We start from the raw sequence: 52,232 nt of genomic DNA on the forward strand, positions 1-52,232 counted from the left end.
AACTTCCCAATCCCACATCATTTAAGGTGGGGCAGGAGTACTTTTTTTTCTTGACAACTGTCAACCATATCAGCTTGTCGAAGGAAGCCGGCCGAAGGGTCGAAGGGCTTCGACTTTTTACGAGACCATCAAAGTTTACAGTCGTAAGGAGGCTTTCCGTGAGCAATGTACAAAGTTTAAACCACGCGGTGTGGGATTGCAAGTATCACATGTGAATTCCGAATGGTCGATTCTCTCGGTGCGTCACCGTGTTAACGAACAGGCTCCCAAGGGTTGCGAATTTTCGCAATTATGGCATAGTGTGTAGACTGGTAAAGAATTCGGAAAAGGAGTTTTAGATGGCTATTCGATCGATCAATCCGGCGACGGGTGATGTGCTGGAGTCTTTTGAAGAATGGGAGGAGGGGAAGGTTGCATCGACGCTTCACGATGTGGACCGGGCCTTTCAGTCCTGGCGGGAGACCTCTTTCGGTGAGCGGGCGGCCCTCATGAAGAAGGCGGCCGAGGTGCTGCGGGGGAACGTAGAGGAATACGGGCGGATCATGTCCACGGAGATGGGCAAACCGATCGTTCAGGCCCGAGCCGAGGTGGAGAAGTGCGCCTGGGTTTGTGAATATTATGCGGAGCACGCCGAAGGATTTCTGGCGGATGAGATCATTGAAACGGATGCCGACAGAAGTTATGTCCGTTTTGCTCCCCTCGGTACGGTTCTTGCCGTCATGCCCTGGAACTTTCCTTTCTGGCAGGTCTTCCGTTTTGCCGCTCCCGCCCTGATGGCCGGGAACACGGGGGTGCTGAAACACTCCTCCAATGTTCCGGGATGTGCCCTGTCTATTGAAAAGGTTTTTCGGGAGGCCGGTTTCCCTGAAAATGTTTTTCGGAGTCTCCTGATCGGTCCTTCCCGTGTCGAGGCCGTTATCGAAAGCCCCTTCGTCCGGGCCGTCACCTTGACCGGGAGCAGTGCCGCCGGTTCCAAGGTTGCGATGCAGGCCGGGCGTGTCCTGAAGAAGAGCGTTCTGGAATTAGGCGGAAGTGATCCTTTCATCGTTCTTGCCGATGCGGATCTGGAAGAAGCGGCCGGGATCGGGGTGAATGCCCGGTGCCTCAATTCCGGGCAGAGCTGTATCGCCGCAAAGCGGTTCATCGTCGTTGATTCCGTGCTGGACGATTTTCTTTCCCGCTTTCGGAAGAACATGGAGGCACTTGTCGTGGGCGATCCTTTAGGCGATGCGACGCAGGTCGGTCCCCAGGCAAGGGAGGATCTGATGCGCGATCTCCACGACCAGGTGGAACGGTCCGTTGCGCAGGGAGCGATGTTGATTACAGGCGGCAAGCCTCTCGAGCGGCCGGGGTACTTTTATCCTCCTACTCTTGTCTCGAATGTGAAGCCGGGGATGCCGGTCTTTGACGAGGAACTCTTCGGCCCGGTGGCGGCGGTGATTTCCGTTGCGGATGAGGAAGAGGCGGTGATGCGGGCGAACCAGACCTGTTATGGGTTAGGCGCCTCGATCTGGACGAAGGATCCCGTCCGGGGGGAACGGCTTGCCCGGAGGATTGAAGCAGGCGCCGTTTTTATCAATGGGATGGTGGCCTCCGACCCGAGACTTCCCTTCGGCGGGATCAAGGCCTCGGGCTACGGCCGGGAACTCTCCCGTTACGGGATCAAGGAATTCGTGAACATCCAGACGGTGTGGGTGAAGTGAAAAAAGAGGGTCTTTCTGAATCCTGCCGCTATACGTAAAGTTTGTTGACTTCAAGGATCTCTTCTGATACTTTGCGTGTATAAATTGTGCTGATACTTGGAGGTGGACATGAAATTTCGTGTCATTGTTGAACAAGATGAAGATGGCGTTTTTGTTGCCGAATGTCCGACTTTGCCGGGATGTGTATCACAGGGGGCCACTTATCGGGAAGCTGTGCTGAATATCTCTGAGGCAATCAAGGGCTATCTGGAGAGCCTGAAAAAACACAATGACCCCATTCCTCCTCCGATTTATGAAGAAATCATTGAGGTCAATGTATGACAAGACTTCCGGTCATTTCCGGCAAGGAAGCTGTCAGGGCATTTTCAAGAATTGGATATCAGGTTGACCATCAGACAGGAAGCCACATTATCTTAAGGCGAGAGTCCCCTCCTTTTCGACGACTTACAATCCCCAATCATAAAGAACTTGCGAAAGGTACTTTTCGTGCGCTTTTACGGCAAGCTGGAATCAGCGTGAAGGAGTTTCGTGATCTTCTTGGATAGAATCCTCCGTTCTTCATGGCTTGCTGAAGATCTTCCGGTGGAGTTTTTTCCGGTGGTTGGGAAGTAACCTTCGGTTTTCCTTTCTGCACGAGGCTGCTTCGCCGCAGCCGGAAGGGATTGTGGAGAACGCTCATATTATAAAAGCCCGGTCGGAAAATTCCGGCCGGGCTTTTGGTTGGGGGGGGGTACAACTCTGTCGGTTGATTAAAAACTGACCTGGAACTGGGCCAGCACGACGTTATCCTTGTATCCGCCGGTTACCTTCGTGTTCCATTCGTCTCCGCCGGTAAAAACGTAGTTCAACTGGATCCTCGCGCTCTCCTTCTTTTTCGGGAGGAGGTAGATGTTCAAACCGACGAAAGTGTTGGTCAGGTTGGTATCGTTCAGATCTTCCTTTCCGGAGTAGTAGCGGACGACCCCTTCCAGCATCGGGGTGAACCGGTAGCCTGCATGCAGATACCAGACCTTCTGGTCTTTGTCCTTCGTTCCCTTAAGATTGGAGCCGTCGATATATTCCCCTTTCAGTGTCAGGTGCTGGATATGGTAGGCGGCTGCGGCGTCCCAGACCTTGTAATCTTCGGTGTTCGCTCCGCCGGCGTTCTGACTCTTGCCGAAGGATGCTTCGGCGTGGAGGGTTTTTCCCATGTCGTAATGAATCCGGGCCGCATAGGCTGCGTCATCCCCCTTGGTGCCGGCGGAAACCACGGAACTTCGCGTCGTCGGGTTGAAATAGCCGATATCGTAACCGAGCCCGGTGCCGCCGATATTCCGGCCGCTCAGCATGGCGCCGAGGGAACGCTCCAGGACCAGTTTCTTTTCCATGCCCCGCTTTGTGATGTCGAGTTTTTTCCCGGAGATGTTGAAGTCCATCCCCACGGGTGTCTTGAACATCCCGACCTGGACCTTTGCGGCCTTGTTGAACTTGTAACCCACAACGGCGTCCTTGATGATTTGCGGCAGGAGGCCGACGTTTGAACTGTCCGTTTTGTTGAAGTCAACCTGGAGTTTACTGAAGACCTTCCCCCATTTCACCTTGTAACCAAGACGAACCCGGTCGGCGCCGAACCGAAGGCCGTTGTCGGTGTTGGTCTCTTTTTTCATGAGTCCGTCCCCGGTCTCGGCCGTCATCTGGGAGAATCCGAAGAGGTTGAGTTTAAGCGTCCGGCCTGCGACGTCTTTCTTGAAGATTCCTACGGCTCCGGCTCTCCCGGGCGCCGTGGCCATGACAAAGAACCCAACGATCATCCATATTCCTGCGGTGGTAAGAAGTTTTTTCAATGTTGCGCCTCCTTTCGTACAATTTCCGTTTGTGATGCTCTAAACATTGCGAATCGGAATGCTTGGCCTGTAACTCGTAGAGAGCATCAGGACTTAAGGTTGCTTTTTATCACCTCCCCCATGATGAAGTGTGTAGGATGTTTTGTGGTAATGTACGGTACAGCAAAAAACATGCCTGTTTTTCTTGGTCTTCTTGTCGGTCGGACCGGCGGAAATGGACATAACAGAACAATTTTCCTGATCGGCATGTTCAGGAATGTACAGTTTTTTGTTTTGATCGAGGCCTCATTGTTGATGTTTTCTGAGTGAAGGTCTGACTTCACCGGAGCGGATTCCCGCTTTCGTTTGATTCATGCTTTTGTCGATGGTTCAAACATCCAGGGTTTTCGGGGTTTGCCCTTGTGCTGTACGGAGCATACGATTCCGACGGCGCAACGAGCATCCTGATTGTGTTGTATGTCGGTGCAGATCGTTTGCCTGCGTGTAACAGGGGTTGTGAATGGAAGCCCGGTTTTGTCTTTGTTCTCCGTCCATCCCGTTCCGCAAGAGGAGCATCATGAACGCACGTTTCCGTACAGTTGAATCATACGGGGTGTCCGGAAATGTACATTCTTGTCCTGAATTGTCCATGAATAATAGGCATGTGCTTTGCATATTCCCTCTTTATGAAATGCTCTCATTTGATTGCTCTTATCGTGTTGGTGATGTCGTCCTTGGTAATGACCTCGGGTGTTTTTGCCGAGGCTCCGATCAAGATGCTTTTTTTCTATCAGAATGGATGCCGCTGGTGTATGCAGATGGAAGAAATCCTTCATGAGCCGGATATGGAGGGTCTTCTTTCACGACGTATACAGGTGATCCGGATTAATGTTCAGGGGCGGGAAAAAACTTCTGTTCTTGGAAAGGAGGGGAGGGATCTGGCACAGGAGTTTCACGTTTATGGAACCCCCACAATCATCCTGGTCGGAGGTGGAGAGAAAGAACTTCTAAGAATTCCGGGTGCTCTGTCGAAGAAGGATTTTCTGGACCTTGTCTGTCGATATCTTCCGGATATGGGGAAGAAGACCGGTTGTGGGAAAAAAAACGGGACATTATAGTGTTAAAATAGGATTCTTGATGTTAACGGACGTGGGAAAGGAGAAGCTTTATGGATGTAAGGGAGAAGGTTTTGTTCAAGGGGTTTTTCGGGGTGTTGGCAGGAGTCGTGATCCTCTCGGTCATCTTCGCAGCGCCGATTTGGGCTCATGCCGGGAATGCCGGGAACGGAGAGAAGATTGTAAAGACCCGGAAGCTGGGAAACTGTATTTCCTGCCATTACCTTCCCGGTGTTGAATCGCCGGGGGATATCGGACCGAGCCTGGTGGATGTGATGCGGGGATTTACGAAGGCGGACCGCAAGGTAGTTAGACAGTGGGTCCGGGATGCCCGGAGATTCAATCCCGACACGATTATGCCGCCTTTTGGTCCCAACAAGCTGTTGACGCCTGAACAGATTGATGATGTGGTTGAATATCTTTTCACCTTGAAAAAATAGCTGTGGAAGAATGAGGGGGGGAGGACGAGTTGCGTCCAAAACTCAGGAACATTCACAATCTTTAAACGAGTAAGGAGATCAGCAATGAAAGAAAAGGGTCAAACGTTGTCGAGAAGAGAATTCCTGACGAAAACCGGCTTTGCATCGGTTGCTCTTCTTACGGTCGGCACTCTTGGTTCCGTCATTCCCGTCCGTAAGGAAAGTCTTGCCTCTTGGATCGCTCCGCGTGATGCTGCAGCGATGGCGTTGAAAGATGTCAACGAGGAACTGAAGGCAACCTTTGGGAACCGGAAGATCGAGCTGTCCCATGTGACCATGAAGGCCCCCATTATTGCGGAAAACGGCGGCGTGGTACCAATCAACATTTCTTCAGATCTGCCGATGAAGCCGGGGAACTATGTAAAGAAGATTTATGTCTATGTGGATAAAAATTATGATCCCTATGTCGGTAGTGTCGATCTGACTCCGGCGAATGGGAAGGCCGCCTTTTCACTCCGGATCAAGATGCGGAAGACCTCTCAGGTGCGTGCGATCCTGGAGACGAGTCAGGGTAAGCTTTATGCTGCGGTGAAGACCGTTAAGGTAACGATCGGTGGGTGTGGCGGTTGATTTTCCATTCCCTCATCGGAGGATTGTCACGGGCTGCAGGAACGACTATAAACCATCGTTGAAATGAGAAAGAAATAAGGAGAATAACAATGCCTAAAGGAGTGGGAAAGATCAAAATCAGATTGCCCAGAACCGTGAAAAGAGGCCAGGTGATTGCAGTGAAGGCGCTGATTACGCATCCCATGGAGACGGGGTTCAGGAAAAACAAGAAGACCAAGAAAAAGATTCCGGCTTATTATATCAATGATGTGAGCGTTTTTTACGGGGGCCGACTCGTCACGCATTCGGACTGGACGATTGCCGTCAGCACGAATCCTTTCATCACCTTCTATCTGAAAGCGGACAAGACGGCGCCGTTGAAGATTGTCTGGAAGGATAACAAAGGCGGGGTTTTTGAGAAGACCGTACAGATTATACCCCGGTAGATTGTGTGTCCGAATATTCCTATCCAACTGAGTGGGAGGTAATGGGAAAATGCAAAATAAGATATCGATTCTGTTGAATATGATGGCCGTCTTTACCGGAGTCGTTCTGGTTCTGGGAATTCTGAATTCCTGTGCAGGCACCCGGGAAGCAACACACTCCGGTGGTACGGTTGTCAAAGAGTTTACACCGAGCATGTCTTTCGAAGAGTATCAGAAACGTTATAATGAGTACTACGGGGATGCAACTGCGCAGATGGCCGAGGAGGGAAATCCGGCGGAATTTCTCCTGGATGACGGCAAGGATCTTGCTAATACCGTGGCCGGGACCAAAGGGAAGTCGTGTGCAAGCTGTCATGGAAAGGATGCTGTAAAGCTGAAAGGGGTGGCCGCGACCTTCCCGAAGTACAATGCCGATCTCAAAGGAATTATGACTCTTCCCCTACAGATTAATCTTTGCCGGAAGAATGCGATGGGCGCCGAGCCCCTGAAATACGAATCCTATGATCAACTTTCTCTGACCATGTATATCCGGTCCCTCTCCAACGGGATGCCGATTCATGTTTCTATCGACGGCCCGGCCCGTCCTTTTTATGAAAAGGGCAAGGCCTTTTATTACAAGCGGCAGGGGCAGTGGAATTTCAGCTGTGCCATCTGTCATGTTAAATATGCCGGTTACCGGGCGCGGGCGAACCTGCTCTCGAATAACAAACACCATGTTGATCACTGGCCCTGCTATCGGCTCAAATGGGGCAAAACCGGGTCTTTGCATAGGCGGTTTCGGGGCTGTATGAAGAACATGCGTGCCAAACCGCTGGCCTATCAGAGCGAAGACTATCGGAACATGGAACTCTATCTGACCCACATTGCCAACGGAGAGCCGATCCAGGTGCCCGGGATGAGAATGTAAGGTATCATGGGGGGAGTCCGCCGCAATCAACCGGGGATAGGATTTTCAGAAGGAGTGAATAATGCGTTTGACAAGACGGGATTTTATGCAGATGGCCGGACTTGCGGTCGGCTCCGCCTGGCTGACTCCGTCGGCGCTCGCCCGCAAATTGCGGCCGGAGAATCTTCTTAGATTCACGCCCAAAGGGGACCTCACTATCCTGCATACTACGGACAGTCATGCACAACTGGTCCCGATCTATTATCGGGAACCGGATGCTAATATCGGCGTCGGAGCTGCGGAAGGCAAGCCACCTCATCTGTGCGGCAAGGAATTTCTCAGGTATTACGGCCTGAAGCCGGACAGCCTTGAGGCCTATGCCTACACCAGTGACGATTATATCGCCCTTGCGAAGGAGTTTGGGAAAATGGGGGGATATGCCCACCTGATGACGCTGATCCGGAAGATTCGGGCGGAGCGGTCGGGCAAGGTCCTCTACATCGATACCGGGGACACCCTGCAGGGATCGGCGACGAGTCTCTGGACCCGCGGCGAAGATATGGTCCGTGTCCTGAACCAGATGGGATGTGAAGCGTTGGCCGGGCATTGGGAATTTACCTATGGTGAAGAACGGGTCCTGGAACTGGTCAAGATGATGAACTTTCCCTTCCTTGCACAGAATGTGCATGATGCCACATGGGGTGATCAGATCTTCAAACCCTATACGATCAAGTCCGTCAACGGTCTTTCCGTGGCGCTGATCGGGCAGGCCTTTCCCTACACACCGATCGCTAATCCGAGGCGGTTTATTCCAAACTGGTCTTTCGGGATTCGGGAGGAGAACATGCAGTCCGTTGTGAACGAGGTTCGGGCCAAGAAGGTCGATCTCGTCGTGGTGCTTTCCCACAACGGGATGGATGTGGACCAGAAAATGGTCAGCCGGGTCAAGGGAATTGACGTGATCCTGGGAGGGCATACGCATGATGGTGTTCCGAAGCCGGTGGTGGTTGGGAACACGCTGGTTATCGGATCAGGATGTTACGGGAAGTTTCTCTCCCGGCTGGATCTCGATGTAAAAGGGAAAAAGATTGTCGATTATTCTTATCGGCTGATTCCCGTGATGTCGGAGATGATTGATCCGGACCCGGAGATGGAACAGTTGATCCGGAAGATCCGGCGGCCCTATCAGAAAAAACTCGGGGAAGTTGTCTGCGAGACGGAGAGTCTGCTCTACCGCCGCGGGAATCTGGACGGCAGTTTTGACGAGCTGATCTGTGATGCCTTGCTGGATCATTACGATGTTGATTTTGCCCTTTCTCCCGGCTTTCGCTGGGGGCGTACGGTTCTGCCCGGTCCGGTAACAGCGGAAGATGTCTATTCGCAGACGGCATTGACCTATCCGAACACCTATAAAGCAAAGATCAGTGGAAAAACACTGAAGGCGGTTCTGGAAGACATTACCGATAATATTTACAACCCCGATCCCTATCGTCAGCAGGGGGGGGATATGGTCCGGAGCAAAGGGCTCGAATTCAGTGTGATCCTCGCGGGGACCATGGGGAACCGTGTGCATAATATCAAGGTTCGGGGCAGGGACGTGAAACCGGATGACCAGTTTACCTTTTCCGGTTGGGCCTCCATGGCCGAACAGCCGGGGCCGCCTGTTTACGATATTGTCCTGAACTATGCACGAAAAAAGAGAAAGGTCCGGGTGAAGCTGGATCGGCCGAAGTTGATCTGATCCACCGGGCTTTCGCTGGGAGTTATATGCCTATCCGGTCTTTTGATGCTCTTCGGTAATGAAAGGCCGTGATATTCGAAAAACGGGCCATCCTGTATATCTCTAAGATTGCTTCAGCGTTGCGCAAAGGCTGGCTCCTTTCATCAGTTTATACGGAATCGGTGACTGAGGTGCTCTTGAAGCGGATTGACTTTGAGGGCACTTTTTTTTAGAATGAGCCGCAAGTTGCTTTGAAAATCTTTCCCGAAGGGAACCGTCCCATGAAGCAGGCAATTTCTTGCAATGCTTCAATTTTCTGGCTGTTGTTCAGTATTCTCTTCCCGCTGCCGGTATATGCCGTATCGGCTGGTTCCCATGCCGCTTTGCGAATGATCGTCATCCCGATGAGACCGCCTTCCCGGATGTACAGGGATTTCCTGCCTTTGAAACATTATCTGGAGAAAAAACTGGATCAGCCGATCGATCTGGATGTTGCGCGAAAGAATTCTGAAATTGCCCAACTCTTCGAAAAAAAAGAGATCGATATCGCCTTCGTTTGTCCTACCCTCTATTGTGATCTGACGCGGGCGGTCTCCGTGGTTCCTCTGGTGAAACTGCGGATTAACGGGAGTGATCAGTATCGGAGCGTCCTGGTGGTCCGGAAAGATTCTCCGATTTATCGAACAGCGGATCTTTATGATCGTACACTGGTCTATGGGAGGTATTACTGTCCCGGTTCGGGGCTTCTGCCGAGGATCATGTTCAAACGGGTCGGTTTGTCCGAGAATGATTTTCTGGAAGTGGTCAATCTCGGGAATGACGAGAGCGCCCTCCTGGCCGTGATGGCCCGGATGTTCGACGTCACCGGTGTGCCGGAGATGGCCGTGAGTCTCCTGGAAGAGAAAAACCTCCGTATCCTCCGTTATTCGGATCCGATACCGCAGTATCTTTTCGTGGCGCGCAACGGCATGGATGAGAAGTTTATTCAAAAGTTGAAAGAGGAAATGCTCGGCTTAAACCATGATGCGGACAAGCAGGCCATCATCGGCGGCATCGAAAAAGGAGTGGATGGATTTTCGGAGGCGAAAGATTCCGATTACGACATTGTTCGTGTGCTGATTGAAAGTCTGGACGGGGGGGCGGTTGGATCCGCATTTTCCAAAGGGGAACATACCCTTGTCGTAGAGCCGCTCTATTATGATGCGGATCTTTTCCGTCGGCTGAAACCGTTTCTCTCGAGATTGCGATCGGAAACGGGCTGGAATTATCATCTTCGTATTCCGGAGAGTATCAAGGCATTCCTGAAAGATAAAGAGGAGGGAAAAGGGGACTTCTACCTTCAGGAAGCCGGACTTTTCTCCCAATTCGGGACTTCCCGGGAAGAATCGATCGGCTCGTTGAGTCTTGTGCCGAAGGAGGCGAATCGTGCTGTGATTGTTGTACCCGGAAGAGGTGCTGTGAAGAGGTTGAAGGACCTGCGGGGGAAAACGGTTGGAGTCCCTTCACGGTTTTCGGAAGGCGGTTTTCTGGCTCAGACGCGTTGGTTAAAGAATCAGGGTATTCCGCAGGATTCCATCCGGGTCAAGGTCCTGGGAACCTGTGAGAATGTCTTGATGAATGTCTATCTCGGGAAGGTGGATGCCGGTTTCGTGACGCTTGATACGTTTCAGCGTTTGGAAAAAGACCTCCAGCCGAAACGTGTCGTGATCCTTGGTGAGACCCCTCCCCTCGGTGATTGGGTGATTACCGCTCGCAAAAATGTTCCTGACGTGATCAGGAAGAAAGTTGGGAAGATCCTTGAAGAAGAGGTTTTTCGCTCCCCGCGGAACTGAGTGGACATGAATCTGTTTCGGAAGCTTCACTACGGTACCAGTATTAAAACCAAGGGTGTGATCTATGTCATTGTATTGATCCTGGTGATTTTTCTGACTGTCAGTGTCCTGGTCATGTCAACGGCCAGAAAGAACCTTGTCGAACAGCTCGATCAATTTCACTGGAGCATTGCCCGGAAAGTCTCTCTGACGGCTTCGGATGCCCTCTTGTCCCGTGACTACGGATTTCTGATGGAGCAGATCCGGCAGTTGAAGTCTTCCGGGGAGGTGCGGGGGATCCGGATTATTGATAATCGGCATGTGATCATTGCCTCGGATCAGGTTTCCGAAATCGGGACCTCGGATGCCGAGCTTGCGGAGTATTTAAAACATCAGGGAGAGAAATATTGTGTCCCGGCAGAGAGTGGAGCGGATATTCTCATGCCGGTTGAGATCGAGAAGGATATTCTGGGGGCATTGAAGGTCAGTTTTGACTGGGATGCCGAGAGGAAACGCATTGATCAGGAGTTCGGACGAACCTTCCGTCAACTTCTTTACCTGGCATTGGTCATCTTTTTTCTCGGGACCGGCGGCGCCTTTATTGTTTCCCGGGCGTTGACTCGACCGATTATTGATCTTTCCAGAAAGATTGAAAAGTTTGATAAGGAGATCTACCCTGAAAACGGTTCCTTGAGTGCCGTCTCTTATAAAGACGAAAGTCTGCAGCTTCAGGATGCCTTTACACGGATGGTCGAGAATCTGAGAAAATATCTGAAAGAATATAAAAGAGTATCTGAGGAGCGGGAAAAGCTGACCTGCATGGCTGCCATCGGACAGATGTCGGCCCAGATCGCGCATGAGACTCGTAACAGTCTCTACGCAATCCGTGGGGCCATCGCCGGTCTGGAAAAGGCGGACAGTCTTTCCGAAGCTCGTGAATATGTCGATGTGATTAAAGATGAAACCCGGGAAATGACCATGATGTCGGACGATTTCCTCCGGTTTGCCAGAACCCCGGAACCGGTGCTGGTCCCCTGTTATGTCGATGATGTGGTGCAGCGTGTGGTGGAACTGCTCGATCCGGACATGGAGGATTCGAAGATTTCGGTCAAGAAGGTCGGGCAGCGGGTTCCGCAGGTCATGGCGGACCCCACCCTGCTGAAACAGGCCATTATGAATCTTTTCCTGAACGCAATCCAGGCCATGGAACAGGGGGGAACGATTACCGTGGAATACCATCCGGCGGGCGATTTTGTTGAAACGGTCATTCAGGATGATGGACCGGGAATTCCCGAGGAGATCAACTATAAAGTTTTCCAGCCGTTTTTTTCCACCAAGATCTATGGGACGGGGCTGGGCCTTCCCACGGTCTATAAATTGATTGTAGCCCAGAAGGGGGAGGTGGATCTGGAAGATTCGAAGGTCGGTGCACGGTTCATGATTAGATTGCCGATTGTGAAAACGAAGGGGGCATAAGCACCATGCAGAAGATTCTGATCGTGGATGATGAAAGAAATATCCGGAAGGTCCTTTCCACCTATCTGAAAAAGGAGGGATTTGAGGTGGAGACTGCCCGAAATTACGAAGAATCTCTTTCCAAGATCGGGGAGCAGAAGATTGATCTGGTCCTTACGGACATGCGGTTGCCGGGGCCCTCCGGGTTGCATCTGCTCCAATGGATCAAGAGAAATCATACCTTTCTGCCGGTGATACTGATTACGGCTTTCGGGAGCATTGACAGTGCTGTGGAGGCGATGAAGAGCGGTGCGTCGAACTATCTCACGAAACCGATGGACATGGACGAGATGATGGCCATTATTCGCCATACCCTGATGAAATCGAAGGGGAGAAATACAGCAGATCAGGCAGAACAATCTGAGGAACGATTCGGGATTATCGGAAGGAGCGCCGCCATCAACGAAGTCATCTCCACGATCCAGGTTGTCAGTTCAAGCCGCGCGAATGTCCTGATCACGGGGGAATCGGGGACAGGGAAGGAACTCGTGGCCGGGGCGATCCATGCCGCCTCTCCTCGCAAGGAACTCCCCTTTATTGCGATCAACTGTGCCGCCGTTCCTGCGGACCTGATTGAAAACGAACTGTTCGGGCACGAAAGCGGCGCTTTTACCGGCGCCGTTTCCAGAGAGGCCGGCAAGATTGAGCTGGCCGACCGGGGCACCCTGTTTCTCGACGAAATCGGGGAGATGTCCCTTTCCATGCAGATCAAGCTTCTTCGTTTCATGCAGGAAAGGGTGTTTTTCAGGATCGGGGGAAAGAGCCAGATTGCGTCGGATTGCCGGATCATTGCCGCCACGAATCGTGACCTGGAAGAAGAGGTGAAAAAGGGGCGTTTCCGGGAGGATTTCTTCTATCGTCTGAACGTTATCCAGATCAGAATCCCTCCTCTCCGGGACCGGAAAGGGGATGTTCCCCTTCTCGTCAAGCACTTCCTGGATAAATACTCCGGGGAGAACAAGAAGTTTATCCGCGGAATAGATTCGGTGGCTCTTGATGCGCTCATCCAGTATGAGTGGCCTGGGAATATCCGGGAATTGCAGAACATTATCGAAAGGGGCGTGGTCTTGTCCCGCCACGATACCATTGCACTGGAAGATCTCCCCAATAAATTGAAGAATAATTTTTTGGAATCCGCCGGGGAGGAGACGCCGCCGGAGGACCAGGATCTCCTGGCGCTCTCCGGGATGACCCTCGCCGAGCTTGAACGGATTGCCGTTGTCAAATCCTTGAAAGTGGAGAACTGGAACCAGACCCGTGCAGCGAAGAGACTGGGTATCACACGTCGGCAGTTAAGGACAAAAATGGAGAAATACAAACTGCTGTGACGAGGTTTTTCACGGGCATCCCATCATTATAACCCACAGGGTCCGGTATTTCATCTCGTTCATTCCGGAACACTTCCTGAAGCGTCTTTGTACATTTTTGAACATCACCCCGTGGATGACGGTTGCTTGGTCTGTGTAACCTGCTGAATTGAAAAGCTTTACATTGACAGGCATGATATATGCAATTCTCCCGACAATGTGCGGCCAAGACGGATCAATAACTTTCATTTGCAAACCGGAGGAATCAGGAAATGGCGAAGCAGAAGATTCGGGAATTCATAGTTATACTTCTGATTATTGCAGGATTTGTCGGGGTCTTGTACCTGATTTTCCGGACGCGCGGGTTTCTGACGCTTGATCCGGATAGTCTCTCCGACGAAGAAATCGCGTTGATCAAGGCCGCCATCCGAAACCATGTACTTTGGGCGGGATTGTTGATCGGAGGCGTCATGGGAGCGATTGTGCAGCGGTCGAAATTCTGTATTGCTGCGGCATGCCACAGTGTTGTTACGATCAAGGACCTGAGCCAGACCCGGGCGTATGCCACGGCGCTGATCGTGGCGATCCTGGGGACCCAGATCCTCTACAGGACCGGGGAGGTGGATATTACTCGATGTATCTACATTGCATCCCCTGTGACATGGCTCAGTTTTATGGTCGGCGGATTTGTCTTCGGCGTCGGGATTGTTTACGCCGGTGGATGCGCCAGCAGAATTCTCGTTCGTGCGTCGGAAGGGAATTTAGGGGGACTGGTGAGTGTCATGGCTTTTATCTTTTCTTCCGGAGCGACTCTCTGGGGGATTCTTGCCCTGGTGCGGGTAGACTATTTCAATCAACTGACGTTGAATCTGAAGACGCAATACATTCCGCATCTATTACAACAGTTCCCCTTCTGGGTGGTGATCCTGATTGTTGAAGTCTTGCTGTTTGTTTTTGTTTTGTCGGCTCCCAGGGATTCGGAGTGGTGGGGGATGCGCTGGCCGGTTGCCGGGGTTGCAATCGGGTTGACGGTTATTCTCGCCTGGTGGATCAACGGGGCCGCCTATCGGGCAATCCCTTTTATCGATTCTTTTTCCTTTACCGGTCCGGATGATCCGACGCTCCTGCAGACCTGGCGTCCCAAAAGCCTGACTTTTGCGCTGGCGGATGCCCAAACCTTCCGTTATATTATTATGTGGACGGGAGAAAAGATGAATTTTGGGATTGCCACCGTATTTGGCGTGATCGGAGGTGCGCTTTCGGCTGCAATGGTTACCGGGACGTTTCACTGGGTGGCTCCTCCCCTTCAGCAATTTAAATATAATCTCGTCGGAGGACTTCTGATGGGCTTCGGTGCGGTTCTGGCATTGGGATGCAATATCGGGCAAGGGCTCAGCGGATTCTCCACGCTCTCTTTCGGCAGTATCCTGACGATGACCTTTATCCTCATCGGAGCGATTTCGGGCGCCAGGTTCATGAACTGGCAATTAATGAGGGAGGTCTAAAGGTGAGTCCCCTTCGCAGAGTCTTTTTCGGGATTCTATTCCTCCTTTTGGGAACACAATGTGCTTTTTCTCAAGAGACAACGGCCCACCGCTCGTCGCCCTGTGCAAACCCCGTTGTTCTTTATTCCGTGCAAGGGGATTATGATCAGGTTTGGGGAGATCTGAAGATGGCGCTGAACGACCGGGGACTTGTGGTTTCCAGTGTTTCCCATGTGGGAGAGATGATCGATCGGACCGGCAAGGCCCTCGGCAGGACCCGGAAGGTTTTCGGAAAAGCCAATGTGATGGAATTCTGCAGCGCGGTCATTTCCCGTGACATGCTTGAACAGAATGCTCACCTGATTGCATTCTGTCCCTATCAGATCATGGTCTATTCCCTGCCGGATGACGACCATAAGATCTTTATATCCTACCGCCGGCCGATCTGGAACGGTCCCGCGGACCGGAAGGTTCTGGAGAAAGTGGAAAAGCTGGTGAGCGGGATCATCCGAGATGTCGTAGACTTGTACGGAGGTGAATCGGAATTATGATTGCCTTCCTGAAAGATTTCTCCTCCCTCCGCCGGTTGTCTTACCGGCCATTGGTCGTGATGCTGGTTTTGCTCTTTGCCGGGGTTGCCCGGGCGGAAGGCCCTTCGACTTCTCAAAGCGCGGACGGTTTTTTCGATCTTTTTATGGGAGATTTAGGTGAGGAGCTTCAGACAGCTCGGGAAGAGGGGAAAAAGGGAATATTGCTTTTTTTTGAGATTGATTCCTGTCCATTCTGCATTCGTATGAAACGGCGACTTCTGAGCCGTGCAGACGTTCAGGACATTTTCGGCAAGGCGTTCCTCCGGTTTTCCGTCGATGTAGAGGGGGATGTGGAGATCACCGATTTCCGGGGGAAAACCATGCGCGAGAAGGATTTTGCGCTGAATCAGCGTGTACGGGGTACGCCAACGATGATCTTCTATAACCTGAAGGGGAAAGAGGTTACCCGGTATGTCGGTGCGATTGATCGGTTGGATAACCTGTTGTTGCTGGAAGAATATGTGACGGGAGAGGTCTATCGTAAGATGCCCTTTATTCGGTATAAGCGTCTCCACCGGAACACACAAAACAGCCATGTGCCGTAGGGATAGTGACGGAGCAAAAAGACTCTGCTTTGCTTTTTTCTGGATGCTGGTCTGTTGTTTCCCCTGTCTGTGTACGGCGGACCCGATTCGTACGCCTCTCCCCGAGCCTTTGACCCTGCAAAGGGCGCTGGCGTTGGCCGATGAGCCGGATCCGGCCCTTGCCGAGGCCCAGGCGGATCTGGAAGGTGCGGAGGCGGATCGTCGTTTGATTGAATCGACTTTGGGAATTCAGGCCTCCTTTTCCGGAAATCTCCGCTGGATCAAGCCGGATCCCCTCGCTCCGGATCCTTCACAAAACGATTCGAGTCTTCATTTCAATATCAGAAAACGTCTCTATGATTTTGGTCGAAGCCGGTACGGTCTTTCCGCTGTTCGTTCAGAGATTGAAGCCTCTGAATGGCTTTATGAAGATGCCCGGCAGCAGCGGCGCATTGAGATCATGGTTCGTTTTCTTGAGGTTCTTCTCGCGGATATGGAATATGACCGGGACAGTGAGGCCGCCGCCGTGGCCTATGCGCGTTACGACCGGCTACGGGACCGGAATGAACTGGGGCAGGTCTCGGACATTGATCTGCAACAGGCTGCAAGCGAGTATCGTAAGGCACGGCGGGATCGCGCCGTCAGTCAGGCGCCCCAGCGAACCCGCCGTGCCCTCCTTGCGGAGGTCCTCAATCGTCCGGGAGAGCTTCCGGTGACCCTGGTGGAACCGGAATTCGCGGGGCTGGACCGGGATCCGCCGCCGGTGGATGACCTGATCCGGGAGGCTTTGAAAATGAATCCCGTCCTGCGTGCCCTTCGGTCTCAGGTGCAGGCCGTTCAGGAAAAACTGAAGGAGGATCGGGCCGGGCGAAACCCGATCCTTACGGCGGAGATTCATCGGGCTTTTTATAAACGACGTTTTGGTTCCCGGGACCAGTGGCGGGCGGACATGCTGTTGGAGGTCCCTCTCCTGACGGGGGGGACGGTCGAAGCGAACGAGGCCGAACACCTGGCCGAGCGGCATCGACTGGAGGCGCGTCTTGACCGGCGAAGCCGGGAAGTGCGACAGGCGGTGCTGGAGAGATGGGAGGAGATCCGGACACTCCGGCAAGGACTTGTGGAAGCCCGAGCGAGAGTGCAATACCGTGATCTCTATCTCGATCGGAGCCGCTCTCTCTATGAACTGGAAGTCAAGACCGACCTCGGGGATGCCATGACGCAGAATGTGGCGGCGTTCCTCCATGAAACACGAACAAAATTTGAATTGGCGCTGGCGTGGGCCAGACTGGCTGCCTTGACCGGAAAGTCGGCCGGTTTTTTGAAGGCCGAATCCGGGTCGGCGTCGCCTCATAAGAATCGAAAAGATTGATGGGTGAATTCCTGCTTGAGAAAATTCTGTTCCGCCGGAAGAGGGTTGCGGGATGTATCTTTTGCCTTCTGCTGGGAAGCATCCTCCCGGCATGGGCGGTGGAGTACCCCTCGGTCTTGAAATGGGATAGAAGGGTGGAACTCAGCACTCCTGTTTCAGGTATTGTTTCCGAAGTTGCCGTACACGAAGGGGAACGGGTGCGTAAAGGTCAACTTTTGCTGCAACTGGATGACCGTCCCTTTCGGTTGGAAATCGATCGGGCTCGATCGGTTGTCAAGCGACTTGTCGTTGTGCTTGATGAGGCACGGCGGGAGAAGGACCGGGCCGAAGAACTCTATGCCCGCACTGTCCTGTCCGACCATGAATTACAATTGGCCCGGATCGGATGGACGATTGCCGACGCAAAACTGGAATCAGCAAAGAGCGATCTTGCCCGGGCGAAACTGGATCTCGAATACAGTACGGTCCGGGCGCCGTTTGACGGAAGGATCCTGGAGCGGCATGCGGAGGTGGGGCAAACCCTCGTGCAGCGTTTCCGGTCGACGCCGCTCATTGTATTGGCTGCATCGGACCGAATGTGTGCCCAGGCCCTGATGACGCAGGAACAGTTCTCAAACGTTACCCCCGGCCAGAAAGTGATGGTGAAGGTGGAAGGGCATCTTTATCCCGGGACGGTGCGGTCCATTGGCTTAACACCGGTGTCTGCAGAGGTTCCCGGGGCGCTTTATCCTGTGGATATTGTCTTCCGCATCGATCCGGTGATCACGTTTCGGGCGGGACAGCCGGCCACGATTCTTTTCTCCGGCGATTCCTTATAGATATCGTATCCGGAAGAGGTGAAGAAGAGCGGTGGATCCTTCAACTCCGGAACAGGAGATTGACCGTACATTGGATATCCGGGGGTTTGTCTGCCCTCTGCCGGTTTTGAAGACCAAGCAGGCGTTGGATCGGATGAAACCAGGGGAGATTTTGAAGGTGATGGCAACGGATCCGGATGCCGGGGCGGATATTTCACGGCTCTTCAAGCGTCTCGGGCATTCGGTTCTGAACGTCCGGGAGGAGGGAGAGGGGATTACCGTTCTGATCCGTAAAAAATAGCATTGCGCTGCTCCGCTTTTTTGAATATCCCACCTCCTGCCGGCGACCGCTTCCCGGATGCCGTGGGGACGCGATTTTGGGGACGTTGTTACCGGACGTGCATATTGATATTCAGAAAGATTTCTAAAAAATCAAGCGGAGGAAGCTTTCTCCCGTTGATCCTGTCTGAAGAAAACTCGCGAGAATTATCCCCTGAGCGATTCCAGTACTTCCCAACGCTCATAGACCCCGGTCAGTTCATTGTCCAACGCCTCAAGTCTTGCCCTGGTTTCAGCCACCTTTTTGCCGCTTGATCGATAAAAGGCGGGATCCGCCAGACGGGTATGGATCTCTTCCCGTTCCGATTCAAGCGCCTCGATGCGCTCGGGAAGAGCTTCCAGCTCCTTTTGTTCCTTGAAGGTCAATTTCCGTTTTGAGGCCGAACGATCAGGGCGCCTGTCCTTTTTTTTCTCCTTGCCCGGAAGCACGGGAGCGGGCTCTTTTCTCTGTCTGAGCCAGTCGTCATAGCCGCCCACATATTCGTTCACACATCCTTCCCCTTCAAACACGAGCGTGCTGGTCACGACATTGTTGATGAATGCCCGGTCGTGGCTTACAAGAAGGACCGTTCCCGGGTAGTCCATCAGGAGTCCTTCAAGCAGATCCAGAGTCTCCATATCCAGATCGTTCGAGGGCTCATCGAGTACAAGCAGGTTTGACGGTTTCGTGAAAAGCTTGGCCAGCAACAGCCGGTTGCGCTCCCCTCCCGAGAGGACCTTCACCGGGCTCAGCGCACGCTCCGGAGGAAAAAGAAAATCCTGAAGATAACCGATCACATGACGCCGATTCCCGTAGAGGGTCACATAGTCGCTGCCGTCCGCCACATTATCCCGGACACTTTTTTCATCATTGAGGAGCGCCCGGTGCTGGTCGAGGTAGGCTGGTTGGAGTTTCGTGCCGTGCCGGATCGTCCCTTCCATCGGGATAAGTTGACCGAGCAATATCTTGAGCAACGTGGTCTTCCCCGCTCCGTTCGGTCCGATAATGCCGATCTTATCGCCGCGCAGGATCGTTGTTGAAAACCCCCGGATTGTATCAACCCCGCCATAGCTGTAACCCACGCCCTCCGCCTCAATTACGGTCCGCCCCGTCTGCTCCGCCTTCTGTATTTGCATCCGCACATTGCCGATTCCCTCGCGCCGCCCCGCCCGGATCCTGCGCATTTCCTTGAGTGCGCGCACGCGGCCTTCATTGCGCGTCCTGCGCGCTTTCACCCCTTGCCGTATCCAGGCCTCCTCTGCAGCCAGCTTCTTGTCGAACTTGGCGTTTTCTGTGGCCTCCTCCGCCACTGCGGCCTCTTTGAGTTCCTGATAGATCTGATAATTTCCAGGCCAGTTCGTGAGGCGGCCGCGATCGAGGTCCACGATCCGTGTCGCAAGCTTCCGGATCAACATTCGGTCGTGGGTGACAAACAGAAGTGCCCCGCCGAAAGAAAGCAGAAACTCCTCCAGCCACGCAATGGTATCGATATCCAGATGATTCGTAGGCTCGTCCAGAAGCAAAAGGTCCGGCTCGCTGACCAAGGCCCGGGCAAGCAGGACCAGCCGCTTGCGGCCGCCGGAAAGCTCGGAGAACTCCGTATCGGCCGAAAGCTTAAGCCGCGAGAGCATCGTCTCGACGTGCGGTTCTATGTCCCAGCCGCCAGCCGCCTCCAACCGGTGCTGAACATTTTCAAAGGCGGTCATCAGCTTCTCGCTCTGATCCCGGCCCAGCCTGCCGCCCAGATTGTGATACTCGGCCAGCAGTTTTCCCTGCTTACCAAACGCGTCCGCTACCACATCAAAAACGGTGCCGCAAAGCCCCCTTGGAACCTCCTGGGCAAGCCCGGTGATTGTCACCCCCTGCCGGAACACGATGCTGCCTTCATCCGGTTTGACTTCACGGGCGATCAGCCCCATAAGAGTCGATTTGCCTGTCCCGTTCCTCCCGACCAGGCAGACCCGTTCGCCCCGGTCGATAGAGAGATTAATACTCTCGAGAACGGGCAGCCCTCCAAAGCTGATTTTCACACCCTGCAAACTCACCAATGCCATAAAAACCTCTTTTGTTCACCGGAAAACATTCTGTGCGAAGCCTTCCGCTCTTTTCCGGCCTATCATGACGATCATTCATGCAATATCAGGGATAGAATCATAACAGAAATCACACATTTTGAACATTTGCATTCAGTATGGAGGAGATCGCCCGAGATCAGCCTGCTTGTCGATTTGACAAAGCGGCCCCTCTCTGTCATTAATAGGGCTACCTTACTTTATAATGATACTTGGGGAGAGGCCATGGCGGAACATTTTCATATCGACGACATTGCAAGCTTCAGCACGGAAAAAATGACCGTTAAGATTACACACGATTCCATTAATTTTCGACAACTCCTTTTCTGTTTCATGGCCGGGCAGGAGCTTCCCGTCCATTCCCACGATGTTGACTCCGAGATCATCTTTGCAATTATGGACGGAGAAGGAATCCTGATCGAAGAGGGCAAAGAAGTGGAGGTCAAAAAAGGCGATATCGTGATCGGACAGGTTCGGATTCCCCACGGTATCCGGGCTGTGAGCGATCTGAAGGTGCTGGTGACCATCACTCCGCCGTTGTAGTCCAGGATGAAGTTCCAGTCTTTTTATCTGTATATGATGGTGTCGTAAAAAGTCAGTTCCCGGATACCGTTCATGGTTCGACAGGCTCACCACGAACGGAATATCAATCACTTACACCGTTCGCCCTGAGCGTGTCGAAGGGTCGAACGGACTTTTTACGACTTCATCAATTTTGTTTTATTCGTATATTCTAATTTGCCGGGCTGTTGCCGTCTCCCCCTCCATGGATAATGCGTAATTTCCTTCTCTTTTCATAATGTTATGAGCCACGAAGTTTTATATATCAAGTTCGGAATATTTAATTCTTGACAATTAAATAGTGAATTGCTAACTTACCATGCTCCGGGTAACGTTATTGTAAAACAGCGTTTGATTGCCGACGTCCTGCCTTATTGTAGTCCGAATCAGAGTCCTGAAGGTGGTTTGCAGGTATCTCAAGGCGAGACGAGAGGATCATCCGATCTTCATCTTGCTTTGCCGGAAGATGAAAAAACGCGGGTTACGATATGGATACCGACAAGATTGCGAAAGGGGTCCGGTTGATCCTGGAGGGGATTGGTGAGGATCCGGAACGTCCCGGTTTGAAAGAGACTCCTCGACGGGTTGCGGAGTTCTATGAGGAGATTTTCGGCGGGTTGACAGCCGACCTGTCGCAGGTGATCCGGCCGATTGAAGGGGAGGCTCATAAAGAGATGGTCATGGTCCGGGATATTCCTTTCTACTCGGTCTGTGAACATCACCTTCTTCCCTTTATCGGAAAGGCCCATATCGCCTATATCCCGGGGGAAGGAAAGATCGTCGGGTTTTCAGCCTTCACCCGGGCGCTGGATCTGCTGGCCCGAAGACCGCAGGTTCAGGAACGGTTGACCACACAATTAGCCGACCTGATCGTGGCGAGTATCGACCCGCGGGGGGCCATGGTGGTGATTGAAGCGGAGCAGCTCTGTGTCTCCATGCGGGGCGTGAAGAAGGCCGGGGCGAAGACGATTACTTCGGCGGTACGGGGGATCTTTGAGACCCACGAGCGTACCCGGATCGAGATGCTGGAGTTGATGCGGAAAGGGCAATAGGAACCGTTGGTAACCTGAGGAGGAGAGGGAGCAGAGATTATGATCGTACAAGAGACGAAACCGATTGAAACCATCAGGGAAATGCTCAAGGACGTGAAGAAGATCTTTCTCGTCGGCTGTGGAGACTGTGCAACGGTCTGTGAAGCGGGCGGACCCGATGATCTGAAACGGATGGAGGAGGCTCTCAAGGGGGAGGGGATCGAGGTGACCGGGACGGTGATCCCCGATACGAGCTGTCATATCCCCGATGTAAAAAGTCAGATGAAGAAACATGCCGCAGAGGTTGAGGCGGCCGACGCAATCGGCGTGATGTCCTGCGGCGCCGGCGTACAGACCCTGGGGACCCTCTACGAAGAGATGCCGGTCTTTCCGATTAATAACGCCCTCTTCCTGGGGAACACGGAACGATTCGGCCAGCATGTGGAGTTCTGCTCCGCCTGTGGAGAATGCCGCATCGACAAGCTGGGTGCGATTTGCCCCATCACCCGCTGCTACAAGGGGATTTTGAACGGTCCCTGCGGCGGGGTGAATGACGGCATGTGCGAGATCGGAAATGATACACCCTGTGCCTGGGTCCTGGCCTATGAACGACTGGAGAAACAGGGACGGCTCGATAACCTGAAGGATACATCCCCCCCCAAGCGATGGTCGGCGCACTTGAAACCGATGCGTCATCTGAATCCGACGCTCAAAAAGAAGATGGAGGAGAAAGAGGCGAAGCGGAAGGCAAAGGAAGCGAAGAAGGCCGAATAAAATCGCCACGAATAATTCGTGACATTCGTGGCTAAGAATTGGTTTATGTGATTTGTAGCTGAATTTTTCAGGAGGAGAGGCGAGACCGATGAAAAAAACTTTGAAAGAGGCCTTTGAAGCAGGAGAATTTGCCATCACCGGAGAATGCGGGCCGCCCAAGGGGACGGAGATCGATCAGATGCTCCACCATGCCGAAGGGATGCTTGGATATGTCCATGGAATCAACGTGACCGATAACCAAAGTTCCGTCATGCGGATCGGTTCTCTTCCGGTCTGTCGGCTCTTGAAGGAGATGGGGCACGACCCGGTCTTCCAGATTACCGGCCGTGATCGTAACCGTCTGGCGATCCAGTCCGATCTTCTGGGCGCCGAGGTTCTCGGGATCAACAATGTCCTCTGTCTCACCGGAGACGGTGTCCAGGCGGGGGATCACAAGGATGCCAAGCCGGTCTTCGATCTCGAATCGGTCCAGATTCTCCGGACCGTGGAGGCCTTGAACGGCGGGAAGGACCTGGCGGGAAATGAAATGAAAGGATCGACTTCCCTTTTTCCCGGGGCCGTGGTCACGCCGGAATCGAGACCGATTGAGCCGCAATTGATGAAATTTGAAAAGAAGATCAAGGCGGGGGCGAAATTTTTCCAGACCCAGGCGGTCTATGATGCCGAAAATTTCAAGGACTTCATGAAATTTGCCCGGCAGTACGATGTGAAAATCATGGCCGGCCTGGTCCTTTTGACCTCGGCGGGGATGGCGAACTACATGAACAAGTTCGTGCCCGGCGTGATGGTCCCCCGGAACCTTATCGACCGGATGAAGGAGGCCGGTAAGGAGAAGGCGATCGACACCGGGATCGATATCATGTGTGAGTTCATCAACGAGACGAAGGATCTCTGCGACGGTGTCCATATCATGGCCATCGGGAAAGAGGAACTGGTGCCGGAAATTGTAAAGCGTGCAGGCCTGGCTTGATAGAATCGTTCAAACCGTTCAAATGGTTTCAACCGGTTAAACTGCTTGAACGGTTTAATCGGTTTGAACCAAAAAGGTGTTAGGTATGCCCGGAGTTACCCTCACCGATCTGGCAAAGAAGAAAGCCGAAGGCAAAAAGATCACCATGCTGACGGCCTATGACTTCCCTTTTGCCGCCCTGGTCGATCAGGCGGAGATCGACATGATCCTCGTGGGGGACTCCCTCGGTGTCGTGGTGCAGGGGAAGGAGAACACCCTCCCCGTCACCATGGACGAGATGATCTACCATACGGAGATGGTGGCCCGGGCCACGTCCCACTCCCTGGTCGTGGGGGACATGCCGTTTCTTTCCTACCAGGCGAGCCGGGAGGAGGCGGTTTTCAACGCAGGGCGCTTTCTCAAAGAGGCAGGCGCCCAAGCGGTGAAACTCGAGGGGGGGGCGGCGGTCGAAAAAACAATCGAGGCGATTGCCGCAGCCGAAATTCCCGTCATGGCCCATATCGGCCTGACCCCCCAGTCGGTCCACAAAATGGGCGGTTTCAAAGTCCAGAAGGAGATGGACCGTCTGGTGAAAGATGCGAAGGTCGTGGAAAAGGCCGGGGCCTTTGCCGTGGTCCTCGAGTGTGTTCCCGGCGGGATTGCAAAGCAGATCACCCGGGAGATCTCGATTCCGACCATCGGGATCGGCGCCGGTGTTGATTGTGACGGTCAGGTCCTGGTGCTTCATGATCTGCTCGGTCTTTTTGACCGCTTCGTTCCGAAGTTCATCAAGCGGTATGCCGTCCTCGGCGAAGAAGCCCTGAAGGCCCTTCGGCAGTACAAGGAAGAGGTGGAGCAGGGAGTCTTCCCCGGAGAAGAGCATACCTTTAAATAGCTTTCAGCCGTCAGTTGGAAACGGAAAGGCAAGTTCTTTTGGTTTTGCTGGTCGCTGAGCGCTGACAGCTGACTGCAGGGGAGTTGTTATGGGACAGGCAAAACTGCACGTGGAACTGTTACGCCATACGCCCCGTCCGGAAGAGGTGGTCGCTATGGGGGCCAAACTCTGTTATTCTCCGGCGAACATTGACGACCTGAAAGCGGGGATCGAAAGCAAGGACCAGTCGGCTTTTGTCGATAAACTTGTTTCCATGGGGCACATGTCGCCGGTGGAACATGTGACCTTTACCTTCGGGGTGGAAGGGATCTCCCGGGCCTGCTCGCACCAGATCGTCCGCCACCGGGTTGCCTCCTACTGTTTGAGCGGCGACACGGTCATAAAGGGAGCAAGGCAAAAATCAAGAGGCTACAAAAGGTTTACTGTCAAATCGCTTTTTGACAGGACTTTGTCTCCTCACGGCCGGTCGAGACTAAAGCTGATTCGGTTAAACAGCCTGGATGAGGAGAAACAGGTATTCTCCAGAGGAAAAATTAAAGATATTTTTTACACCGGCAAAAACGAGGTGTGGGAGGTAAAGCTCAATAACGGCAGAACCATTAAAGCAACCCCCAACCACCGCTTTCTTACAAAAGAGGGCTGGCTACCCCTGAAAGATATTGCCAGGTTAAGGCCCAAACTGGCGGTGAACGGCGTTACCTGTAAAGCCCCGGAGTTTGCGCTTTTGAGGGATAAGATCTGGCTCTATGAAAGGTATAACTCTGAAAACCTGACCCAGGAGGAAATTGGGGAGTTGCTGGGCTGTTCAAAGCACACAGTCAGGTCTTGGATAAGACGCCATGGACTGCAAAAAGAGACGGGTGGGCTGCACGGGCATAGGCCAAGGACCGGTTACCATTGGACGCTGAACCGCAAGCGAACTCCGGAAGAGCGGAGGCGGCTTTCCGAGCAAATGAAGGGTCTAGGCAATCCCCAGTGGAAGGGCGGGATAACGAGAGAAGCGGTCCGGCTTCGAAAGGAAATTTCTCCGGAACTTAGAAGATCGATTTATGAGCGGGATGGTTTCAAATGTAAACTTTGTCAGAAAACAGGCGGGCAATTAACCCTGCACCATAAAATACCATTGTATGCCGATAAAACGAAGAACACGGCCCCTGAGAATCTCGTAACTCTTTGTCGGGAGTGTCACCGAAAAGTAAACAACAACGAAAATGAATACGCCGGTTTGTTCGACACGGCGCCGGTCCCTTACCATTCGCGATCCAATGGGTGTTACCGTACGGTAAAATGGGAGGAAATAGAAAGCATAACCCCCAAGGGAATCGAAGAGACTTATGACATAGCAATGGACGGCCCGCATCACAATTTTGTTGCCAACGGTTTTGTGGTTCACAACTCCCAGCAGAGCCAGCGTTACGTGGGGGAACAGACGGCGAAACATGAAGGGGCGACTTTCGAGTACGTTATTCCTCCGAGCGTTGTGGATGCCGGACAGGCCGAATGGTTTGAAGAAAAAATGCAGACGATCCAGGGGTGGTACGACGAACTGAATGCCGCACTCGGAGAGGCCGGGGAGAAGTCACAGGAAGATGCCCGTTTTCTTCTCCCCAATGCCGCCGAGACCAAGATCGTGATCACCATGAATGCAAGGGAGTTACTCCACTTTTTCCGGGTCCGATGTTGTAACCGGGCGCAGTGGGAGATTCGGGCCATGGCCGAGCAGATGCTGGTCAAGCTCAAGGAGGCGGCGCCGAAACTCTTTGTCAATGCAGGTCCCGGTTGTGTTACCGGCAAGTGTCCCGAAGGGAAAATGACCTGCGGGAAGTCGGAAGAGATGCGGGAGAAATTCCTGAATATGTAAAACGATAAGACCATTCACCGCAGAGGCGCAGAGGACGCGGAGAAAAGCAAGGGCCAAAGGCCAAAGGCACAAAGGGAAAGGGAAGATCAAAACCAGAAAACATATAACCACGTAGAACACGGGGGGCACGGGGAAAAACGATTTTAAGGGAAAAACAGAAACCATCTCTCGCAAAGCACGCAAAGGATGCCAGGAAATGCAGAACATGGAAAAGTCGGAAGTAAAGAGAGAGAAGGTGTTCTCTGCGACCTTTGCGTCTCTGCGGTGAGGAATTGTTTTATATGTCTTTCAGTATTGCTGTTGCCGGGAAGGGGGGGACCGGGAAAACCAGTTTGACGGGGCTTCTGATCCGTTACCTGATCCGCCGGGGAAAAAGTCCGGTGATGGTGATCGATGCCGATGCCAACGCCAACCTGAACGAGGTCTTGGGCGTTGCCGTCGAGAACACGATCGGAGAACTCCGGGAGGAGATCCTGCACCGGGACGGCGCGCAGCCGGGGGGGATGTCGAAAGAGGCCTATTTCGAGATGATGATCCATCAGGTGATCTCGGAAGAGGAGGGATTTGATCTTCTCGTGATGGGACGGCCCGAAGGTCCGGGGTGCTACTGCTTTGTCAACAACCTGATCCGGAGGTATTCGGACGAACTTTCGTCCAGGTATCCCTACATGGTGACGGACAACGAGGCGGGGTTGGAACACTTGAGCCGTCGTACAACCCACGACACCGACCTGCTGCTTTTGATGAGCGATGCTTCCAGACGGGGTGTCCAGGCCGCACACCGTGTCCAGGGGCTGGTCAATGAGTTGAAGCTCAATATTAAACGGACGGCGCTGATTCTCAACCGGGTGGAGGGTGAGCCCGACCCGGAGTTGTTGCGATATATCAAAGAGCAGGGCATGATCGTCGCCGGGGTGGTTCCCGCCGATCCGGCGATTACGGAATATGATGCCCGGGGGAAGCCGATCATTCAGTTGCCGGATGATTCCCCTGTGGTGGTCGCCTTCGAGAAGATTCTCGATTCCCTGGAGATCCGCTGACGGGGGACCTGATCCGGAAGGGACGGCATGACGGCACGGCGTGTGGCCATTATCGGTGCCGGGGTTGTGGGAACGGCCGTTGGTGCATTGCTTGCGGGGAAGGGATACCGGATCACGGGCATTGCCTCCCGGCGTCTTGCCTCGGCGGAGAAGGCGGTCCGTTATGTGGGGGCCGGGACGGCATCGGAAGACGTGGCCGGCACGGCCGGGCAGGCGGAGGTGATCTTCATCACCACGCCGGATGGTGCGATTCGGTCGGTTTGTGAAAAGATTGTGAAAAACGGGGGGGTGACGAAAGAAAGTACGGTCATCCACTGTTGCGGCGCTCATTCGGCCGACCTCCTGGACCCGGCCCGAAGCTGCGGTGCTTCGGTCCTTTCGATCCACCCCCTCCAGACGATGGCCGATATTGATCAGGCCGTGCGGAATCTTCCCGGGTCCTATTTTGCACTGGACGGGGATGAAAAGGCGCTCACGACGGGCAGAGCGCTGATCCGGGCACTGGGGGGAACGGCGATGGTCATCCCCTCGGAAGGGAAGATGCTTTACCACGGAGCGGCTGTCGTTGCCTGTAACTATTTTGTCGCCCTGATTTTTCAGGCACTCCGAATGTTCGAGGCTATCGGGATTCCCAGGGAAGAAGGACTTCCGGCTCTGATGCCTCTCATCGGCGGGACGGTGAAGAATCTTGAGCGGGTTGGTATTCCGAAGGCGCTGACCGGTCCCATTGAGCGGGGCGATGTGGAGACGATCGAAGGGCATCTCGCCGCCTTTGATGCCTTGATGCCGGACGGCAGGAAGATCTACTGCGAGCTGGGACGGATTGCGGTCGATGTGGCGGAGGCGAAAGGGAGTATCCGTCCAGAGACCCAAGAGAGGCTCCTGAAATTATTGAATGTGAAATCGGGTTAAACTGCTTGAACGGTTTCAACGGTTATCTTAAACGGAGGAGGTAGAGCGCATGTTACTGATTGGAGAGCGTATCAATGTGATTACGAAGGTACAACGGGCGGCCATGGAGGCCCGGGACCCGAAGCCGATCCAGGAGATTGCAAGGGCACAGGTCGAAGCCGGCGCCAACATGCTTGATATCAATATCGGTCCCGCCGAGGATGACGGACCGGAGCTGATGGACTGGATCGTCAAGACCGTGCAGGAGGTGGTGCAGGTCCCTCTTTCCCTGGATACGACGAACCTCGATGCCATCCGGGCGGGGCTCAAGGCGCACAACAATGAATGGGGCAAGCCGATGATCAACTCCACTTCCGGTGAAACGGTACGGCTCAACACCTTCATGCCCGTGGCGGCGGAGTTCCAGTGTGATATCATCGGGCTGTGTCTCTCCGGTTCGGGACTTCCGGCGGATGCCAACGAGCGGTGCGCCATTGCCGTGGATATTATGGGGAAGGCCGCCGAAGTGGGGCTGCCCGTTGAGAATATCCACCTGGATCCGCTGGTGCTGATGCTCAACGGGAATCAGGAACAGGCCATGCACTGTATTAACGCCGTGGAGATGTTCCAGACTCTGAACGATCCGCCCATGAAAACCGTCGTCGGTCTTTCCAATATCGCCAATACGGCGCCCATGAAGATGAAGGGGATCCTCACGGCCGTCTTCTATAAGATGCTTGTTGATGCGGGTCTCTCCGGGGCGATTATCGACACCCTCGAAAAAGATTTCATGGAGGTTGTTCGTACCGGCGATCCGACATCGGTGTATCCGGCGGAGGATGTGGAAAAGACCATGAAGGTGATGCGGGGAGAGATTATGTATGCCCACTCATTCTTAGAGGTTTGATTATTGATGAAGTCGTATTCCGGATTTCGTTCATGGTTCGACAAGCTCACCACGAACGGTCTATTAAGCTTTCCGAGCATGTGGTTCGACAAGCTCACCACGAACGGTCTATTAAGCTTGCCGAACCACATGCTCGGAAGCTTGTCGAACCACACGAACGGAATATCAATCACTTACACCGTTCGCCCTGAGCTTGTCGAAGGGCTTCGTGACTTTTTACGACACCATCATTATTGAAGAGGAGAAAACAATGGCTGTGGAACTTCTGAAGGAAAACTATTCCGGAAAGGTTCTTTCCGTGACAATCGGAGTGGGGGATAAAGCGGTGACCGTGGGGGGAGCGACGGCGCTGCCCTTTCATGCGTTTGAAGGGGAAGTGGGACACCGGCCGCTGATTGCTTACGAAGTCCTTGACGTCTTGCCGGAGGATCCGCCGGAGGCGCTCCAGGAGGAGTTAGGGGCGGTCTGGGATGATCCCGCGAAGTGGGCCAAATATTGTCAGGATGAATTAGGAGCCCGGGCGGTAGCGCTCCGTCTGGTCAGCACCGACCCGGACGGCCAGGATGCCTCTCCGGAATCGGCCGCCGAAACGGTAAAAAAGGTCCTGGCTGCCATTGATATTCCGCTGATTATCCTCGGTTGTTTTAAGGAAGCCAAGGATGGCGCCGTACTCAAGGTGGTCGCCGATGCCGCCCGGGGGCATAACTGTCTGATCGGGAAGGCCCAGGAAGAAAATTATAAGACCATTGCCGCCGCGGCCACGGCCAACGGCCATAAAATGATTGCCTTCTCCAATCTTGATTTCAACCTGGCCAAACAGATCAACATCCTTTTGAGCCAGGCAGATTTTGACATCAATAACGTGGTGACCGACCCGACGGCCAGCGCCCTCGGTTACGGTCTGGAATATACCTACTCCGTCATAGAGCGGATCCGTGCGGCCGGGTTGGTACAGAATGATGCCATGATGCAGCCCCCCATGTTTTTAGATCTCTCTTCGGTGGTCTGGAAGGTGAAGGAGGTCAAGGCGTCGGAAGAGGATCTGCCGGAATGGGGAGATCGAACGGAACGGGCCGTGCATTGGGAAGCCGCAACCGCGACGAGCCTGCTCATGGCCGGAGCGGAAATTCTGGTAATGAGTTCTCCCCGTGCGATCCGGACGGTAGAGAAGACCCTTGATGAATTGATGCCCGCATAATTTATATGTTGAACCCACCCCTTTTTCGATAAAGGAGAAAAGAGAAAATGGCACTTACCGGAATTGAAATCTTCAAGCATCTTCCGAAGACAAACTGTAAGGACTGCGGGTTTCCGACCTGTCTGGCTTTTGCCATGAAGTTGGCGGCCAAGCAGGCCTCCCTGGAAGATTGTCCCCATGCCTCGGATGAGGCGAAAGAATTTTTGGGGGCCGCTTCGGCCCCGCCGGTCCGCAAGGTGGTCATCGGCGCCGGAGATGCCGCCTGGACGCTGGGGGAGGAGACGGTCCTCTTCCGTCATGAAAAGAAGTTCGTGAACCCTTCCGCCTATGCCGTTCAGGTCGCCGATAATGATCCCGAACTTGCCGCCGGGGTGGAAGCGATCGCCGCCTTCAAGGTGGACCGTGTCGGGGAGGATTACGGGGTCAATCTGATTGCATTGCAGGATGCCTCCGGTGATGCCGGGACCTTTTCCGCAGCGGTGAAAACGGTGGTCGAGAAGGCGCCGAAGCTCGGTATTGTCCTGATGACGCAAAAGCCCGCTCTTGTGGAAGCGGGGCTTTCCGCCTGTGAAGGAAAGAACCCTCTCGTCAATGGCGCCGATGCCGAAAATATCGATGCGCTCCTGCCGATAGTCAAGGGGAAGGCCTCACTCGTCGTAAGCGCCGCCGACCTGGATACGTTATCCGACCTGGTGGAGAAGGCGAAGGCCGCAGGTGTGGAGGATCTGATCCTCGATCCGGCGCCGGAGAATGCGCGGGAGGCGCTGGAACGGTTGACCCGGATCCGCCGTCTTGCGATCAAGAAGAACTACAAGCCGTTCGGCTATCCCCTCTGGATGTCCGCCGTGCATGAGGATCCTCAGGTCGAGGGGACCCTGGCAACGATCGGTACGATGAAATATGCCTCGGTGATCCTTCTTTCGCAACTTCGCATCTGGGAGATGCTGGGGCTCCTGACGGGGCGTCTCAACATTTACACCGACCCCCAGAAGCCGATGCAGGTGGAACAGAAGGTCTATGAAATCGGAAATGTGAACGGGGATTCGCCGTTGATTGTGACGACGAATTTTGCACTGACCTATTTCATTGTCGCAGGCGAGATCGAAAACAGTAAGGTGGCAACCCGCCTTGCCGTACAGGATGTAGAAGGGCTTTCGGTCCTGACGGCGTGGGCGGCCGGAAAGTTTACGGCCGGCAAGATTGCTGAATTCATCAAGGAATCCGATGTGGCGTCGAACCTGACCCGCAAAGAGGTGATTCTGCCGGGGTATGTCTCGGTTCTCTCCGGGGCGCTGGAAGAGAAATTAGGCGGCGGCTGGAAGGTCGTCGTGGGGCCCCGGGAAGCCAACCAGCTTCCGCAGTTCCTGAAGAGTTGCGCACAGGGATAAAACCTTCCGGTCCGATTGCGCGAACGGAAGTCTCTTCGGTATGATGATCAAAGATTCCTGCGGCGGTCAATGGGGCCGGTCGCAGAAGGAGTGTGCCGTACCCTGATGATGGATGGGGTGCAATACTCCGTTTGGGTTTGAAAACAGGAAATCAGGAGGTTTTTGTTATGTCCAAGGAAATTGCCTCGGCGGCCATTCGGGCCTCTCACGAGATTATTGAACGGGTAGACAAGATGCTGACGGAGGTTGCTGCGGAAAAGGGCGACGATTTTGCCTTTGAGTTTATCGACACCGGTTACTTCCTTCCACATCTCTATGCCATGACCGGTTTTGCCGTCAAGACCATCGGCGATATGCGGACGGCCTTTGAAGAGTACGTTCGTCCTCTTCTGACGCCGGTACCCGACGAGCAGGTTTACAAACCCTATCTGGGTGAGGCGCTGGATGCCGGCATGGCGACCCTTTTTGCACAGGAGATCCTGATGGCTCTCCGGTATATCCGGGGACTGGAACCGGTGACCGATCCCGAAATAGACCTGACGTATAACGGTTTCATTACCGATTCGATCCTCCGGGACCTCGGGTTCCAGCTTGTGGACGGTTCGATGCCGGGCTACGTGGTGATCCTCGGCGCCGCCGAGAGTGACGAGCGGGCGGAACAGATCGTACGGGATCTGCAACAGAAGAATATCCTCATTTTCCTGGCGGGAAATGTGAAGGGGGAGAGCGTGACGAAGCAGCTCCACCGCCGCGGGGTGGAGATGGGGTGGCCGACGCGAATTGTGCCGCTCGGCCCCGACACGGAGCATGCCATTTATGCTTTGCACTGGGCGGCCCGTGCCGGGCTGACCTTCGGGGGGTTGAAGCCGGGCGATTATCAGTTGAATTTGAAATATTCCCTCAACCGGGTCTTTGCTTTTGCGATTGTGTTAGGGGAACTGGACGACATGAAATGGGCCACCGGCGCCGGCGCCATCAATCAGGGCTTTCCGGCGGTCTGTGATACCGACGTTCCCGAGATCCGGCCCCGCGGTGTCTGTACCTATGAGCATGTGGTGCGGGAACTCGATCAGGACAAGATTGTCCAGACGGCGATTGAAACCCGGGGGCTCAAGATCATTGTACAAAAACCGCCGATTACCGTGGCCTATGGTCCGGCCTTTGAAGGGGAGCGGATCCGGAAGGAAGATACCTATCTGGAATTCGGCGGCAACAAGTCGCCTGCCTTCGAACTGGTGCGGATGAAAGAGCTGGATGAGATTGAAGACGGGAAGGTCGAAGTCATCGGGACGGAGAATGTTGAGAAGTACGAGGCGGGCGGAGTCCTTCCTCTCGGTGTCGTGATTGAGGTTGCCGGCCGGAAGATGCAGAAGGATTTTGAGCCGGTCCTGGAGCGGAAGACCCACGATTTCGTCAACATGGCCCAGGGGGTTTGGCACATGGGACAGCGGGACATCTGCTGGGCCCGGATCAGCAAGGACGCCTTCAACGAGGGGTTCCGGATCGAGCATTTCGGTGAGATCCATGTGGCGATGATGAAATCGAAGTTCCCGGCCATTACCGATAAGGTCCAGGTGAAGATTTATACCGATGAAGCGGATGTCCTGCGGATCCGGGAGGAGGCTCGGAAGGTCTATCACGAACGGGATATCCGGGTGGCCAATATGACCGACGAATCGGTGGATACCTACTATTCCTGTCTCCTCTGCCAGTCTTTTGCCCCGAACCATGTCTGCGTGGTCTCTCCCGAACGTCTCGGTCTCTGCGGCGCCGTAAACTGGATGGACGCCAAGGCGGCTTTCGAGATCAATCCGACGGGCGGGAACCAGCCGGTGAAAAAGGGAGAAACGACCGATGCAGTCAAGGGCCGCTGGAAAGGGGTGGATGAGTATGTGCAGAAGGAATCTCACGGCGCCCTGGACGGATTCTCCGCCTATTCCCTGATGGATGCGCCCATGACCTCCTGCGGATGTTTCGAGGCGATCGTGGCGCTGGTTCCGGAGGCCAACGGGATCATGGTGGTTGACCGGGGCTACACTGGGATGACCCCCGTCGGGATGAAGTTCTCGACCCTTGCGGGGACCGTGGGCGGCGGGACTCAGACCCCGGGGTTCGTGGGGATCGGGAAATATTTTCTGACGAGCAAGAAGTTCCTGACGGCCGACGGCGGGTTTAAGCGAATCGTCTGGTTGACGACGAGCATCAAGAACCAGTTGGGTGAGGCCTTAAAGCAGCGGGCCGAGGAGATCGGTGACCCGGATTTTCTGGACAAAGTCGCGGATGAGACCGTGGCGACGGATGCCGAGCAGTTAGTCGAATTCTTAAGCGAAAAAGAGCATCCGGCGTTAACCATGGATTCTATTTTTTAAGAGGTGTTTGAAAAACATCACATGGATCATTGTCCCTTTTGCAGAAAACGCTGAGGAGGGAATAAGGAGTTTCCGATGAATAAAGATGCAGCGAAACCTGAACTGATTAACCGTACCATAGATGAAACAGCGAAGGAACTTTTGAAGGTCGCGGAGAAGGAAGGAATTTCCACCGCCTTCCAGCGGGCCGAGGAGGTGAAGCCCTGCCCGATCGGGCGGGACGGTATGTGCTGCAAGCACTGCTTCATGGGACCCTGCCGGATCACCAAGAAGACCCCCCGGGGGGTCTGCGGGGCCGATGTGGGTACAATCGCCGCCCGGAACTTCGGACGGATGGTCGCCGCCGGCGCCTCCGCCCATGCCGATCATGGACGGGACATGGCCTTCCTGCTCCTGGCCGCCGCCCGGGGAGAAACCGAGGGGATTACGATCAAGGATGTAAAAAAGCTTCATGCCGTGGCCGGGCATCTCGGGATCGAGACGGAGGGAAAAGAAAAAGAAAAAATCGGCGAAGAGGTCGCCCTGAAGTTCATCGAGGACTTTGGACGTCAGAAGGGACAGCCTTATTACATCTCCCGTGCCCCGAAAAAACGGCAGGAACTCTGGGCCGAGAAGGGATTGACTCCGCGGGGGCTGGATCGGGAAATCGTGGAGATGATGCACCGGACGCACATGGGGGTCGACCAGGACCCGAAGAGTCTTCTCCATCACTCCATGCGAACCTCTCTCACCGACGGTTGGGGGGGGGCCATGATTGCGACGGACATTTCCGATATCCTCTATGGAACACCGCGGGCGATCAAGGCGAAGGCGAGTGTGGGATTGCTGAAGGAAGACGAGGTAAACATTGTGGTCCATGGGCACGAGCCGTCTTTATCGGAGATGATGGTGGTCGCCTCCCAGGAACCGGAGATCCTGGAGTATGCCAAGTCGAAGGGAGCCAGCGGGATCAACCTTGCCGGGATCTGCTGTACCGCGAATGAGGTTCTCATGCGACAGGGGATCGGATCGGCGGGGAACTTTCTCAACCAGGAACTGACGATTCTGACCGGCGCCGTGGATGCCATGGTCGTCGATGTTCAGTGTATCATGGAGTCGCTGGCCGACGTGGCCGGACACTATCACACCAAACTGATCACGAGTTCGCCCAAGGCCCATATCCCCGGAGCGATCCACATTGAGTTTGAAGAAGAACATGCCATGTCGGTGGCCCGCAAGGTACTGAGAACTGCGATCGATAACTTCCCGAACCGGAAAAAAGGGACTATTACCCTGCCCGATTATGTGAGCGAACTGGTCGGTGGATTTTCCCATGAATACATCAAGTATATGCAGGGGGGAACCTACCGGGGATCCTTCCGGCCCCTCAACGATGCCATCATGGACGGGAGGATCCAGGGGGTCGTCGGGATCGTCGGCTGCAACAATCCCCGGAATGTCCAGGACTCTGAAATCGTGAATCTCACCCGCGAGTTTATCAGCCGGGATATCCTCGTGGTGGCCACCGGTTGCGGCGGGATCGCCTGCGGAAAGCAGGGGCTGCTTGCGCCGGAGACGATGGAAGCGGCCGGTCCGGGGTTGAAACAGGTCTGTGAAGCCATCGGGATCTCCCCGGTCCTTCATGTCGGTTCCTGCGTCGACAACTCCCGGATTCTGACGATTGCCGCCGACATGGTTGCCGAAGGGGGCCTGGGGGATGATATCAGCGAGTTGCCTGTCGTGGGGCTCTGTCCGGAATGGATGTCGGAGAAGGCCCTGGCGATCGGAACTTATTTTGTCGCTTCCGGGGTCTACACGATCTTCGGGGTCGGATCGCCCGTGGCCGGCAGTGAAGAGGTAACCCGCCTCATTTCCGAAGGATGGGAGCAGGAAGTCGGCGGGAAACTTGAATTTGTCGTTGATCGTGCAGAAGTCATTCAACGGACCGTGGATCATCTGGTTCAGAAACGGAAAGTCCTGGGGATTACGGAATACGCTCCCGGGAAATTCGGTGCGGAAAAGGTCCTCATGGATATGGCGGACCGGCGGAAGCTGGAAGATGAACAGAAGGCCAAGGCCGAGGCGAAGGGATGAAAAAGGAACAGACAACGAAACGATCCGTACAGGGCGGCAATGGGAAGACCCGGAAGAAGGTGGCGAAAAAACGGAAGCGTAAGGCACCGGAGGCAGCGGACCTGACGATTGTCGACGAAATCATCGGCCGCCATCAGGGAGCGGAGGGGGCATTGATTCCCGTTCTGCAGGAAGTTCAGGGGCATTACGGATACATTCCGGAAGGTGCTGTGCCCCGGATCGCCGAGGGATTGAAGGTTTATCCGAGCAGCATCTACGGGGTGATGACCTTCTATTCGCAGTTTAACCTGAAGCCGATGGGAAAAAATATCATCCGTGTCTGCTGTGGTACGGCCTGTCATGTCAAGGGAGCGGAACGGGTGAGCAGTAAATTCAAGGAAATCCTCAAGGTCCCCATGGGGGAGACCACGGAAGACCGGAATTTTACCCTGGAACAGGTGGCCTGTATCGGCGCCTGTTCTCTGGCGCCGGCCGTGATGGTCAACGATGAGGTTCATGGCAAGGTCACACCGGATGAAGCGGTGAAGATCCTGGATCAATATAAATCATAAAGAACCGTTTAAACAGTTCAGGCGGCTTAAACGACTTGCACTCTTAAGGTTATCGCATGGCAAAAAAGACGAGGAAGAGTACGGATCATCGGATACGTATCATGGTCGGGATGGGGACCTGCGGACGTGCGGCCGGCGGGATGAAGGTTTTTGATGCCCTCGACCAACTCCTTCAGGCGGACAAAGTCAAGGCGGAGTTGGAACAGACCGGGTGTATCGGGATGTGTTCGCAGGAGGTCCTGGTCGATGTACAGTTGCCGGGCAGGACTCGTGTACTTTACGGAAACATCAAACCGATCAAGGAGAAACATCTCAAAATCCTCGAACAGATCGTCAAAGAGCATCTGATTGGAGGGGAGGTCGTCAAGGAGCATGTCCTCGGACAGATCCGGCCGGAGAACGGCGAGAAACCTTTTGATGATATTCCCTACTACGAGGAACTCTCTTTCAACTCCGCACAGGAACGGATTGTTCTCCGGAACTGCGGTTCCATGGATCCCGAGAGTATCGGCGAGTATTGTGCCCGTGACGGTTACAAGGCGCTGACAAAGGTTTTAAAGGAGATGACCCCGGAAGAGGTGGTCGACGAGATGAAACTCTCGGGACTTCGCGGGCGGGGCGGTGCCGGTTTTCCCACCGGACTCAAGTGGGGTTTTGCGGCCATGTCCCGGTCCGATGTGAAGTATATGATCTGCAACGCCGACGAAGGGGATCCCGGGGCCTTCATGGATCGCTCCGTGCTCGAAGGGGACCCCCACTCCGTCCTTGAGGGGATGGCAATCGGCGGCTATGCCATGGGGGCGCATACCGGGTATATCTACGTCCGGGCCGAATACCCCCTGGCGATCAAACGCCTGAAGATTGCTATTGCTCAGGCCGGGGAGCGGGGCCTTCTCGGAAAGAATATTCTGAAAACGGGTTTTGATTTTGAGATCTTCATCAAACAGGGAGCCGGGGCCTTTGTCTGCGGAGAAGAGACGGCCCTGATTGCCTCGATCGAAGGCAAAAGAGGGATGCCCCGTCCCAAGCCGCCCTTTCCTGCGAATCACGGGCTCTGGGGAAAGCCGACGAATATCAATAATGTCGAGACCCTTGCCAACGTTGCGCCGATCATCCTGAAGGGGGGCGCCTGGTATGCCGGTTTCGGCACGGAAAAGAGCAAGGGGACCAAGGTCTTTGCCCTGGCGGGGAAGATCAGCAATCCCGGTCTGATCGAAGTCCCCATGGGCAAACCGCTCAGGGAAATCATCTACGATATCGGCGGCGGCTGTCCCGGCGGGAAAGCCTTCAAGGCGGTCCAGACCGGCGGCCCTTCGGGGGGATGTATCCCTGCGTCGATTATCGATACCCCCGTCGATTACGAATCGCTCGCTCAGGCCGGGGCGATCATGGGATCGGGCGGCATGGTGGTCATGGATGAGAACACCTGTATGGTCGAGATGGCCCGTTATTTTCTCAATTTTACCCAAGAGGAGTCGTGCGGGAAATGTGTTCCCTGCCGGGTCGGGACCAAACGGATGCTCGAGATCCTCGAACGGATTGTGGAGGGAAAGGGGAAAGAAGGGGACGTGGAACTCTTAAAGGACCTGGGGGAGGATGTCAAGGCGGCTTCTCTCTGCGGCCTGGGGCAGACGGCGCCCAATCCGGTTCTTTCCACGATTCGATATTTTCAGGACGAGTATGATGCCCACATCCATGAGAAACGCTGTCCGGCCGGTGTCTGCAAAGCGCTCTTCCAGTACCGGGTGGAAGATCCTTTCTGCAAGATGTGCGGCCTCTGCGTCCGAAAGTGTCCTGTGGGGGCCATCCAGGGCGGGCCGAAGAAAATTGCGAAGATCATAGACAGCAAATGCGTCAAGTGCGGTGTTTGTATCGAGGTCTGTCCCTTTGAGGCCATTACGCAGGTTGACACTCATGAGAAATCCGAGACATAAACTTCGGGAAGATCTTCCGGAGAGCCGACAGTCACATCCCTGACAAGGACATTGAGGTACTCTTATGAACGTAACGATTAACGGCAAGGTCATTGACGCCCGGCCGGAAAGCACGATCCTGGAGGTGGCACGGGAAGGGGGGATTCATATCCCTACGCTCTGTTATCACAAGCAGCTTTCGCCTTACGGGGGCTGTCGGCTCTGTATCGTCGAGGTCGAAGGAATTCCCCGGCTGGTGGCTTCCTGCACGACACCGGTCACGGACGGGATGGTGGTCAAGACCGATACGGAGCAGATCCGGAAGGTACGAAAGACCATTGTTGAACTGATTCTCTCCAACCATCCGAATGAATGTATGGTCTGCGAACAGAACGGTCGATGCGAACTGCAGGATCTGGCTTACGAATTCGGATTAAAAGAGATCCGGTTCCAGGGAGAAAAGAGTGTCTATCCGATTCAGAATCAGAACCCCCTGATCGAGCGGGACTACAACAAGTGTATTCTCTGCGGCCGTTGTGTCCGGATGTGCGATGAGGTCCAGGGGGTTGGCGCCGTTGATTTTTCCAATCGCGGGTTCCATGCCAAGATCGCGACGGAGTACGACGGGGTGCTGGCCTGTGAATTTTGCGGGAACTGTGTCGAGGCTTGTCCCGTGGGGGCGCTGACCGGGAAAATCTCGCGGTACAAGGGGCGTTCCTGGGAGGCGAAGAAGGTCCGGACGGTTTGCAACTACTGCGGTTGCGGCTGTACGATTACGATGCATGCCAAGGAGGGGCAGGTGATCCGGGTCAGCCGGGCGGACGGCGCCACCGTCAATGACGGCTGCATGTGCGTCAAGGGGAAGTTCGGGTTCGAGTATATCAACCATGAAGACCGTTTGACGACCCCCCTGGTTCGAAAAGACGGCAAGCTGGTGGAGGCGACCTGGGAGGAGGCCCTCGAGCGGGTGGCGGAGAACCTGGGGCGGATCAAGCAGGACTATGGCAGCAACAGTATCGGCGGCCTCTGCTCGGCCAAGTGCACCAACGAAGATAATTATGTTTTTCAGAAGTTCATGCGAACGGTGATCGGCACCAACAATGTTGATCACTGTGCACGGTATTGACACAGCTCCACGGTCGCCGGTCTGGTGGCCTCCTTTGGAAGCGGTGCGATGACGAACTCGATTGAGGAGTTTGTCCATTCCAATGCCTATTTCGTGATCGGGTCCAACACCACGGAGGCGCACCCGATTATTGCGCTCCAGTTGAAAAAAGGTGTCCGGTTCAACGGGGCGAAGCTGGTTGTGGCGGACCCCCGGGAGATTCCGCTGACCCGGTATGCCGACCTCTGGCTCCGGCACCGGCCGGGGACGGACGCTGCCCTGATCAACGGCCTGATGCACCTGATTCTCAAGGAGGGGCTGGAAGACCGGGAATTCGTCCGAGACCGGACCGAGAATTTTGACGCACTGAAGAAGGTCTTGAAAAAATATACGCCAGCCTATACGGAGAAGGTCACCGGTGTTCCGAAAGAGAAGTTGCAGGAAGCGGCACGGATTATCGGGACGGAAGAACGTGTGGCCTTCTTTTATGCCATGGGGATTACCCAGCATGTGATGGGGACCGAGAACGTCATGAGTGTGGCCAATCTTGCCATGTTGACGGGGAATGTCGGCAAACCGGGGACGGGTGTCAATCCTCTGCGGGGACAGAGCAATGTCCAGGGGGCCTGTGACATGGGCGGGCTCTTTGACTACTATCCCGGATATCAGCGGGTCGATCAGGAGGCAAACCGGCAAAAGTTCTCCAAGGCCTGGCGGTGCGATACCTTGAGCCGGGAACCGGGGCTTCCCGCCACGGGCATGGTGAATGCCGCAATTGAGGGAAAGGTGAAGGCCCTCTATGTGATGGGGGAAAACCCGATCCTTTCCGATCCCGATATCGGTCATACGGAGAAGGCTTTTGCAAATCTTGAATTCCTGCTGGTGCAGGACATCTTCCTGACCGAGACGGCGGCCCTGGCGGATGTGGTGCTGCCTGCAGCGAGTTTTGCCGAGAAAGACGGGACCTTCACCAACACGGAGCGGCGTGTGCAGCGGGTCCGGGAGGTGATTGAGCCGGTGGGAGGCAGCCGGGTCGACTGGAAGATTCTTGCGGCGATTGCCGAAAAGATGGGACGGCCGATGCACTTTCAGGACAGCGCCGGAATTTTCGATGAAATGGCTTCCGTGACCCCCCTTTACGGTGGAATCTCGCACGAGCGTCTGGAGCGGGGGAGTTTGCAGTGGCCCTGCCCGGATGCCGATCATCCCGGAACGCCCTATCTGCATAAAGGGAAGTTCTCCCGGGGCAAGGGATTCTTTTCTCCCGTGGATTACAAACCGCCGACGGAACTTCCGGATGCAAAGTATCCCTTCCTCCTGACGACGGGGCGGATGCTCTCTCATTATCATACGGGCAGCATGACCCGACGGTCCGGGGGGCTTCATGAACTCTGTCCGGAAGGGTTTGTCGAGATCCATCCCCGGGACGCGAAGAAGCTCAAGATCAAGGATGGGGAAGAGATTCGTCTCACATCCCGCCGCGGAACAGTGACGGTGAAGGCGAAGATCACCCGGCGTGTCCCTCCGAAAGTGGTCTATATGAATTTTCATTTTGCCGAATCGGCGGCCAATCGCCTGACCATTGCCGCCCTTGATCCTCTTTCAGGGATTGCCGAAGCAAAGGTCTGTGCCGTGAAGGTGGAAAAGATGCAGTCCGTGAAGGTGACGGTTTAAGGAGGAAGGTGCCATGGGAATGATTGATATCCTGAGGGTCAATCCGCTCTTTGTCGATCTGACCGACCGGGAGCTGGAAAAAGTGGTGGAGGTTGTTCAGAAGAAGAAATGTGGCGCCGGCAGTGAAATCTTTGATGAAAATATGCCGGGTCGGGAACTCTACATTATTCTAAGCGGCAAGATCCGGATTGTGAAAATCACGCGTGAAGGGGAACGTCAGACCCTGAGTGTTCTGAAACCTGGAAGTTTCTTCGGGGAACTCTCTCTTCTGGACGGCCGGAAACATTCCGCCTCCGCCGAGGCCGTGGAGGATTCCACCCTGCTTGTCTTGACGCAGCAATCGCTGGCGTCGATCGAGAAGAATCACCCCGAAGTGGCCCTGAAGGTGATCAAGAACATGGCGCTGAAGATCAGCGGTATCCTTCGGGAGATGAACGAAAAGTTCATGGGGATGGTGAACTATATGTGGTAATGGAAAAGCGTTCCGTTTTTTCATGTTGTCAAACCAATCTATCAACTGGAACGGGAGGAGATCATGGCATTAGATCCGACAAAACACGCCGATTGGGAAATCGCACAGGAAGCGGAATCCCGGATGAAGACCGTCTATCAGCTGGCCGAGGAGTTGGGGCTGGAAAAAGAGGAACTGCTTCCTCACGGGCATTATGTGGCCAAGGTTGACTTTGCCGGGGTGACCCGGCGTCTGGCCGACCGTCCCAACGGGAAGTATGTGGATGTGACGGCGATTACGCCGACGCCTTTGGGAGAAGGAAAGTCGACCTCCACCATGGGGCTGGTGCAGGGGCTGGGCAAACGGGGGAAGAGTGTTACTGCAGCGATCCGACAACCTTCCGGCGGACCGACGATGAACATCAAGGGGTCCGCCGCCGGCGGAGGCCTTTCCCAGTGCATTCCGTTGACCCCCTTTTCCCTGGGGTTGACGGGAGACATCAATGCCATCATGAATGCCCACAATCTGGCCATGGTGGCGCTCACCGCACGAATGCAGCATGAGTTCAATTACGACGACGCGATCCTTGCTACGAAGAACCTGAAGCGTCTCAATATCGACCCCAACAATGTGGAGATGGGATGGATCATTGATTTCTGCGCCCAGTCCCTCCGGCATATCATCATCGGGATGGGGGGGAAGATGGATGGGTTCATGATGCCCTCCAAGTTCGGTATCGCCGTCTCGTCCGAGATCATGGCGATCCTCGCCGTGGCAAACGACCTCAAGGACATGCGGGAACGGATGGGGAAAATCGTTGTTGCCTACAGCAAGAGCGGCGATCCCGTAACCACGGCCGACCTCGAGGTGGATGGTGCCATGACGGCCTGGATGGTGGAGGCGCTCAACCCGAATCTGCTTCAGACCCTCGAAGGACAGCCGGTCTTCGTTCATGCCGGTCCCTTTGCAAACATCGCGATCGGTCAGTCCTCGATCATTGCCGACCGGGTCGGTTTGAAGTTGGGGGACTATCACGTCACGGAATCGGGTTTCGGCGCCGACATCGGATTCGAAAAATTCTGGAATCTGAAATGCCGTTTCTCCGGCCTGAAACCAAATGCTGCTGTTGTGGTGGCCACGATCCGGGCGCTCAAGTGCCACGGAGGGGCCCCCATCCCGGTCCCGGGCCGTCCCATGCCGGAAGAGTACTCGGGGGAGAATGTCGGCTGGGTTGAAAAAGGGTGTGAGAACCTGGTACACCACATCAAGAATGTCAAACAGGCGGGGATCAATCCAGTGGTCTGTATCAATGCCTTTTACACCGATACCGACAATGAGATCAACGCGGTGCGGCGGCTCGCGGAAGCCGCCGGTGCCCGGGTGGCTCTTTCCCGCCATTGGGAACATGGCGGCGACGGCGCCCTCGAATTTGCCGATGCAGTGGTGGATGCCTGTAATGAGCCGAATGATTTTCAGTTTCTCTATGACCTGAAGACTCCGCTGCGCACCCGTATCGAAATGATTGCGGAGCATGTCTACGGCGCCGACGGGGTGGAATACTCTCCCGGGGCTCTCTCCAAGGCAAAGCGGATCGAAGCGGATCCGGAACTCTCGAAACTGGGCACCTGCATGGTGAAGACGCATCTGAGTCTTTCCGACAACCCCATGATTAAGGGGGTGCCCAAGGCGTGGAAACTTTCCGTCCAGGATATCCTGACTTACGGAGGCGCCGGTTTTGTCGTGCCCGTGGCGGGGACGATCAGTCTCATGCCCGGGACGGCCTCGGATCCGGCCTATCGCCGTGTGGATGTGGATGTAGAGAGCGGGAAGGTAACGGGTCTTTTTTAAGAGGGATTGAGTATCCTACCGGGAATTTATGATGAGGGATCGATCTTTTGACGCAGGCAGGGAAAGCCGGGGGGTGTTGCTGCCCCTCGGCGTCCTGATCCTTGCGGGAATTGCGGGGAACCTGATTGCCCGGGCCATGGGGATGTTGGTGCCGGGAGGGGTTTTGCATGACCTGTTGGTCTCGGGATTCCGTTTCGGGATTGATCCGCCCTGGACACTCAATCTTGCCGTATTCTCCCTGAGTTTCGGGTTTTCTCTGAACCTGACCTTTACGGGTGTCCTTATGATGATCTTGTTTCTCTTCTTGTACAAGAAGGCTTGACGATCTGCAGGTTGGTTCTCTGATTTTTAGCGGGTGTTCTTTCTATTATGGCTGTCCATCCTTTTCTTCGAGGTTTCTTTTTTTCTTTTTTCCTGCTCGTTCTTTCGTCGTGGATCCTGCCGCCGGTCGTCCGGGCCGATGTTACGATCGAGTTTGTCCTCGATGGCTCCGGGTCGATGTGGGGGCAGCTCTATGACCAGTACAAGATTGTGATCCTGAAACAGGGGATGGAAAGTTTCCTGGAGAAGGCTCCCGACGACCTGCGGATCGGCATTCGCGCCTTCGGCCTCAGCGGGGAAGAGGGGTGCAGCAACACGCGTCTTCTCCTGCCGCCGACGATGAACGCCTATCCCGAGGTGATCCAGGCGGTGAAAAAGATGAACCCGTCGGGGCAGGCACCGATCATTTTTGCGCTTCGAAAGGGGCTAAAAGACCTGAAAGGGGCTGAAGGGAAAAAACTCCTGATCCTGATTGCGGATGGGCGGGACACTTGTGAAGCCGACAGCCTTGGGGCGGTGGAAAAGCTTTCCCAGGCCCTCTCCGGCGTGGAGATCCATGTGATCGGTCTGGGCCTTCCGGCCGGGGAAGACCGGACGGAGTTAAAACTCCTTGCCGCCAAGGCAAACGGAAATTATTATAATGTCTCCAACAGCAGTCAATTAAAGCGGCGGGTCTCCGGGATTGTCGGACAAACAATCCGGGAGGAGAAGGAACGTCTCCGGCTGCTTGCCGAGGAGAAGGTCCGGCAGGCCACCCTGGCCGAAAAGACCCGGCTGGTCGTGGAATTCGTCAGTCATGTTCCCGGATTCTTCTGCAGCGGGATCCGTCTGCTCGATCTGCAGATCGACGGGAAACCGGTCAAAGCTTCGGGGATGACCGGGATCGGCTGTACGGACCGGGTTCGACTCTACGATCGTCCACTGGCCGCGGGAGACCATACGATCCTCCTGCAATACGAAAAGGACAATCACGGTGATTTTCTTAAAAGTCGCCCGGAATCATTTTCCGTGAACGTGACCTCCGGCAAAACGACCCGGCTGGAATGCCGTACGGCCGGTCACCTTCTCTATTGGGGGCTCGACTTTTCCGTAGAGGAGGTTGACTCGCCCTGAAGAGGGCCGGGCTGCCGGCTTCTGTTGCGTCCCCGAAGGGGCCCATCTGTGATGAAACTCTGCAAGGTCAAATTCTTTCCCAGTGAACGGAGCATCTCCGTTCGTGTCGGTTCCACCCTTCTCAAGGCGGCCTCCATGGCCGGGGTTCATATCAACGCTTCCTGCGGCGGTGCGGGGACCTGCGGAAAGTGCCGTGCCGTGATCCGGGAAGGGGACTATCGGACGGAATCGAGCATCCATCTGCCGGAGGAAGACCGTGCAGAAGGCTATGTCCTTTCCTGTCTGACCGTGATCGAAGGGGATTGCGAGGTTGAGATTCCGAAAGAGGCACAGCGGGGTGAAGGTACGCAGGTGGCGACGGGGATCCCCGGGATGGAATTGCTCAAAATCGGGGAACGGGAGATCCGTCCCCGGACCAAGAAGGTACACTTCAGGATTTCCCCGCCGACGCTTGATGACAATATATCCGACTGGGCCCGCCTGCGGCGTGATCTGAACAATGCCGGTTATGGCGGGCTACCGGTTACCTGCGGCTTGTCGGTGTTGCAGAAGATGGGGCGTGTCCTGCGGGAAAGTCACTGGGACGTAACGGTGACGCTCCTCTGGAGCCAGGTGGAACTGGAGGTTATGGACATTGAACCGGGCGATGTGACACAGTCCCGTTACGGGCTGGCCATCGATGTGGGAACGACGACGGTCGTGGCTTACCTGGTTCACCTCAACACCGGTGAGGTGATTGACGTCGAATCGGACCTGAATGCCCAGATCCGATGCGGGGAGGATGTTATCTCCCGGATTGTCTATGCCACGGAGGTGGGGACGGTGGAGGAGGTCCACGGTCTTGTGATCGAGACCATCAGCGGCCTGGTCCGCCGCCTGACCCGGCGTAACGGTATCCGGTCGGAGGACATCGATTCCGTTGTGGCCGCCGGAAACACGACCATGACCCATCTCCTCTATAATTTGGATCCGCATACCATCCGGGAAGAGCCCTACATCCCGACGGTGAATCTGTTCCCCGTCATCAAGGCCCGGGAGATCGGGATTCACTCCAATCCGAATGCCAGCATCTATGCCGTGCCCGGGACGGCCAGTTACGTGGGCGGAGATATCACCGCCGGGGTCCTTGCCTCGGAGATCTACAAGAGTGATGCGTTAACAATCTTTATCGATATCGGGACCAACGGGGAGCTGGTGTTGGGAAACCGGGAATGGCTGGTCGCTGCCTCCTGCTCCGCCGGCCCGGCCTTTGAGGGAGGCGGAGTGAAGTTCGGCATGCGGGCCTGCCGAGGGGCGATTGAAGGGGTTCGAATCGATCGGGAGACCTTGGAACCGGAGTGCCATGTTATCGGAGGGGGGGCGCCGGAAGGGATTTGCGGTTCCGGGATGATCGATGTGCTGGCCGAGATGTGCATGGCCGGGGTGATCGATCCGAAGGGAAATTTCGTCTCCGAGCTTAAGACCGACCGGATTCGTCCGGGAGAGACCGGCCTGGAATATGTCCTGGCACGGGAAGCCGAGACGGAGATCGGACGCGACATCGTACTGACGGATTCGGATATCGACAATATCATTCGGACGAAAGGGGCGATCTACGCCGGATTCCGTACCCTCCTGGGCGAAATGGGTCTTACCTTTGGTGATGTGGAGCGTTTCATCATTGCCGGGGGGTTCGGGAACTATATTGATATCGAGAAGGCGATCATCATCGGGCTTCTGCCCGACCTGCCGGAAGAACGCTTCCACTTTATCGGTAATTCCTCCATTATCGGTGCTTACCTGGTCCTCCTGTCCAAGGAGATGCGGCTGGAGGCCGAAGAGATCGCCCGGAAAATGACCTACATTGAACTTTCCGTTTCCCACTCCTTCATGGATGAATACATGTCCGCCCTTTTCCTTCCTCATACTGATCTTACCGCCTTCCCGACCGTTTCCGAGATTATGCGGCAGAAACGAAAAACCCCGTAAATCCCTTGTTGCGGCATCCCCGATTCTCCTGCACGGGAGTTGATTCCCATGCGGCTTTGTGCAATAATCCGGAATTGTTCAGAACCTAGCGGAGACGAGAAGGAATTTTATGAAGCCGAAACTTCTAATCGTGGACGACGACGAAGGGATCCTCAAGCAGTTGAAGTGGGCTTTTGCCGATGAATATACGATCTTCCTCTCTTCCGACAAGTCGACGGCCCTGGAACTGTTGGCGGAACAGAAGCCGGACCTTGTGGCCCTGGACCTGGGCCTTTCCCCCCACATGAGCGGCAAGTCCGATGAGGAAGGTCTCGAAATTTTACAGCGGGTGCTGGAACAGGATCCCCTCACGAAGGCCATTATGATTACGGGGAACGAAGACAAGGCGTGTGCCATCCGTGCCATCCGGATGGGCGCGTACGATTATTATGCCAAGCCGATTGATATCGAAGAACTCCGGCTGCTTTTGAAACGTGCCCGGCACATCCAGGAACTCGAACGCGAGAACCGGATGATGCAGGAGTCGATGCTCCGGCAGAAACGATTCGGCGGGATGATCGGCTGCTCACCGGCCATGCAGGAGGTCTATCGCCAGATCGAAGGGGTGGCCGGCAGTAATGTAACCGTCCTGATCGAAGGGGAGAGCGGGACCGGCAAGGAGCTGGCCGCCCGGGCGGTCCACGAAAAGAGCGATCGGTCTGCAAAGCCTCTGGTGGTGATCAATTGTGGGGCGATTCCGGAGAACCTTCTGGAATCGGAACTCTTCGGCCACGAGAAGGGGGCCTTCACCGGTGCGATGTCCTCCAGGGTCGGCAAGTTTGAACAGGCCGACGGCGGCAGCATTTTCCTCGACGAGATCGGGGAACTTCCCCTGTCGCTCCAGGTGAAACTCCTTCGCTTCCTGCAGGAACATGAAATCGAACGGGTTGGTGGAAAACGTCCTGTTCAACTGGACGTCCGGGTCATCGCAGCGACCAACCGGGACCTTGAGGAGGAGGTGGAATCGGGCCGTTTTCGGAAGGACCTCTATTTCCGGTTGAACGTGGTCCGTATCGTTCTGCCTTTGTTGAAGGATCGGGTAGGGGATCGCCTCCTGCTGGCCAACCATTTTCTGCAGGTCTACCGGGCGGAACGGAAAAAGAAAATCAACGGGTTTACCCCGGAGGCGGAGATCGCTTTGAAAACGGCGGAATGGGAGGGGAACGTGCGGGAGCTGGAAAACCGCATCCGCAAGGCGATTATTGTAACCCAGGGTCCCCTGATCTCGGAACGGGATCTGGATCTTGCCTGCCGTGAGGGAATGGTCCCCCTGCCCTTGAAAGAGGCCCGGGAGAAACTGGACCGGGAGTATATCCTCCTCGCCCTGAAAAGTTCCCAGGGCAACATCAGCAAGGCGGCCCGGGAGCTGGGGATCAGTCGTGTGACCCTCCATGACATGCTGAAAAAATATGGGATTTCCGTCCGGGATGTGGAGTGCTGATTCTTCCCCGGGACGATGGGGTGAGGGGAGGTTGAGACGAACGATGAAAACGATTGAAACCGTATCCGAAATACAGAATGCCGCCCTTTCGTTGCGGGCGGCGGGACGGACCCTCGGTCTGGTTCCCACCATGGGGGCCTTTCATGAAGGGCACCTTTCCCTCATGCGGGCCGCCCGGGCGGAAAACGACGAGGTGATCGTGAGTCTCTTCGTCAATCCGGCCCAGTTCGGGCCTCGGGAGGACCTGGAACGGTATCCCCGGAATCTCGGACGGGATATCGAACTGGCCCAGGGGGAAGGGGTCGACATCCTCTTCCTCCCGCCGGCGGAGGAGGTCTATCCGGAAGGTTTCTGTACGGAAGTCACGGTGAAGGGGCTGTCCGACCGTCTCTGCGGAGAGAACCGTCCCGGCCATTTTCAGGGGGTGACCACGGTGGTGGCGAAGCTCTTCCACCTCACTTGCCCGCATCGGGCCTATTTCGGTCTCAAGGATTTTCAGCAGAGCGTGGTGATCCGACGAATGGTGGAGGACCTGAATTTCAACCTTGAGATTGTCACCCTCCCCACGGTCCGCGAATCCGACGGGCTGGCCATGAGTTCCCGGAATGCCTATCTTCCGGAAGAGGATCGGAAGGCCGCCCGATGTCTGAAAGAGGCCCTCGATCTTGCCGCCCATCAGATCGGGGAGGGGGAACGGAACGCCGATACCCTGCGCGGGACGATCCGGGAAAGGCTCGGCCGTGAAAAAGGGGTGGAGATCGATTATGTTTCGATTGCCGACCCATCGACCCTGCAGGAGGTCTCGGTCCTGTCCGGGGAGACGGTGATCGCTCTCGCGGTACGGATCGGCGGGACGAGGCTGATCGACAACATGCTGGTTCAACCCTGAGATCATCAAAGAAGGGGAAGGTCCATCCGGGCGAGCATTTCCGCCAATACCGGAAGCGGCAGTCCCACCACGTTGGTATAACACCCTTCGATTCCTTCCACAAAGAGGATTCCCTTTCCCTGGATTCCATAGGCGCCGGCCTTGTCCATCGGTTCCCCGGTGGAAACGTACCGTCCGATTTCGTCGTCGGTCAGTTCCCGGAAGTGAACCTGTGTTACTCCCACGGACTGTAAGGAGCGACCCGATGCGGTATCGATGACGGCGACCCCCGTAATCACCTCATGGATCCTTCCGGAGAGATGTCGGAGAATACGGCGGGCATCCTCACGGTCCCGGGGTTTTCCCAGGATCTCCCCGTCGAGGACGACGAGGGTGTCCGCACCGATCACGATCCCGTCGTTCAACTTCCCGGCCACATCGCATGCCTTGCCCCGGGCCAGGTTTTGCGCCACCTGCCGTGGCGGCACCCCCTCCTCCCGAATCTCGGGCAGATGACTTGTGATCACGTCGAAAACAAGGCCGAGCCCTCTCAGGAGTTCCTTCCGCCGGGGGGAGGCCGAGGCCAGAATGAGCTTTTTCATGGTGGCAGCGTTCCTTTCCTCTCTGCTTTTGCTCAGACGGAACAGCAAGGAGGGTTATTGTTGGCCCTATGGAGTCAATCCGTTTTCCCTAAACGCATTCGATGATAACGAGCAATCTCCGATATGTGCTGATCGTTGACGCCGGCTTTCCTGGCAAACTCCGGCCATCCTTCCACGGCCCCGCGTACTTCACGGATGATTTTCAAAGGTTTTGGAATGCTGATCGATTCCCCTACAGTGAGAAGGTCCTCCGACACAAAGTGGTCACGTTTTCCGTTGATGCTCATTTGATGCTGGTGGGTCCATTTGCCGGACGGATTGTGTGCATAAATGACATCAAAGGCCGGTGATAATTTCCACCGGCCGTCATCATTCATCAGAAAAGAAATATTCTTTGTGTGATCATCCTGATTGCGGGCGATCACATTAAAGACCATCCTCCGGTATTGTTGTATGGCGTCGGCTCTGCTTAATCGCAGTTTCCTCATCACTGCAAAAGCCTGTTCGTAACCATAAGCACCGGCAACCTTAAAGTCATAATGGGCCAGGCCGCACAACGACTGCATATGTATTTTCTCGCCGTTTTGGCGATCAAACCGTTTGGTCAGAAAGTGCGCCCGCCCGTTTTCCTCCAACAGACGGCACTCGGTCATATGAATACCGGCGGCTTTGGCCATCAAATAATAGGCATATTCGATGCGGCCGTATCCTTTGGGTTCCCCAAGCTCGAGATCACGGACGTCATCGAATTTCAGTATCCAATAATCATAGCCATCCGGCACATCTGCCTGCCCGGACACGACCTTCCCGGTCCTGTCATCCATGGCGATGACGGCTTTGGGACGTGCGCCACCCGCGGAAGTGCCGACACGGAGGATATCCATGATGGCTTCAGCGTTCTCCTTTTCGGTATTCCCGATCCCGACATCAAGAGTGAATCGGCGGGACATGACCTCTTGCGCTAAATCAACAAGTTCTGCAATTTCCACGGGAACCGAACGATCCAGAGACCGGTTTACGGGGGGAGAAAACTCCAGGGCTCCCATGCCTCGCCTTCCGGTATAACAAAGACGTTCAACCGGGCTAAAGCTGTCTGCATCACGTCCGCTTCGAGCGAGCCAGGCATCAATCATCGCGTTCCCGAACTTATCGGGCAGTGCGTCGGCGAGTAATCCGGGCAGTCCCAGAAAGGTCTCCTTGTTCAGGCCGGGGAATGAAAAAACCCCATCACTCTTTTTTGCATCATCCAATCCCATATGTATGGGAGAGAGATCGAGTCCCTTTTTCAGGAAAGCGGGATCGTATTCAAAGACAGCATAGCCGCGGTCATTGAGCCATGAAACTGCCCCCACTTCTTCACCCCAAAGCTTGACGATTGCCGTGTCAACCCGATCTACCATTCCGTGTTCTCCCGGGAGCCGCGTTTGATCCGTTTCCCGGATGCCCTCCGTCGCTTAATACCCTTCTGTTTGGCCAGCTGTAATGGACTAATTGAGACCTCCGGAATAAAGCTGTCTAATGTATCCAGTGCTCCCAGTTCCCGGAGGACCGTGATGAGAGTCATCAATTTCCCTTTTCCTGATTCAAGAGACTTGATGGTGTTGAGCGACAGGGCGGTCGCTTGCGACAACTGCTGCTGTGTTATGTTTTTGCGCAGGCGAAGAGACTTGATGCGACGGCCGATCTCGGTCTCGATCCCCCTGTCCGTCATTGAATAATAATCCATAATAGCCTCCTGTTGGGCTATTAATAGGCATAATATGATAAAAAGCCTTATTAAAGGTTATTATACGTAGACAATAAAATATGTCAAGTCAAAACATGATGGTGTCGTAAAAAGTCGTTTTTCGGATTCCGTTCATGGTTCGACAGGCTGATATGGTTGACAGTTGTCAAGAAAAAAAAGTACTCCT

Annotated in this window: 46 protein-coding genes; 41 read left to right on the forward strand and 5 right to left on the reverse strand. The window is 54.8% G+C overall.

The window, feature by feature from the left end; all coding sequences use genetic code 11:
• Positions 1-344 precede the first annotated feature (344 nt).
• The 3 genes from GXP58_07660 (at position 345) to GXP58_07670 (ending at position 2,248) form a co-directional block, all read left to right on the forward strand.
• Complete coding sequence (locus tag GXP58_07660) at positions 345-1,703, forward strand: NAD-dependent succinate-semialdehyde dehydrogenase (GenBank protein ID NOY53480.1); 1,359 nt, start codon at positions 345-347, stop codon at positions 1,701-1,703.
• A gap of 108 nt (positions 1,704-1,811) precedes the next feature.
• Positions 1,812-2,024, forward strand: coding sequence for a type II toxin-antitoxin system HicB family antitoxin (locus tag GXP58_07665; GenBank protein NOY53481.1), 213 nt, complete (start codon positions 1,812-1,814; stop codon positions 2,022-2,024).
• A complete protein-coding gene (locus tag GXP58_07670; protein NOY53482.1) occupies positions 2,021-2,248 on the forward strand; it encodes a type II toxin-antitoxin system HicA family toxin in 228 nt (75 codons plus the stop codon). Before GXP58_07665 ends, GXP58_07670 begins: the two co-directional genes overlap by 4 nt.
• A gap of 204 nt (positions 2,249-2,452) precedes the next feature.
• On the opposite strand, the gene GXP58_07675 is transcribed toward GXP58_07670, so the two are convergent.
• The gene (locus tag GXP58_07675) at positions 2,453-3,526 is read right to left on the reverse strand and encodes a porin (GenBank protein NOY53483.1); all 1,074 of its coding nucleotides are present in this window, start codon (positions 3,524-3,526) and stop codon (positions 2,453-2,455) included.
• 704 nt (positions 3,527-4,230) lie between these two features.
• Here GXP58_07675 and GXP58_07680 point away from each other — a divergent pair.
• The 15 genes from GXP58_07680 to GXP58_07750 all read left to right on the forward strand — a co-directional run bounded on the left by GXP58_07680 (position 4,231) and on the right by GXP58_07750 (position 18,398).
• Entirely contained in the window at positions 4,231-4,623 is a 393-nt protein-coding gene (locus tag GXP58_07680; GenBank protein ID NOY53484.1) for a thioredoxin fold domain-containing protein, read from the forward strand.
• A 50-nt stretch (positions 4,624-4,673) separates the two neighbouring features.
• Entirely contained in the window at positions 4,674-5,060 is a 387-nt protein-coding gene (soxX, locus tag GXP58_07685; GenBank protein ID NOY53485.1) for a sulfur oxidation c-type cytochrome SoxX, read from the forward strand.
• 84 nt (positions 5,061-5,144) lie between these two features.
• Positions 5,145-5,669, forward strand: coding sequence for a thiosulfate oxidation carrier protein SoxY (soxY, locus tag GXP58_07690; GenBank protein NOY53486.1), 525 nt, complete (start codon positions 5,145-5,147; stop codon positions 5,667-5,669).
• Between the two features lie 89 nt (positions 5,670-5,758).
• Complete coding sequence (soxZ, locus tag GXP58_07695; protein NOY53487.1) at positions 5,759-6,094, forward strand: thiosulfate oxidation carrier complex protein SoxZ; 336 nt, start codon at positions 5,759-5,761, stop codon at positions 6,092-6,094.
• Between the two features lie 49 nt (positions 6,095-6,143).
• Entirely contained in the window at positions 6,144-7,001 is an 858-nt protein-coding gene (gene soxA / locus GXP58_07700; GenBank protein NOY53488.1) for a sulfur oxidation c-type cytochrome SoxA, read from the forward strand.
• A 61-nt stretch (positions 7,002-7,062) separates the two neighbouring features.
• Positions 7,063-8,721, forward strand: coding sequence for a thiosulfohydrolase SoxB (gene soxB, locus GXP58_07705; protein ID NOY53489.1), 1,659 nt, complete (start codon positions 7,063-7,065; stop codon positions 8,719-8,721).
• Between the two features lie 260 nt (positions 8,722-8,981).
• Positions 8,982-10,532: a phosphate/phosphite/phosphonate ABC transporter substrate-binding protein gene (locus GXP58_07710; GenBank protein ID NOY53490.1), complete on the forward strand. Its 1,551-nt coding sequence runs from the start codon at positions 8,982-8,984 to the stop codon at positions 10,530-10,532.
• A 6-nt stretch (positions 10,533-10,538) separates the two neighbouring features.
• Positions 10,539-11,987, forward strand: coding sequence for a hypothetical protein (locus tag GXP58_07715; GenBank protein ID NOY53491.1), 1,449 nt, complete (start codon positions 10,539-10,541; stop codon positions 11,985-11,987).
• 5 nt (positions 11,988-11,992) lie between these two features.
• Positions 11,993-13,354 carry a sigma-54-dependent Fis family transcriptional regulator gene (locus GXP58_07720; protein ID NOY53492.1) on the forward strand — a complete coding sequence of 454 codons (1,362 nt, stop codon included), beginning with the start codon at positions 11,993-11,995 and terminating at the stop codon, positions 13,352-13,354.
• Between the two features lie 251 nt (positions 13,355-13,605).
• A complete protein-coding gene (locus tag GXP58_07725; protein NOY53493.1) occupies positions 13,606-14,838 on the forward strand; it encodes a YeeE/YedE family protein in 1,233 nt (410 codons plus the stop codon).
• Between the two features lie 167 nt (positions 14,839-15,005).
• Complete coding sequence (locus GXP58_07730; GenBank protein NOY53494.1) at positions 15,006-15,368, forward strand: DUF302 domain-containing protein; 363 nt, start codon at positions 15,006-15,008, stop codon at positions 15,366-15,368.
• Entirely contained in the window at positions 15,365-15,952 is a 588-nt protein-coding gene (locus tag GXP58_07735) for a thioredoxin fold domain-containing protein (protein NOY53495.1), read from the forward strand. The genes GXP58_07730 and GXP58_07735 overlap by 4 nt, the downstream gene beginning before the upstream one ends.
• Positions 15,942-17,300, forward strand: a complete 1,359-nt coding sequence (locus GXP58_07740; GenBank protein ID NOY53496.1) for a TolC family protein — start codon at positions 15,942-15,944, stop codon at positions 17,298-17,300. Before GXP58_07735 ends, GXP58_07740 begins: the two co-directional genes overlap by 11 nt.
• Positions 17,300-18,118: an efflux RND transporter periplasmic adaptor subunit gene (locus tag GXP58_07745; protein ID NOY53497.1), complete on the forward strand. Its 819-nt coding sequence runs from the start codon at positions 17,300-17,302 to the stop codon at positions 18,116-18,118. Before GXP58_07740 ends, GXP58_07745 begins: the two co-directional genes overlap by 1 nt.
• A gap of 58 nt (positions 18,119-18,176) precedes the next feature.
• Entirely contained in the window at positions 18,177-18,398 is a 222-nt protein-coding gene (locus GXP58_07750; protein ID NOY53498.1) for a sulfurtransferase TusA family protein, read from the forward strand.
• A 185-nt stretch (positions 18,399-18,583) separates the two neighbouring features.
• Here GXP58_07750 and GXP58_07755 read toward each other — a convergent pair whose 3' ends face one another.
• Positions 18,584-20,470 (reverse strand): ATP-binding cassette domain-containing protein, encoded by a 1,887-nt coding sequence (locus GXP58_07755; GenBank protein ID NOY53499.1) that lies wholly within the window; start codon positions 20,468-20,470, stop codon positions 18,584-18,586.
• Between the two features lie 243 nt (positions 20,471-20,713).
• Here GXP58_07755 and GXP58_07760 point away from each other — a divergent pair, with 243 nt between their 5' ends.
• The 23 genes from GXP58_07760 (at position 20,714) to GXP58_07870 (ending at position 49,738) form a co-directional block, all read left to right on the forward strand.
• On the forward strand, positions 20,714-21,031 hold the full coding sequence (locus tag GXP58_07760; protein ID NOY53500.1) for a cupin domain-containing protein: 318 nt from the start codon (positions 20,714-20,716) through the stop codon (positions 21,029-21,031).
• Positions 21,032-21,537: 506 nt separating this feature from the next.
• Entirely contained in the window at positions 21,538-22,101 is a 564-nt protein-coding gene (gene folE / locus GXP58_07765; GenBank protein NOY53501.1) for a GTP cyclohydrolase I FolE, read from the forward strand.
• Between the two features lie 39 nt (positions 22,102-22,140).
• Positions 22,141-22,854: a 5,10-methylenetetrahydrofolate reductase gene (locus GXP58_07770; protein NOY53502.1), complete on the forward strand. Its 714-nt coding sequence runs from the start codon at positions 22,141-22,143 to the stop codon at positions 22,852-22,854.
• Between the two features lie 88 nt (positions 22,855-22,942).
• Positions 22,943-23,824, forward strand: coding sequence for a 5,10-methylenetetrahydrofolate reductase (locus tag GXP58_07775; protein ID NOY53503.1), 882 nt, complete (start codon positions 22,943-22,945; stop codon positions 23,822-23,824).
• An 85-nt stretch (positions 23,825-23,909) separates the two neighbouring features.
• Positions 23,910-24,698 (forward strand): 3-methyl-2-oxobutanoate hydroxymethyltransferase, encoded by a 789-nt coding sequence (gene panB, locus GXP58_07780; GenBank protein NOY53504.1) that lies wholly within the window; start codon positions 23,910-23,912, stop codon positions 24,696-24,698.
• An 88-nt stretch (positions 24,699-24,786) separates the two neighbouring features.
• Positions 24,787-26,559 (forward strand): FAD-dependent thymidylate synthase, encoded by a 1,773-nt coding sequence (gene thyX, locus GXP58_07785; protein NOY53505.1) that lies wholly within the window; start codon positions 24,787-24,789, stop codon positions 26,557-26,559.
• A 281-nt stretch (positions 26,560-26,840) separates the two neighbouring features.
• Positions 26,841-27,599: a carbon monoxide dehydrogenase gene (locus GXP58_07790; GenBank protein ID NOY53506.1), complete on the forward strand. Its 759-nt coding sequence runs from the start codon at positions 26,841-26,843 to the stop codon at positions 27,597-27,599.
• Positions 27,600-27,626: 27 nt separating this feature from the next.
• Positions 27,627-28,511, forward strand: coding sequence for a DUF2520 domain-containing protein (locus GXP58_07795; protein ID NOY53507.1), 885 nt, complete (start codon positions 27,627-27,629; stop codon positions 28,509-28,511).
• Between the two features lie 49 nt (positions 28,512-28,560).
• Positions 28,561-29,397, forward strand: a complete 837-nt coding sequence (locus GXP58_07800; GenBank protein NOY53508.1) for a dihydropteroate synthase — start codon at positions 28,561-28,563, stop codon at positions 29,395-29,397.
• A gap of 250 nt (positions 29,398-29,647) precedes the next feature.
• Positions 29,648-30,595, forward strand: a complete 948-nt coding sequence (locus GXP58_07805) for an acetyl-CoA decarbonylase/synthase complex subunit delta (protein NOY53509.1) — start codon at positions 29,648-29,650, stop codon at positions 30,593-30,595.
• Positions 30,596-30,642: 47 nt separating this feature from the next.
• Positions 30,643-31,983: an acetyl-CoA decarbonylase/synthase complex subunit gamma gene (locus tag GXP58_07810; GenBank protein ID NOY53510.1), complete on the forward strand. Its 1,341-nt coding sequence runs from the start codon at positions 30,643-30,645 to the stop codon at positions 31,981-31,983.
• A gap of 167 nt (positions 31,984-32,150) precedes the next feature.
• A complete protein-coding gene (gene cdhC, locus GXP58_07815) occupies positions 32,151-34,352 on the forward strand; it encodes a CO dehydrogenase/CO-methylating acetyl-CoA synthase complex subunit beta (protein NOY53511.1) in 2,202 nt (733 codons plus the stop codon).
• Between the two features lie 75 nt (positions 34,353-34,427).
• A complete protein-coding gene (gene cooS, locus GXP58_07820) occupies positions 34,428-36,425 on the forward strand; it encodes an anaerobic carbon-monoxide dehydrogenase catalytic subunit (protein NOY53512.1) in 1,998 nt (665 codons plus the stop codon).
• A complete protein-coding gene (gene nuoE / locus GXP58_07825) occupies positions 36,422-36,976 on the forward strand; it encodes an NADH-quinone oxidoreductase subunit NuoE (protein ID NOY53513.1) in 555 nt (184 codons plus the stop codon). Before cooS ends, nuoE begins: the two co-directional genes overlap by 4 nt.
• A gap of 101 nt (positions 36,977-37,077) precedes the next feature.
• The gene (gene nuoF / locus GXP58_07830; protein ID NOY53514.1) at positions 37,078-38,910 is read left to right on the forward strand and encodes an NADH-quinone oxidoreductase subunit NuoF; all 1,833 of its coding nucleotides are present in this window, start codon (positions 37,078-37,080) and stop codon (positions 38,908-38,910) included.
• Positions 38,911-38,974: 64 nt separating this feature from the next.
• Complete coding sequence (fdhF, locus tag GXP58_07835) at positions 38,975-41,668, forward strand: formate dehydrogenase subunit alpha (GenBank protein ID NOY53515.1); 2,694 nt, start codon at positions 38,975-38,977, stop codon at positions 41,666-41,668.
• 13 nt (positions 41,669-41,681) lie between these two features.
• A complete protein-coding gene (locus GXP58_07840) occupies positions 41,682-42,140 on the forward strand; it encodes a cyclic nucleotide-binding domain-containing protein (GenBank protein NOY53516.1) in 459 nt (152 codons plus the stop codon).
• Between the two features lie 63 nt (positions 42,141-42,203).
• Entirely contained in the window at positions 42,204-43,967 is a 1,764-nt protein-coding gene (locus tag GXP58_07845) for a formate--tetrahydrofolate ligase (protein ID NOY53517.1), read from the forward strand.
• A gap of 28 nt (positions 43,968-43,995) precedes the next feature.
• The gene (locus tag GXP58_07850) at positions 43,996-44,289 is read left to right on the forward strand and encodes a DUF4321 domain-containing protein (protein ID NOY53518.1); all 294 of its coding nucleotides are present in this window, start codon (positions 43,996-43,998) and stop codon (positions 44,287-44,289) included.
• A gap of 47 nt (positions 44,290-44,336) precedes the next feature.
• Complete coding sequence (locus GXP58_07855) at positions 44,337-45,401, forward strand: VWA domain-containing protein (GenBank protein ID NOY53519.1); 1,065 nt, start codon at positions 44,337-44,339, stop codon at positions 45,399-45,401.
• Positions 45,402-45,452: 51 nt separating this feature from the next.
• Entirely contained in the window at positions 45,453-47,369 is a 1,917-nt protein-coding gene (locus GXP58_07860) for a DUF4445 domain-containing protein (protein NOY53520.1), read from the forward strand.
• 109 nt (positions 47,370-47,478) lie between these two features.
• A complete protein-coding gene (prsR, locus tag GXP58_07865; protein NOY53521.1) occupies positions 47,479-48,849 on the forward strand; it encodes a PEP-CTERM-box response regulator transcription factor in 1,371 nt (456 codons plus the stop codon).
• A gap of 43 nt (positions 48,850-48,892) precedes the next feature.
• Positions 48,893-49,738, forward strand: coding sequence for a pantoate--beta-alanine ligase (locus GXP58_07870; GenBank protein NOY53522.1), 846 nt, complete (start codon positions 48,893-48,895; stop codon positions 49,736-49,738).
• A 5-nt stretch (positions 49,739-49,743) separates the two neighbouring features.
• Here the strand turns inward: GXP58_07870 and GXP58_07875 are convergent, their stop codons facing one another.
• The 3 genes from GXP58_07875 to GXP58_07885 all read right to left on the reverse strand — a co-directional run bounded on the left by GXP58_07875 (position 49,744) and on the right by GXP58_07885 (position 52,045).
• A complete protein-coding gene (locus tag GXP58_07875; GenBank protein ID NOY53523.1) occupies positions 49,744-50,319 on the reverse strand; it encodes a septum formation inhibitor Maf in 576 nt (191 codons plus the stop codon).
• Between the two features lie 74 nt (positions 50,320-50,393).
• Positions 50,394-51,719 (reverse strand): type II toxin-antitoxin system HipA family toxin, encoded by a 1,326-nt coding sequence (locus tag GXP58_07880; protein ID NOY53524.1) that lies wholly within the window; start codon positions 51,717-51,719, stop codon positions 50,394-50,396.
• Positions 51,713-52,045, reverse strand: a complete 333-nt coding sequence (locus GXP58_07885; protein NOY53525.1) for a transcriptional regulator — start codon at positions 52,043-52,045, stop codon at positions 51,713-51,715. Before GXP58_07885 ends, GXP58_07880 begins: the two co-directional genes overlap by 7 nt.
• Positions 52,046-52,232 lie beyond the last annotated feature (187 nt).

Source organism: Deltaproteobacteria bacterium (genome assembly GCA_013151235.1).
Taxonomy (GTDB): domain Bacteria; phylum CG2-30-53-67; class CG2-30-53-67; order CG2-30-53-67; family CG2-30-53-67; genus JAADIO01.

What these genes read in the sequence shown, in the direction of transcription:
- GXP58_07665 (NOY53481.1), top strand. Translation starts at nt 1,812, where the DNA reads ATGAAATTTCGTGTCATTGTTGAACAAGATGAAGATGGCGTTTTTGTT.
- GXP58_07670 (NOY53482.1), top strand. Translation starts at nt 2,021, where the DNA reads ATGACAAGACTTCCGGTCATTTCCGGCAAGGAAGCTGTCAGGGCATTT.
- GXP58_07680 (NOY53484.1), top strand. Translation starts at nt 4,231, where the DNA reads ATGTCGTCCTTGGTAATGACCTCGGGTGTTTTTGCCGAGGCTCCGATC.
- soxX (NOY53485.1), top strand. Translation starts at nt 4,674, where the DNA reads ATGGATGTAAGGGAGAAGGTTTTGTTCAAGGGGTTTTTCGGGGTGTTG.
- soxY (NOY53486.1), top strand. Translation starts at nt 5,145, where the DNA reads ATGAAAGAAAAGGGTCAAACGTTGTCGAGAAGAGAATTCCTGACGAAA.
- soxZ (NOY53487.1), top strand. Translation starts at nt 5,759, where the DNA reads ATGCCTAAAGGAGTGGGAAAGATCAAAATCAGATTGCCCAGAACCGTG.
- soxA (NOY53488.1), top strand. Translation starts at nt 6,144, where the DNA reads ATGCAAAATAAGATATCGATTCTGTTGAATATGATGGCCGTCTTTACC.
- soxB (NOY53489.1), top strand. Translation starts at nt 7,063, where the DNA reads ATGCGTTTGACAAGACGGGATTTTATGCAGATGGCCGGACTTGCGGTC.
- GXP58_07710 (NOY53490.1), top strand. Translation starts at nt 8,982, where the DNA reads ATGAAGCAGGCAATTTCTTGCAATGCTTCAATTTTCTGGCTGTTGTTC.
- GXP58_07715 (NOY53491.1), top strand. Translation starts at nt 10,539, where the DNA reads ATGAATCTGTTTCGGAAGCTTCACTACGGTACCAGTATTAAAACCAAG.
- GXP58_07720 (NOY53492.1), top strand. Translation starts at nt 11,993, where the DNA reads ATGCAGAAGATTCTGATCGTGGATGATGAAAGAAATATCCGGAAGGTC.
- GXP58_07725 (NOY53493.1), top strand. Translation starts at nt 13,606, where the DNA reads ATGGCGAAGCAGAAGATTCGGGAATTCATAGTTATACTTCTGATTATT.
- GXP58_07730 (NOY53494.1), top strand. Translation starts at nt 15,006, where the DNA reads ATGGCGCTGAACGACCGGGGACTTGTGGTTTCCAGTGTTTCCCATGTG.
- GXP58_07735 (NOY53495.1), top strand. Translation starts at nt 15,365, where the DNA reads ATGATTGCCTTCCTGAAAGATTTCTCCTCCCTCCGCCGGTTGTCTTAC.
- GXP58_07740 (NOY53496.1), top strand. Translation starts at nt 15,942, where the DNA reads ATGTGCCGTAGGGATAGTGACGGAGCAAAAAGACTCTGCTTTGCTTTT.
- GXP58_07745 (NOY53497.1), top strand. Translation starts at nt 17,300, where the DNA reads ATGGGTGAATTCCTGCTTGAGAAAATTCTGTTCCGCCGGAAGAGGGTT.
- GXP58_07755 (NOY53499.1), bottom strand. Translation starts at nt 20,470, where the DNA reads ATGGCATTGGTGAGTTTGCAGGGTGTGAAAATCAGCTTTGGAGGGCTG.
- GXP58_07760 (NOY53500.1), top strand. Translation starts at nt 20,714, where the DNA reads ATGGCGGAACATTTTCATATCGACGACATTGCAAGCTTCAGCACGGAA.
- folE (NOY53501.1), top strand. Translation starts at nt 21,538, where the DNA reads ATGGATACCGACAAGATTGCGAAAGGGGTCCGGTTGATCCTGGAGGGG.
- GXP58_07770 (NOY53502.1), top strand. Translation starts at nt 22,141, where the DNA reads ATGATCGTACAAGAGACGAAACCGATTGAAACCATCAGGGAAATGCTC.
- GXP58_07775 (NOY53503.1), top strand. Translation starts at nt 22,943, where the DNA reads ATGAAAAAAACTTTGAAAGAGGCCTTTGAAGCAGGAGAATTTGCCATC.
- panB (NOY53504.1), top strand. Translation starts at nt 23,910, where the DNA reads ATGCCCGGAGTTACCCTCACCGATCTGGCAAAGAAGAAAGCCGAAGGC.
- thyX (NOY53505.1), top strand. Translation starts at nt 24,787, where the DNA reads ATGGGACAGGCAAAACTGCACGTGGAACTGTTACGCCATACGCCCCGT.
- GXP58_07790 (NOY53506.1), top strand. Translation starts at nt 26,841, where the DNA reads ATGTCTTTCAGTATTGCTGTTGCCGGGAAGGGGGGGACCGGGAAAACC.
- GXP58_07795 (NOY53507.1), top strand. Translation starts at nt 27,627, where the DNA reads ATGACGGCACGGCGTGTGGCCATTATCGGTGCCGGGGTTGTGGGAACG.
- GXP58_07800 (NOY53508.1), top strand. Translation starts at nt 28,561, where the DNA reads ATGTTACTGATTGGAGAGCGTATCAATGTGATTACGAAGGTACAACGG.
- GXP58_07805 (NOY53509.1), top strand. Translation starts at nt 29,648, where the DNA reads ATGGCTGTGGAACTTCTGAAGGAAAACTATTCCGGAAAGGTTCTTTCC.
- GXP58_07810 (NOY53510.1), top strand. Translation starts at nt 30,643, where the DNA reads ATGGCACTTACCGGAATTGAAATCTTCAAGCATCTTCCGAAGACAAAC.
- cdhC (NOY53511.1), top strand. Translation starts at nt 32,151, where the DNA reads ATGTCCAAGGAAATTGCCTCGGCGGCCATTCGGGCCTCTCACGAGATT.
- cooS (NOY53512.1), top strand. Translation starts at nt 34,428, where the DNA reads ATGAATAAAGATGCAGCGAAACCTGAACTGATTAACCGTACCATAGAT.
- nuoE (NOY53513.1), top strand. Translation starts at nt 36,422, where the DNA reads ATGAAAAAGGAACAGACAACGAAACGATCCGTACAGGGCGGCAATGGG.
- nuoF (NOY53514.1), top strand. Translation starts at nt 37,078, where the DNA reads ATGGTCGGGATGGGGACCTGCGGACGTGCGGCCGGCGGGATGAAGGTT.
- GXP58_07840 (NOY53516.1), top strand. Translation starts at nt 41,682, where the DNA reads ATGGGAATGATTGATATCCTGAGGGTCAATCCGCTCTTTGTCGATCTG.
- GXP58_07845 (NOY53517.1), top strand. Translation starts at nt 42,204, where the DNA reads ATGGCATTAGATCCGACAAAACACGCCGATTGGGAAATCGCACAGGAA.
- GXP58_07850 (NOY53518.1), top strand. Translation starts at nt 43,996, where the DNA reads ATGATGAGGGATCGATCTTTTGACGCAGGCAGGGAAAGCCGGGGGGTG.
- GXP58_07855 (NOY53519.1), top strand. Translation starts at nt 44,337, where the DNA reads ATGGCTGTCCATCCTTTTCTTCGAGGTTTCTTTTTTTCTTTTTTCCTG.
- GXP58_07860 (NOY53520.1), top strand. Translation starts at nt 45,453, where the DNA reads ATGAAACTCTGCAAGGTCAAATTCTTTCCCAGTGAACGGAGCATCTCC.
- prsR (NOY53521.1), top strand. Translation starts at nt 47,479, where the DNA reads ATGAAGCCGAAACTTCTAATCGTGGACGACGACGAAGGGATCCTCAAG.
- GXP58_07870 (NOY53522.1), top strand. Translation starts at nt 48,893, where the DNA reads ATGAAAACGATTGAAACCGTATCCGAAATACAGAATGCCGCCCTTTCG.
- GXP58_07875 (NOY53523.1), bottom strand. Translation starts at nt 50,319, where the DNA reads ATGAAAAAGCTCATTCTGGCCTCGGCCTCCCCCCGGCGGAAGGAACTC.
- GXP58_07880 (NOY53524.1), bottom strand. Translation starts at nt 51,719, where the DNA reads ATGGTAGATCGGGTTGACACGGCAATCGTCAAGCTTTGGGGTGAAGAA.
- GXP58_07885 (NOY53525.1), bottom strand. Translation starts at nt 52,045, where the DNA reads ATGGATTATTATTCAATGACGGACAGGGGGATCGAGACCGAGATCGGC.